The 56,172-nt window shown below is 48.3% G+C and carries 59 protein-coding genes and 1 pseudogene (2 of these 60 cut by a window edge); 17 read left to right on the forward strand and 43 right to left on the reverse strand.

Annotated features, from left to right (window positions below):
• Both ODZ53_RS03355 and ODZ53_RS03360 read right to left on the reverse strand, forming a co-directional pair.
• On the reverse strand, nt 1–773 hold the 5' portion of the coding sequence (locus tag ODZ53_RS03355; protein WP_372675908.1) for an MBL fold metallo-hydrolase. The gene continues 157 nt to the left of window position 1, outside the view; 773 of the gene's 930 nt are visible here — the first part of the coding sequence; the start codon lies at nt 771–773; its stop codon lies beyond the left edge, outside the window.
• 9 nt (nt 774–782) lie between these two features.
• Complete coding sequence (locus ODZ53_RS03360; RefSeq protein WP_372675909.1) at nt 783–1,505, reverse strand: YitT family protein; 723 nt, start codon at nt 1,503–1,505, stop codon at nt 783–785.
• Nucleotides 1,506–1,789: 284 nt separating this feature from the next.
• On the opposite strand from ODZ53_RS03360, the gene ODZ53_RS03365 reads away from it, so the two are divergent.
• Together ODZ53_RS03365 and ODZ53_RS03370 are read left to right on the forward strand one after the other, a co-directional pair.
• Nucleotides 1,790–3,154: a hemolysin family protein gene (locus ODZ53_RS03365; protein ID WP_372675910.1), complete on the forward strand. Its 1,365-nt coding sequence runs from the start codon at nt 1,790–1,792 to the stop codon at nt 3,152–3,154.
• A gap of 71 nt (nt 3,155–3,225) precedes the next feature.
• Nucleotides 3,226–5,643 carry a UvrD-helicase domain-containing protein gene (locus ODZ53_RS03370; RefSeq protein ID WP_372675911.1) on the forward strand — a complete coding sequence of 806 codons (2,418 nt, stop codon included), beginning with the start codon at nt 3,226–3,228 and terminating at the stop codon, nt 5,641–5,643.
• Nucleotides 5,644–5,796: 153 nt separating this feature from the next.
• On the opposite strand, the gene fabI is transcribed toward ODZ53_RS03370, so the two are convergent.
• The 3 genes from fabI to ODZ53_RS03385 form a co-directional block, all read right to left on the reverse strand.
• Complete coding sequence (gene fabI / locus ODZ53_RS03375) at nt 5,797–6,570, reverse strand: enoyl-ACP reductase FabI (protein ID WP_015892275.1); 774 nt, start codon at nt 6,568–6,570, stop codon at nt 5,797–5,799.
• Nucleotides 6,571–6,663: 93 nt separating this feature from the next.
• Entirely contained in the window at nt 6,664–6,816 is a 153-nt protein-coding gene (locus ODZ53_RS03380) for a hypothetical protein (RefSeq protein ID WP_173604419.1), read from the reverse strand.
• Nucleotides 6,817–6,870: 54 nt separating this feature from the next.
• A complete protein-coding gene (locus ODZ53_RS03385; RefSeq protein WP_015892277.1) occupies nt 6,871–7,596 on the reverse strand; it encodes a ZIP family metal transporter in 726 nt (241 codons plus the stop codon).
• A gap of 233 nt (nt 7,597–7,829) precedes the next feature.
• On the opposite strand from ODZ53_RS03385, the gene ODZ53_RS03390 reads away from it, so the two are divergent.
• Both ODZ53_RS03390 and ODZ53_RS03395 read left to right on the forward strand, forming a co-directional pair.
• Nucleotides 7,830–8,447, forward strand: coding sequence for a MerR family transcriptional regulator (locus ODZ53_RS03390; RefSeq protein WP_372675913.1), 618 nt, complete (start codon nt 7,830–7,832; stop codon nt 8,445–8,447).
• Nucleotides 8,448–8,601: 154 nt separating this feature from the next.
• Nucleotides 8,602–9,690: an HD-GYP domain-containing protein gene (locus tag ODZ53_RS03395; RefSeq protein WP_372675914.1), complete on the forward strand. Its 1,089-nt coding sequence runs from the start codon at nt 8,602–8,604 to the stop codon at nt 9,688–9,690.
• 41 nt (nt 9,691–9,731) lie between these two features.
• On the opposite strand, the gene ODZ53_RS03400 is transcribed toward ODZ53_RS03395, so the two are convergent.
• Nucleotides 9,732–10,412, reverse strand: a complete 681-nt coding sequence (locus ODZ53_RS03400; protein WP_372675915.1) for a TerC family protein — start codon at nt 10,410–10,412, stop codon at nt 9,732–9,734.
• Between the two features lie 86 nt (nt 10,413–10,498).
• On the opposite strand from ODZ53_RS03400, the gene ODZ53_RS03405 reads away from it, so the two are divergent.
• Entirely contained in the window at nt 10,499–11,020 is a 522-nt protein-coding gene (locus ODZ53_RS03405; RefSeq protein WP_017250326.1) for a hypothetical protein, read from the forward strand.
• 142 nt (nt 11,021–11,162) lie between these two features.
• Nucleotides 11,163–11,642, forward strand: coding sequence for a chemotaxis protein CheW (locus ODZ53_RS03410; RefSeq protein WP_372675916.1), 480 nt, complete (start codon nt 11,163–11,165; stop codon nt 11,640–11,642).
• 65 nt (nt 11,643–11,707) lie between these two features.
• Here the strand turns inward: ODZ53_RS03410 and ODZ53_RS03415 are convergent, their stop codons facing one another.
• The 7 genes from ODZ53_RS03415 to ODZ53_RS03445 all read right to left on the reverse strand — a co-directional run bounded on the left by ODZ53_RS03415 (nt 11,708) and on the right by ODZ53_RS03445 (nt 18,025).
• Nucleotides 11,708–12,376: a hypothetical protein gene (locus ODZ53_RS03415; protein WP_372675917.1), complete on the reverse strand. Its 669-nt coding sequence runs from the start codon at nt 12,374–12,376 to the stop codon at nt 11,708–11,710.
• A 49-nt stretch (nt 12,377–12,425) separates the two neighbouring features.
• Entirely contained in the window at nt 12,426–13,022 is a 597-nt protein-coding gene (gene thpR, locus ODZ53_RS03420; RefSeq protein WP_015892284.1) for an RNA 2',3'-cyclic phosphodiesterase, read from the reverse strand.
• 63 nt (nt 13,023–13,085) lie between these two features.
• On the reverse strand, nt 13,086–13,568 hold the full coding sequence (locus ODZ53_RS03425; RefSeq protein ID WP_064202841.1) for a hypothetical protein: 483 nt from the start codon (nt 13,566–13,568) through the stop codon (nt 13,086–13,088).
• Between the two features lie 149 nt (nt 13,569–13,717).
• Nucleotides 13,718–14,758 (reverse strand): hypothetical protein, encoded by a 1,041-nt coding sequence (locus ODZ53_RS03430; RefSeq protein ID WP_372675918.1) that lies wholly within the window; start codon nt 14,756–14,758, stop codon nt 13,718–13,720.
• 3 nt (nt 14,759–14,761) lie between these two features.
• Nucleotides 14,762–15,583: a 5'/3'-nucleotidase SurE gene (surE, locus tag ODZ53_RS03435; RefSeq protein WP_173604427.1), complete on the reverse strand. Its 822-nt coding sequence runs from the start codon at nt 15,581–15,583 to the stop codon at nt 14,762–14,764.
• 107 nt (nt 15,584–15,690) lie between these two features.
• The gene (locus tag ODZ53_RS03440) at nt 15,691–16,122 is read right to left on the reverse strand and encodes a tellurite resistance TerB family protein (protein WP_015892288.1); all 432 of its coding nucleotides are present in this window, start codon (nt 16,120–16,122) and stop codon (nt 15,691–15,693) included.
• Nucleotides 16,123–16,222: 100 nt separating this feature from the next.
• On the reverse strand, nt 16,223–18,025 hold the full coding sequence (locus tag ODZ53_RS03445) for an SgrR family transcriptional regulator (protein ID WP_372675919.1): 1,803 nt from the start codon (nt 18,023–18,025) through the stop codon (nt 16,223–16,225).
• A gap of 134 nt (nt 18,026–18,159) precedes the next feature.
• Between ODZ53_RS03445 and ODZ53_RS03450 the strand changes: the two genes are divergently transcribed.
• Entirely contained in the window at nt 18,160–19,401 is a 1,242-nt protein-coding gene (locus ODZ53_RS03450; protein WP_372675920.1) for an MDR family MFS transporter, read from the forward strand.
• On the opposite strand, the gene ODZ53_RS03455 is transcribed toward ODZ53_RS03450, so the two are convergent.
• The 5 genes from ODZ53_RS03455 to ODZ53_RS03475 form a co-directional block, all read right to left on the reverse strand.
• The gene (locus ODZ53_RS03455) at nt 19,393–20,190 is read right to left on the reverse strand and encodes an ABC transporter ATP-binding protein (protein ID WP_015892291.1); all 798 of its coding nucleotides are present in this window, start codon (nt 20,188–20,190) and stop codon (nt 19,393–19,395) included. The two genes, ODZ53_RS03450 and ODZ53_RS03455, sit on opposite strands and share 9 nt — an antisense overlap.
• Nucleotides 20,183–21,118, reverse strand: coding sequence for an ABC transporter permease (locus tag ODZ53_RS03460; protein ID WP_015892292.1), 936 nt, complete (start codon nt 21,116–21,118; stop codon nt 20,183–20,185). Before ODZ53_RS03460 ends, ODZ53_RS03455 begins: the two co-directional genes overlap by 8 nt.
• Nucleotides 21,119–21,146: 28 nt before the next feature.
• Complete coding sequence (locus ODZ53_RS03465; RefSeq protein WP_087349166.1) at nt 21,147–22,202, reverse strand: ABC transporter substrate-binding protein; 1,056 nt, start codon at nt 22,200–22,202, stop codon at nt 21,147–21,149.
• A 90-nt stretch (nt 22,203–22,292) separates the two neighbouring features.
• On the reverse strand, nt 22,293–23,297 hold the full coding sequence (locus ODZ53_RS03470) for an ABC transporter substrate-binding protein (RefSeq protein ID WP_064202846.1): 1,005 nt from the start codon (nt 23,295–23,297) through the stop codon (nt 22,293–22,295).
• A gap of 131 nt (nt 23,298–23,428) precedes the next feature.
• Nucleotides 23,429–24,748: a hemolysin family protein gene (locus ODZ53_RS03475; RefSeq protein ID WP_372675921.1), complete on the reverse strand. Its 1,320-nt coding sequence runs from the start codon at nt 24,746–24,748 to the stop codon at nt 23,429–23,431.
• A gap of 141 nt (nt 24,749–24,889) precedes the next feature.
• Here ODZ53_RS03475 and ODZ53_RS03480 point away from each other — a divergent pair, with 141 nt between their 5' ends.
• From ODZ53_RS03480 to ODZ53_RS03490, 3 genes are read left to right on the forward strand one after another with little or no spacing between them, the layout of a single operon-like run.
• Nucleotides 24,890–26,554 (forward strand): DNA repair helicase XPB, encoded by a 1,665-nt coding sequence (locus ODZ53_RS03480; RefSeq protein WP_372675922.1) that lies wholly within the window; start codon nt 24,890–24,892, stop codon nt 26,552–26,554.
• Between the two features lie 52 nt (nt 26,555–26,606).
• The gene (locus ODZ53_RS03485) at nt 26,607–27,176 is read left to right on the forward strand and encodes an RNA polymerase sigma factor (protein WP_007716978.1); all 570 of its coding nucleotides are present in this window, start codon (nt 26,607–26,609) and stop codon (nt 27,174–27,176) included.
• Complete coding sequence (locus ODZ53_RS03490; RefSeq protein ID WP_372675923.1) at nt 27,157–28,557, forward strand: hypothetical protein; 1,401 nt, start codon at nt 27,157–27,159, stop codon at nt 28,555–28,557. Before ODZ53_RS03485 ends, ODZ53_RS03490 begins: the two co-directional genes overlap by 20 nt.
• A gap of 101 nt (nt 28,558–28,658) precedes the next feature.
• Here ODZ53_RS03490 and ODZ53_RS03495 read toward each other — a convergent pair whose 3' ends face one another.
• Complete coding sequence (locus ODZ53_RS03495) at nt 28,659–28,919, reverse strand: DUF2573 family protein (RefSeq protein ID WP_173604435.1); 261 nt, start codon at nt 28,917–28,919, stop codon at nt 28,659–28,661.
• A 147-nt stretch (nt 28,920–29,066) separates the two neighbouring features.
• Here ODZ53_RS03495 and ODZ53_RS03500 point away from each other — a divergent pair, with 147 nt between their 5' ends.
• The gene (locus tag ODZ53_RS03500; protein WP_372675925.1) at nt 29,067–29,525 is read left to right on the forward strand and encodes a GNAT family N-acetyltransferase; all 459 of its coding nucleotides are present in this window, start codon (nt 29,067–29,069) and stop codon (nt 29,523–29,525) included.
• Between the two features lie 40 nt (nt 29,526–29,565).
• Here ODZ53_RS03500 and ODZ53_RS03505 read toward each other — a convergent pair whose 3' ends face one another.
• The 3 genes from ODZ53_RS03505 to ODZ53_RS03515 form a co-directional block, all read right to left on the reverse strand.
• Nucleotides 29,566–30,006 carry a small multi-drug export protein gene (locus tag ODZ53_RS03505; protein WP_015892301.1) on the reverse strand — a complete coding sequence of 147 codons (441 nt, stop codon included), beginning with the start codon at nt 30,004–30,006 and terminating at the stop codon, nt 29,566–29,568.
• Nucleotides 30,007–30,094: 88 nt separating this feature from the next.
• Complete coding sequence (locus ODZ53_RS03510) at nt 30,095–31,090, reverse strand: ABC transporter permease (protein ID WP_041749545.1); 996 nt, start codon at nt 31,088–31,090, stop codon at nt 30,095–30,097.
• Entirely contained in the window at nt 31,056–32,015 is a 960-nt protein-coding gene (locus tag ODZ53_RS03515; RefSeq protein WP_142497660.1) for an ABC transporter ATP-binding protein, read from the reverse strand. Before ODZ53_RS03515 ends, ODZ53_RS03510 begins: the two co-directional genes overlap by 35 nt.
• A 129-nt stretch (nt 32,016–32,144) precedes the next feature.
• On the opposite strand from ODZ53_RS03515, the gene ODZ53_RS03520 reads away from it, so the two are divergent.
• A complete protein-coding gene (locus tag ODZ53_RS03520; RefSeq protein WP_372675926.1) occupies nt 32,145–32,933 on the forward strand; it encodes a GDSL-type esterase/lipase family protein in 789 nt (262 codons plus the stop codon).
• Here the strand turns inward: ODZ53_RS03520 and ODZ53_RS03525 are convergent.
• From ODZ53_RS03525 to ODZ53_RS03540, 4 genes are all read right to left on the reverse strand, one after another.
• Nucleotides 32,925–34,160 carry an MDR family MFS transporter gene (locus tag ODZ53_RS03525; RefSeq protein ID WP_372675927.1) on the reverse strand — a complete coding sequence of 412 codons (1,236 nt, stop codon included), beginning with the start codon at nt 34,158–34,160 and terminating at the stop codon, nt 32,925–32,927. The genes ODZ53_RS03520 and ODZ53_RS03525 overlap by 9 nt on opposite strands.
• A 228-nt stretch (nt 34,161–34,388) precedes the next feature.
• Complete coding sequence (locus ODZ53_RS03530; RefSeq protein WP_372675928.1) at nt 34,389–35,237, reverse strand: YtnP family quorum-quenching lactonase; 849 nt, start codon at nt 35,235–35,237, stop codon at nt 34,389–34,391.
• A gap of 74 nt (nt 35,238–35,311) precedes the next feature.
• Nucleotides 35,312–35,608, reverse strand: a complete 297-nt coding sequence (locus ODZ53_RS03535; protein WP_016742437.1) for a hypothetical protein — start codon at nt 35,606–35,608, stop codon at nt 35,312–35,314.
• 165 nt (nt 35,609–35,773) lie between these two features.
• A complete protein-coding gene (locus ODZ53_RS03540; protein ID WP_372675929.1) occupies nt 35,774–37,777 on the reverse strand; it encodes an oxidoreductase in 2,004 nt (667 codons plus the stop codon).
• Between the two features lie 187 nt (nt 37,778–37,964).
• Between ODZ53_RS03540 and ODZ53_RS03545 the strand changes: the two genes are divergently transcribed.
• Nucleotides 37,965–38,108, forward strand: a complete 144-nt coding sequence (locus ODZ53_RS03545; RefSeq protein ID WP_372675930.1) for an SRPBCC family protein — start codon at nt 37,965–37,967, stop codon at nt 38,106–38,108.
• A gap of 79 nt (nt 38,109–38,187) precedes the next feature.
• Here the strand turns inward: ODZ53_RS03545 and ODZ53_RS03550 are convergent, their stop codons facing one another.
• The 7 genes and pseudogenes from ODZ53_RS03550 to ODZ53_RS03580 form a co-directional block, all read right to left on the reverse strand.
• Complete coding sequence (locus ODZ53_RS03550) at nt 38,188–38,604, reverse strand: VOC family protein (protein WP_372675931.1); 417 nt, start codon at nt 38,602–38,604, stop codon at nt 38,188–38,190.
• Nucleotides 38,605–38,809: 205 nt separating this feature from the next.
• Nucleotides 38,810–39,274, reverse strand: a pseudogene (locus tag ODZ53_RS03555) (amidohydrolase family protein); the annotation flags it as partial.
• A 66-nt stretch (nt 39,275–39,340) separates the two neighbouring features.
• The gene (locus ODZ53_RS03560; RefSeq protein ID WP_372675933.1) at nt 39,341–39,811 is read right to left on the reverse strand and encodes a hypothetical protein; all 471 of its coding nucleotides are present in this window, start codon (nt 39,809–39,811) and stop codon (nt 39,341–39,343) included.
• A 74-nt stretch (nt 39,812–39,885) separates the two neighbouring features.
• Nucleotides 39,886–40,200: a hypothetical protein gene (locus ODZ53_RS03565; protein ID WP_015892313.1), complete on the reverse strand. Its 315-nt coding sequence runs from the start codon at nt 40,198–40,200 to the stop codon at nt 39,886–39,888.
• A gap of 176 nt (nt 40,201–40,376) precedes the next feature.
• Nucleotides 40,377–41,813 carry an LCP family protein gene (locus ODZ53_RS03570; protein ID WP_372675935.1) on the reverse strand — a complete coding sequence of 479 codons (1,437 nt, stop codon included), beginning with the start codon at nt 41,811–41,813 and terminating at the stop codon, nt 40,377–40,379.
• A gap of 229 nt (nt 41,814–42,042) precedes the next feature.
• Complete coding sequence (locus tag ODZ53_RS03575) at nt 42,043–42,180, reverse strand: hypothetical protein (RefSeq protein ID WP_007717021.1); 138 nt, start codon at nt 42,178–42,180, stop codon at nt 42,043–42,045.
• 54 nt (nt 42,181–42,234) lie between these two features.
• On the reverse strand, nt 42,235–43,188 hold the full coding sequence (locus tag ODZ53_RS03580) for a carbohydrate kinase family protein (protein WP_372675936.1): 954 nt from the start codon (nt 43,186–43,188) through the stop codon (nt 42,235–42,237).
• Between the two features lie 228 nt (nt 43,189–43,416).
• Here ODZ53_RS03580 and ODZ53_RS03585 point away from each other — a divergent pair, with 228 nt between their 5' ends.
• Entirely contained in the window at nt 43,417–44,634 is a 1,218-nt protein-coding gene (locus tag ODZ53_RS03585; RefSeq protein WP_173604446.1) for an MFS transporter, read from the forward strand.
• Nucleotides 44,635–44,706: 72 nt separating this feature from the next.
• On the opposite strand, the gene ODZ53_RS03590 is transcribed toward ODZ53_RS03585, so the two are convergent.
• From ODZ53_RS03590 to ODZ53_RS03620, 7 genes are all read right to left on the reverse strand, one after another.
• Nucleotides 44,707–46,776, reverse strand: a complete 2,070-nt coding sequence (locus ODZ53_RS03590) for a YecA family protein (RefSeq protein WP_372675938.1) — start codon at nt 46,774–46,776, stop codon at nt 44,707–44,709.
• Nucleotides 46,777–46,857: 81 nt separating this feature from the next.
• Nucleotides 46,858–47,133, reverse strand: coding sequence for a hypothetical protein (locus tag ODZ53_RS03595; protein ID WP_015892318.1), 276 nt, complete (start codon nt 47,131–47,133; stop codon nt 46,858–46,860).
• On the reverse strand, nt 47,130–48,125 hold the full coding sequence (locus ODZ53_RS03600; RefSeq protein ID WP_372675940.1) for a hypothetical protein: 996 nt from the start codon (nt 48,123–48,125) through the stop codon (nt 47,130–47,132). The genes ODZ53_RS03595 and ODZ53_RS03600 overlap by 4 nt, the downstream gene beginning before the upstream one ends.
• 166 nt (nt 48,126–48,291) lie before the next feature.
• Nucleotides 48,292–49,854 (reverse strand): YcdB/YcdC domain-containing protein, encoded by a 1,563-nt coding sequence (locus tag ODZ53_RS03605; protein WP_372675941.1) that lies wholly within the window; start codon nt 49,852–49,854, stop codon nt 48,292–48,294.
• Nucleotides 49,855–49,977: 123 nt separating this feature from the next.
• Entirely contained in the window at nt 49,978–50,925 is a 948-nt protein-coding gene (locus tag ODZ53_RS03610; RefSeq protein WP_015892321.1) for a 3'-5' exoribonuclease YhaM family protein, read from the reverse strand.
• A 19-nt stretch (nt 50,926–50,944) separates the two neighbouring features.
• Nucleotides 50,945–51,463 (reverse strand): YkvA family protein, encoded by a 519-nt coding sequence (locus ODZ53_RS03615; RefSeq protein WP_015892322.1) that lies wholly within the window; start codon nt 51,461–51,463, stop codon nt 50,945–50,947.
• Complete coding sequence (locus ODZ53_RS03620; RefSeq protein WP_142497675.1) at nt 51,456–52,085, reverse strand: DedA family protein; 630 nt, start codon at nt 52,083–52,085, stop codon at nt 51,456–51,458. Before ODZ53_RS03620 ends, ODZ53_RS03615 begins: the two co-directional genes overlap by 8 nt.
• Nucleotides 52,086–52,297: 212 nt before the next feature.
• On the opposite strand from ODZ53_RS03620, the gene ODZ53_RS03625 reads away from it, so the two are divergent.
• The gene (locus ODZ53_RS03625) at nt 52,298–52,783 is read left to right on the forward strand and encodes a DUF2062 domain-containing protein (protein ID WP_372675942.1); all 486 of its coding nucleotides are present in this window, start codon (nt 52,298–52,300) and stop codon (nt 52,781–52,783) included.
• A gap of 63 nt (nt 52,784–52,846) precedes the next feature.
• Here ODZ53_RS03625 and ODZ53_RS03630 read toward each other — a convergent pair whose 3' ends face one another.
• From ODZ53_RS03630 to nadE, 3 genes are all read right to left on the reverse strand, one after another.
• Nucleotides 52,847–53,068, reverse strand: a complete 222-nt coding sequence (locus ODZ53_RS03630) for a hypothetical protein (protein ID WP_015892325.1) — start codon at nt 53,066–53,068, stop codon at nt 52,847–52,849.
• 64 nt (nt 53,069–53,132) lie between these two features.
• Nucleotides 53,133–53,957 (reverse strand): MBL fold metallo-hydrolase, encoded by an 825-nt coding sequence (locus ODZ53_RS03635; RefSeq protein ID WP_372675943.1) that lies wholly within the window; start codon nt 53,955–53,957, stop codon nt 53,133–53,135.
• A 3-nt stretch (nt 53,958–53,960) separates the two neighbouring features.
• Nucleotides 53,961–54,713, reverse strand: coding sequence for an NAD(+) synthase (gene nadE, locus ODZ53_RS03640; RefSeq protein WP_015892327.1), 753 nt, complete (start codon nt 54,711–54,713; stop codon nt 53,961–53,963).
• A gap of 132 nt (nt 54,714–54,845) precedes the next feature.
• Here nadE and map point away from each other — a divergent pair, with 132 nt between their 5' ends.
• Nucleotides 54,846–55,592: a type I methionyl aminopeptidase gene (gene map, locus ODZ53_RS03645; protein WP_064203411.1), complete on the forward strand. Its 747-nt coding sequence runs from the start codon at nt 54,846–54,848 to the stop codon at nt 55,590–55,592.
• A 179-nt stretch (nt 55,593–55,771) separates the two neighbouring features.
• Nucleotides 55,772–56,172, forward strand: the start of a protein-coding gene (locus ODZ53_RS03650) for an LLM class flavin-dependent oxidoreductase (protein WP_372675944.1). Its footprint extends 625 nt past the window's final position; 401 of the gene's 1,026 nt are visible here — the first part of the coding sequence; it begins with the start codon at nt 55,772–55,774; its stop codon lies off the right edge, out of view.

A 56,172-nucleotide genomic window follows, 5' to 3' on the forward strand; every position in this document is an offset into this window, starting at 1 on the left:
ATGTGTAACCGCTCACACAGGAGAGCTAACGCTTCTTCTGCTGTTCTCTCCTCTACGAAAATGTCGCAGATCACCGAGAAAATCCGCTCATGCCAAGCAATATTTTTATTCACGGCATCATGAGAGGTGGTGGTATATGCTCCGTGCCCAGGCAAGTACCCCTTGTAGTTGGTTGCAAGCAGTTTATGAAGACTGAGTAGGGTCTCATGCGCATCCACAAGAAACGGCAGCTTGTGCTTTTCCAAAACCTCTTCGCCTAAATAACTGTCGGCAGCGAAGCATATCTCGTCACAGACCACGCCAACCTGTTGCCAGCTATGCCCCGGCAGAGAAAGGATAGAGAAAGGTACGCCACCAATTTCGATCCCTTCATCCAGTGGAAGGAGGTGGTTCACCCGAGAAGGCTGCGCCAGCAAAAACTTGTTTTTGAGATCCTCAAGTGGGGCTGCACCCATGTTCAAGTAAATGGGCTCAAGTATCGGATTCCGAATGATCGCCTCTTCCAAAGGTGGCGCATAGACCCTTGCTTCGGGCCAGCATCCGAGCAAGTAGGCGTTGCCACCGAAATGGTCGGCATGAGCGTGCGTTTGAATAATGGCACACAAGGGCTGGGCGATAGCGTCCAGTCCTTTCTTGATTTTTTTGGCGGTTTGGGTATCCAGACCAGAATCGATCAGGATCGCTCCATGCTCACTAATGACAAGTCCTATGTTAACATGACCAGGAAAATAACCAACACGCTCCGTTATCATTTGAAATGCTTGTCCAGACAAAACAGTCCCTCATTTCATCCTTTTCCTATTTATTTTCTCCAAAACATCACCTTCCCCTTCCCTATTCCTATATCTCGTGCTCTTGTTTACATAGTGCCGCGATGAGCGATCATCCATTTTACGTGAAAAAAGCGGGCCAATGATCGTATACGGTGGCAGAGGTCGTCCGAGTCCACTGAACATATGCGTGGTCGCCGCAATGGAAATGATTGTAAGAAACGAAAAAACCATCCTCTCCATCCCAATGGTCTGAATCGAGCAGAGTACGATCAGCCCATCAATGAGAAAAATCAACAATGCAACGCGCAGCTTGTATCGTCTGGCAAGAAATTGCGCGAACAGGTCTGTCCCACCCGTATTTGTCTCGTAGGCAAGCATCAAACCGACACCCATTCCGATTAATACACCTCCAGTAACCGCGGAAAAGGAAGTTGACCACAGATTCCAGCCACGCATATCCGAGAGAATGTCTATAAAAAAAGCAGAAATTAGCATGCCGTGAAAGCTGTGAAAAAACAAGCTGCGATCATAAAAAAAGACGATGACATACACAGGGATACTGATCAAAATCATCATGAGACCTGTCGGCATCTGCATGTAATATGTCGCCAACAAACCGATCCCGATCATGCCCCCTTCCATTAGGCGATGCGGAACCAAAAAAAGATTGACTCCAACGCCTAGAAGCACGCTTCCTGTGAGAATCGCTACACTTTTTTGCAGCCAGTACATGTCGCTCCCCTCCTTAGACCGTGCTCGTTTATGTTTATGATCAGAAAGAAGCAGGTATGTCCAAGCAATGCCTCAGAATGCGCTGGTTCAAATCGGAACGTTTTGACTGTTCGGTTGACCTATTGGTATACTTACGAGTAACAAGAAAACCTGTAGATGGCTCATGAAAAGCATATCCATTGCAGGTTTTAGATCGAATATTTATCCACTTTTGGTCGTACATGTAAAATACCATTATCGTATCGGAGGTGAATTCTCCCCCTTTCGCACTGCGGGAGGCGGAGGTGTGCTTGGAGAGTCCGATAGGGGAGATTACGCTGAATCTGCTGCTCGTGGTATTTTTGGTTCTTCTGAACGGCTTCTTCGTCGCAGCAGAATTCTCGTTGGTAAAAGTTCGCCAAACTCGTCTGACCCAGCTCGTTAGTGAAGGTAATCACAAAAGTGCCCGCTACGCGCAAAAAGTCACACGAGAGCTCGACGCCTATCTATCCGCCTGCCAGCTAGGAATTACACTGGCTTCGTTGGGGTTAGGCTGGGTCGGTGAACCTGCCGTCGCCCATTACGTCGCGCCCGTCATAGCATTTTTTCATTTCCCATCTTATTTGGTCGGTCCGACCTCACTTGCGATCGCCTTTGCTATCATCACATTTTTACATATCGTCTTCGGAGAGCTTGCGCCCAAGTCTTTGGCGATTCAAAAAGCGGAGGCCACCTCCCTATGGACTGCCGCACCGCTCATGTTTTTCTACAAGCTGAGCTATCCGCTCATCTGGCTTTTAAACGGAGCAGCCAATTTCCTGATCAGACGCCTTGGAATCAAGCCTGCCAACGAAAACGAATCTGCTCATACAGAAGAAGAAATCCGCCTTCTCATGAACCAGAGTCATAAAAGTGGTCACATTGACCAGACCGAGATGGCACTCGTCGACAATGTCTTCGTGTTTTCCGAGCGTCTTGCCCGGGAAATTATGATCCCACGGATTGATATGATTTGCCTCTACGACGACAACACGTTTGACGAAAACCTCGAAATCATGAGAGAGTCTCGCCATTCACGCTTTCCCGTCGCCCATGAGGATAAGGACAGGCTGATTGGCTTTGTGCACATCTCAGATTTTTATCTCTCTGCGCTGACGACAGGGAAAGCAGAGTTAACTGATTTTCTCCGCCCATTATTGACGGTGCCAGAGTCCATGGAAATCAGCCACGTCTTGCGCTTGATGCAAAAGCGCCGTTCCCAGCTTGCCATCGTGATTGACGAATACGGCGGTACAGCAGGGTTGCTAACGATGGAGAACATTTTGGAGGAAATTGTTGGTGACATCCAGGATGAGTTCGATGAAAATGAACGCCCTGAAATTGAAGAAAGCTCCAGCAACACGCTCTCGGTTTCCGGCAAAACTCTCTTGACAGAACTGAATGATTACATATCGATTGAAGTCGTTTCCGACGAAGTCGACACCATTGCCGGATGGCTCTACAGCCAGTTGAATGAAGAGGTCGCGAAAGGCAAAACCATCACATTCCAAGGCTATCTTTTTGCGATCAGTGAACTGGAAAACCATCGCATTACACGGGTGAGCATCACGTATTTGGGAGCAGAAGATTCGTCCCCTCTTCCTAAGGACATCGTGTCGCTGCACTCCTAATCGAAAAGAACAACCATAATGGCAAGTGTCCCCTGCCGACAGGGGGCACTTCTTGTTTCCGAGGTGTCCTGATGAACTACGCTTTACTAGACAACAAACCCATCCTGTTGCTACCTGAGAACTACAACCGCATACCGTTTTGGCGCATGGCTGCCCGGCAGGACAAGGTACGCTGTCCAGCCTGTGCATCGGCGCTTCGTCTTCATGCTGGCATCAGCTTTGAGCCGCATTTCTTCCATCCCGAAGGAGCAGAGTGCCCGCTTCTGACGGAAAATGGTCCTGCTCCTCTCGATTCGCTGCAAGCGATAAATGAAACGGCAGCCACTGCCTTTCAAGCTGTTTTGGCTGCTACGGCCGCAAAGGATCACAACGACGATAACGCGAAAGAACCACTCGCTTTCTCATCTAAGGAGCACAGCGAGGCATCCATAGACGTAGACGAAGCAAATACAACACCCATCGGCTCCTTTCGCCTTCCGAAAAAGAGAACGATTGGCGCGAGCACGACGACTCCCCCGCCAGCTCCGAAGCCACCGGTTTTCCGCAAACGCTTGATGCCGAAGAAGACCATCTCTCACATGGCTGAGCAAATGCGCGATCAATCGCTGCACCCGGGACAACAGCAAGCGGTGCACGCTACCGAGGGGCCTTTTCTCATCCTCGCCGGAGCCGGAAGTGGCAAGACGCGCGTCATGACTGCACGCACGACTCACTTGATCTCAGATTTGGGCGTAAAGCCGAATCAAATCATGGTCGTGACCTTTACAACCAAAGCCGCCGATGAAATCCGTCAGCGCATTGCCCGGCAGCTACCCGCTGGACAAGCACGTGAGCTGATTGCCGGAACGTTCCACAGCATCTTTTACCGAATGCTCCTGCATCACCAGCCCGAACGTTGGGATCAGCAGCGCCTTTTGAAAAAGGATTGGCAAAAATGGCGGTTGATGCGCGAGACTGGTGCACTGCTCGGTCATGACGACCTTGCCACGTTAAAAGAAACAGAGATCACCGAAGCACTCGGCATCATCAGCCGTTGGAAAAACGAATACATCCTCCCCCATGAGGTCGCGTATCGGGAAGCAACGAGCGATGCAGAAAAACGGGCGATCCAGCTGTATCCTCTCTACGAGGCCACAAAGAAAAAGCATCAATGGTTTGACTTTGACGACATGCTCATAGGCTGCTATGAAATGCTGCGCGATGATCCAGGACTCCTGCGCCGGTATCAGGAACGCCTCACCTATGTGATGGTCGATGAGTTTCAGGATATCAATCGCATTCAGTATGAGACGGTCAAGCTATTAGCCGCTCCGCAAAACAATTTATGTGTTATCGGGGATGATGACCAGTCCATTTACGGGTTTCGTGGCAGTGATCCGCAGTACATCTTGGGCTTCACCAAAGACTTTCCGCAAGCGTCGACATTTACACTCGAGGTCAACTACCGTTCCCATTCCTCGATCGTCAGTCTTGGCTACTCGCTGATCGGTCACAACCGGGAGCGTTGGGCAAAGGAATGTCAGTCCTTTCATCGCGAGGAAGGTGACACGTATTTATTCGAGCCGGAAGACGAAGAAGAGCAAGCTTCCCGGATCGTCGATGAAATAATCCATCGTCGCGAGCAGGGTGCCATTTTGGGTGAATGCGCGATCTTATACCGCACCAATGAATCGGCACGCCCCATTTTGGAGCGCCTGAGCGAAGCCGGAATTCCTTTTCATTACACACAAGAGGAGGAATCTTTTTACCAACGCCAGACGGTTCGCTGGACGCTGAATTATTTGCGGCTCGCGTTAAACCCGGATGACACCGATGCGCTAAAAGAAATATTGTCGACCCTCTACATCTCAGCGGAAATGTGGAATGCCTTGCGCAGCCAAGCCATCATCGAGGACAAGCCGATTCTGCACGTTCTTCCGCATCTGACACAGCTCAAACCGTATCAGCGCAAGCACATGCAGCAAATCAATGAGATACTCACCGCGTGCAAGGATGTTCCACCTGCTCAGGCGTTAGAGCTCATCTATGAGGACGGCAAACTGCGCGATTATCTAAAAAAACGCGCGAAAGACCGGGAAGATGGCCGGGAACGTTGGAGCGATGAACTGCAGCAAATATTGGCAGCTTCCAAGCGCCATGCGACGATCACCGACTTTTTGGCTTATATCGATCAAATGACGCGACAAGAAAAAGAGTGGCGCACGATGCGACCACTCCCCGACGAAGCTGTTCATGTTTTAAGCATCCATCGGGCAAAAGGTCTCGAATACGACCACGTCTTCTTGCCCGATCTGGTAGAGGGTGCCCTTCCTCATGAGTACACATTGGATGAGCTGCGAAAAGGCGGCTCCGGTGCGCTTGAAGAAGAACGCCGTCTCTTATACGTCGCGATTACCCGGGCCCGTCACAGCCTGTGTATCGGTATCCCCCGAGAGCGATTCGGACGAAAGACCCGCACCTCCCGCTTCATCGCCGAGATGGGAAGGTAAGTACTGAAAGCCACCGCCCATATAAATCAAAAATTCTTCCATGTTCGTAATCAATGGAAACATAAAAAACAGGCCCCCTTTCACGCATTCATTTTGGGTATAGTATGCGAGAAAGCAGGGCCTGTTATTCTTTTTCGGGAAATTTGCTTCTGGTTAGCCGCCCATAATGCTGTAGCCAGCATCGACGTGCAGAATTTCACCCGTGATTCCTCGGGAGAGATTGCTGAACAAGAAGAGAGCGGTGTCGCCTACTTCCGATTGGTCAATCGTACGGCGCAATGGCGCTTTTTCCTCAATTTCCTTCAGCACGGAGTTGAAATTGCGGATTCCTTTTGCGGCAAGCGTACGGATTGGACCAGCAGAGATCGCATTGATACGAATGTTCTCTTTGCCCAGGTCGTTTGCCAAATAACGAACAGAAGCATCAAGCGCAGCTTTGGCTACACCCATCACGTTGTAGTTTTGAATCACGCGCTCACCGCCAAGGTAAGTCAACGTCACGATGCTTCCGCCCTCCGTCATCAACGGACGAGCAGCACGAGCAACTGCTACCAGAGAGAATGCGCTAATGTCCTGTGCCAATGCGTATCCTTCGCGGGAAGTGTTCACATACTCACCTTCGAGCTCTTCCGTTTTCGCAAACGCAATGCAATGCGCTAGGCCATGAATCACGCCCACTTTTTCTTTGATCACAGCAAAAGCTGCTTCGACGTCCTCATCCTTCGTGACATCGCAATTTACCAACAGCGACTCTACTCCCATTTTTTCCGTGAGTGCCGCCACGTTTTCACGCAGACGCTCCCCTTGGTACGTAAAAATCAGATTCGCTCCAGCATTATGTAAGGATTGCGCAATTCCCCAGGCAATACTGCGGTGGTTCGCTACGCCCATGATGACGATGTTCTTTCCTTGCAACAATGTATTCATTATGTATCTGCCCCTTTCCCAACTTATTCCCCTGCATTATAACCGATCTTGTCCATGGATACGAGTGGATAAACGAGAGAGGCAGTGTAAAATTTAATCGGTACTTCCGGCCTGATCACTTAGCGTTGATAGAGCTTCAGAGGAAGCCCACGATTCCTGCAAAGGATTCAACGATGTCCCCATGACCGGGAATTCAGTCAGTGACTGCAAATGATCGTCTGTTTGCATTTGTTCCTGATGGTTCATACTGTAAGTCCACACTCCCTTCCTTCAGACTAGACTGGCTAGGAATGGGGCCTTTTATGCATGCAAGTGGTTCGCGTGTAAAAAAGCAGATAAAATCAGATACACGGCCATCGCGCCAACAAAATAAACCCCGTACTGTGCCTTTTTGGTTTGTCCGATATAAGGGACGAGATGGCTGGCGGATACATATAAAAAAATACCAGTCGTCATGGCCAGCATAATGCCAGACCAATTCGATGGAAACATTCGCTCAGCAAAACCAAAGCTGAGAGCTCCTGCAATCGTCGCAATCCCAAGGGACGTCGCGCCCCAAAATGCTTTCTTTCTCGAGTTGGTCGCTGCCAGCAAAAGAGAGGCTATGGTTACACCATCCGGTATTTTGTGCAACAGCATGGCCACCAACACGGATACCCCAACTTCTGAATCCATCCGCAAGCTCGCGACTAAAGAGACGCCTTCGACAAATGCATGTAATAAAAAACCCGTCATAACCCCAATCATTCCCGTAGAGCCAAACTCCCCACTCGACTTGCTGATTAATTCCAAAGCAAAAAGCGTAACAAAGCCAACGAGCACAAATGGCATCAACCACAAGCTTTTATCAGAAAAGACATGTGGCATCAAATCTAGCAGCGTAATCGCCAGCAGTAGCCCAGCCCCTGCACTGATCATCGCAAACAATGCCTCGGATGACCAAGCACGCAGACATAACAGCAGTCCCCCGATACTGCTCGCCAAGGCAGCAGTCAAAAGGACAATCCAGAAAACAGATTGCATCATCCGGTCCTCTCCTCACCCAACGAGCAAAAACATGCTTACTCCTTTCATAAGTACGCGCCTGTCCCGGTCATTATGAGTAGCCTAAAAAATTTGACAAAATACGACGACCTGTCCGAATCGGACGAAAGATCACTAGTTTTTAGAACCTTTGTCGATTCTCTCTTACCCGGAAAATTTTGGTGCTATAATGAGTCCACCGGGAATACCGAGAGGAAAAAAGGGAGTGATTCGGGATGGATGTACAAGTTTGGATGGCTTCAAAAGAGGTAGCTGATCGCCTTGATGTGCATGTTCGTACACTACGTAACTGGCTGGACTTGTTCGTACCTGCTCAGGAACGTCTGAAAAATCCGCAGGGTCACTATTTGATCAGCGAAGCAGGCTTTGAACTGCTCAAGGAAGTGAAAGAAAGAAAAGATAACGGTAACAGCTCGTTAAAAGATATTCAGCGCCAACTGATAGAAGAAGGTCGCCTGTCCGAGGAAATGCTCATGGAAGAAGAACTCGTGGGTGCGGAAGAAACCGCCGTTACGCTCAGCGCCACAAACAAGCTGGGTACGAGCATGCGAGAAGTGGAAATGACAGTCCACGAGACACTCGTCCAATTTCAGCAGGAGCTCACTCAACTCTCCTCCATGAATCATATGCAGTCGACCATTCTGCAAAAGATTGCGGACATAGAAGAAATGCAAGAGTCCCTCCGCTTGGAAATGCGTCGCGTTACTTTTGAACTGGATCTCATGCAACAACGCTTGACTCGTCGTAAGGAGCGCTATGCCCGCTATGAGCCTCGCTGGTCACTCAATCCATTCCGCTGGTTTACACGTTCAAATCGCGCAGCCGAGCAATAATCGTTTTTTTCACAAGGTAAAAAATTACAATTAAGAGAAGTACCCCGACAGCGCTAGTCTCCCCATGTTCTACTGTGATAAAATGGTACTACATGAACTGCCAGAAAATCAGGACTATTTACATTCCACAAAAAAAAGGACTGGGGCTTTCGTTGTGAGAAAATTGCATATTACTTCGGTAAAGCCGGGCGATGTCATCGCCAAGAGCATTTTCCAGGAAAATGGGAACGTTCTGTTGGGGATCGGGGTACAACTAACTCCCCGTTACATTGAACGCCTTGTTCAATTGGGAATTGATACCCTTTACATTCAAGACAAGCACACAGAAGATATCATGCCGGAAGATGTAATCCGCGATGAGACGCGTAAAGAAGCCGTGGATGCCGTGTACAAAACGATGACCACCCTCATGGACCAGCCGCAGATCAAGCGCCGTACGTCCGCACCTGATTTCGGAAGCAGTTTTCAAAAGGTTTTTCGAGAAATCTTTCAAGACTTGAGCAGTCGCAAAGACATCTTAGTCAACCTGTCCAGCCTTCACGTGTTGGATGGTTACCTTTTTCACCACGCTGTCAACGTCGCCATTCTATCTGGTGTGGTAGGGATGGCCAAAGGCTACAACCAGCAGCAGATGATGGAATTGGGAATTGGTGCGCTTTTGTTTGACATCGGCATGACACAGGTTCCTAAGGAGCTCTGGACCATGCCTACAGAATTAAGTGCAGAAGAACGCCAACGTGTCCAATACCATACCGAAGAAGGCTTCAATATTTTGCGGAATCAACATAATATCTCGGTCGTCTCCGCACACTGTGCGCTCCAGCATCACGAGAGATACAATGGAACAGGATATCCCCGTCAGCTCAGTGAGAATAACATTCACGAGTATGCACGAATCGTGGCAATCGCCGATGTTTACGATGCCTTAGTTTCCCCGCGCCCATTTCGGAAAAGCTACTCGCCGAGTGATGCTACCGAGTACTTGTTCGCTACAGGAAACACCTATTTCGACCTCGACCTGCTCAAGCTATTCTTGCAGCACGTCGCTATTTATCCAATTGCTTCTACGGTATTGCTGAGTACAGGACATACCGGCGTCGTTTCCAAAGTAAATCCATTGGCTGTGAATCGACCTACCATCCGTATTCTTACCAATGAAGATGGCTCTGAAGTAGCTAGCACCTATGAAATCGATCTCTACGATAAAGAATGGATGAGCGTGACGATCGTCAAAACCTTATAGGCCCACGACAAAGCTGAGATTCCCTATTCATCTCAGTTTTTTCATGCGTGGGTCCGTGTCGTTTTTGTACGTTGCAAATATCCCGCTATTACTACGAGAGCGACCAACCCAATTTTGATCGCATATTCGAGCCAACTTCTCCCTGCGATCCACTCACGCATCGTATTTTCCATGAGAATCATATTCGCCGCTGTCACTGCCAGGACACCTGAACCAACATAAACAAGCCATACAAAGCGCTCCATTGCCCCTAAAATAAGCTGGCTACCAAAAACCATGAGAGGCACACTGATCAAGAGGCCCAGCACGATAAGCACGATGTCTCCTTGCGCTGCTCCCGCAATAGCGAGTACATTATCCAGTCCCATCATCACATCCGCCACAACAATCGTCTTGACCGCTTGAATCAAGTCTTCACTCGAGTTGAATGCTTCCTCTCGCTCATCCTCGCGCAACAGGTTGTAGCTGATCCAAAGCAGAATAATTCCGCCAATCAGGTATAAATACGGGATTTTTAGCAAATAAACAGCAAGAATCGTAGCAATCACGCGTACGATGATAGCAAGAAACGTCCCCCACAAAATGGCTTGTTTTCGTTGTTCGACAGGGAGCTTCCGGCATGCGATGGCAATGACCACGGCATTATCTCCACTTAATACGAGGTTGATGGTAATGATGAGTAGCAGTGACGAAAAAAAAGCAGATTCAAACAAAGGATGCACCCTCCCTAAACTTTTTGAGCCCTACTCGCCACCCTTGTACGGTGCCCCTGATTTTTTGTATGATGGTAACGAGGAGGGTTGTCGAAATGTCGAAACAATTCGTTATAGAAGCGATCATGTTGGCTATCTACGGGGAGTTGATGGTCCCATCGCAACCAGTAGAATATCTGATACCCGCGTCGACAATCTATGAATTGGACGAATTTATCCAGAGTCCTGAACCTATCATGCCCTACTCTGCTGATGATCAGTATGTCCGGCGGATTATGAAAGAAATGAGCCAATTTTTTGCCGATCCATTCAACCGCAAGCGAATGGAAAAAGGACTGATAGCCCCATGGTCCAAGGTTCCCTTTTCTTTTCCGAACGGCGTGACCCTGACGGTCGTAAAAGTAGAGGACAACGCCATGTGGGGGGAAATATTTGATCCCGTAGAGACACAGCTATTGTTGACGGCCATGAAATTTGAGGTCCCACTTCTCACAGACCAGCCTGATTATCAGGATCGAATATTGGAATATATCGTGCCTGTTCAATTTTACGATGTGGATGATTTTGATTTTGCGCTCGAGCAAGGAATTTCATTGAACGACCTTCGTGAACCATAATCAAGAAAACAGACCGACGAGCCTGACGCTGGTCGGTCTGTTCTAAGTCTTTGCCTGAGACAAAAAAACGTCCTGAGTAGGTTTGCCCATGGTACAATATGGGTAAAGACATGGAAAGAGGTTCGGGGAGGAATCATGTACGATGGAAATGACGAAAAGAAGCAATGGTTCGGATTCGGAGGCAGAAGCAGCTGTTGACCAACAGATTTTGTTTAAAATGGGGAATGAATATTACGGCCTGTCGATTTCGCTCGTACGTGAGATCATCAAGCCGCTGCCCATTACACGTTTTCCAAAATCTCCACTTTATGTCGAGGGAGTCATTGATCTACGTGGACGGATCTTACCGGTCATCAACTTGCGGAAAATGTTTGATTTGGAACCTATGGAAGAAACGGATGACACTCGCTTTGTCGACTTGCAGATGGATGGGTTGAACATCGGAATTATCGTGGATGCGGTCTCTGAGGTCCTGAATATTCCGCAGAGCTTGATCGAGCCTGCACCACCCATTATCGCTGGAGTAGAGGGTAAATATTTGCAAGGTATTGCCCGAATGAACGACAAGCTGATCATGCTGCTTGATGTGGATGAAATTTTTGGACAGTGGAAAAAGAAGTAACGAACAGTGTAAAGCCCAGTGCGAAGAAGATGCACTGGGCTTTTGTTCTCTTTATTCGTTATTTCCTACTCTCTGCCTCCGCTTGCTAAATACGCGAAGTTCACCCACACCATCTCTTCGATTCCCAAAATTTCTTTGAACAGGTCAACCGAGTCGTACAACAGTGAAGCCCCTGTGTCGTCATCGACGTTCGTCAATAACTGCAAATCAAAAAGGGAGCGTAACTGTTGAATCTGCTTGGGACCCACGATCCGACTAAACGACTGCGGCTTGATACGTGTGATCCCTTTACCTACCTCTCGCCGATACAACTCCGAACGCACTACCCTCTCCAGTATGTCTTCATACTTTTGCCGAACGTCCTCGCTGTCTACAATTCCTTCCTGCAGGTCAAGCTCTGGATAAAGCCTGCCGAACTCGGCTTCCGCCATTTCCACATCGAGCGAGTAGCTGATTGTCGCGGACGCAACCTCGAAGCCTGCATCGAACAAGCGAAAGCCCCAGCCGTTGTCCTCAGCGTCATGAAACCAGAGGAGGGGAACGAATTGCTTGGACAGTCTCAGCAAAAAATCAAGCGTCGTGGAGGTTTCCAGCCACTCATCCTGCAGGAAAAATGCATTCCAGTCGCTGTTGACGTTTCTGTGGAAGTGTGGCTGCTCTGTCTTGGATAAGGCAATCAGTACTTTCGGTTCGTATTTGCGTGGATAAAGAATGCCGGTCGTGAACTCACCCATCCGTTTTCCACCGCTTTCTGGAAGGCTTCCCTGATCCTTTCTTCTTAGTCTATTCAGGCAACGCTTGTTTTTTGCTGTGATCTTTATCAAACGTGCTCGTGTGGATAATCGTATGTACCGCACCCTCCGGCAACAGCTCGGAACGATACAAATGGAAATGCCGCGCCTTCCATTGTGGCGGCTCCTGCGCTAAATAACGTTCATTCCAATCCAAGAGGGCAAGCTCATTCCCACTGCGATGCGGACCTCGCGCCAGCGTAATATGTGGCCGATACTGCTTCCGATCATAGGACAAGCCTTCGTGCAATTCGAACCGTCTGCCCAACAACAAATGGAGCTGCTTGAGAGGGGAAAGTTGACCGCGCAGTCCCAGCCAGAGCACACGTGGATGCAGGGCATTCGGAAAAACCCCAAAGCTGCCAACACGCAGGGTCATTGGCTGGATGATCGCGCTGACAATATCCATGTCCTCGCAGATAGCGGGTACGAGTGACTCATCCACTTCTCCAAGGAAATGCAGAGTCAAATGCAAATTAGCGAGAGACTGCCACCTATCTGCCGTCACATCTTGCTTCAACCGTTTTTGAACATCGGCAATATAAGCGGCAGCCTCAGCTGGAATATCCAATGCGATGAATAAGCGCATTTCTGTCCTCCTTCGAAAAAAATAGCCCTCCTGTGACGGAGAGCCATTCTCTTTCATGCCGCGTTAGGCAGCCATCATCTTTCCGGTTACGATTCCCAAAATACTCCTGACATATTCGGCAAGACGGTTCGTTCCAGGCTGGTAGGTAAAGCGTAGGGTCAGCTCACTATGACCCACATGGCCAGCGGGAGGGATATTCCAGAAGTACTCTCCTTCCCCGTATAAAAACTCTTCAATGCGCTGCTTTTTTCCTTCGATATCGACTTTCGGATCATGCGTCAAGGAAAACTTCATCATGACAGAAAACGAATCTGTCCAAACGTGATCGCGCTTATGTAATTTCCCATGGATAACAACTAAACCGGCTTCTCCCCACAGATTGTACTCGAGCAAAGCCTGAAACTGCGGATGGACCTGCAGCTCCAACGCAGGAAGCCCTCCTTCGATTGTAAGTGCATGACGTTGTGCCAGTTGCTCAATCTCCCCTTGAAAACGGTGGGCGCATTCAGAAACAGCCTGGAACAAATTGGGTTCAACAGCGTACATCGTCGTCACCTCTCCCCAATGGAATGTCTGTCTTACCTAATTCGGATTCGCTCTTGTCGTATCCTTTGTTGAAAAATGACTTATTTACCCATATTTCATCGAAGACAAAAAAATTCCGGGGAGAGTCCTTTTTCACAATCTCTCAACAATTACAGGTAAGGGACAGGCATTCCTGGAAACGCTTTCGCAAACACCTGCGCAAGATACTTCTGTACCTCTTCATCGAGCTCCAAATGATAGAGGCGACCGCTCTCATAACGCAGTAGTGGATAGGCACCCAACTGTAAGGGAGAAGCGTCCTGCGTCTGTACGTACTCCGGCAAGGTCATCAAAAAACGCGAGAACGGATTCGCTTCATCCTCTGACATATGAACGATCTCGAATAAATGCGAGAGACTAGGCGTAAGCACGATCATTGCGTAATCACCCGCTTCCGCAGCCCATACGGTAAAGGACGTATCCCGGACCTCGCTGCGAGCGTGCCTGCGTATGACCCATACTGCTTGCTGCACAGTACTCATCAATAAATGCTGGGCCCCTTCTTCACCATGGACATCCCCCATATGCTTGTACCGCAATACGAAGGCCATCCCCGATTCTGTAAAAACAGATGCAGGCAAGCTCATCGCGGAAATGCTTTCGGTCTCTTCCTCACGCACCTGCACCTCTTCTGGGAGTGTATCGGGTGTCCCCTCATAAAGCGCCTGAATCATCTCACGTGTACGAGCCACTTCCTCTGAGGAAAAAGAGATGGCTTCTGAATAGATGTGGGTAAGCTCACGATCCGCATAAGCCAAGTAGTGCAAAGAAATATACGGCTGCTCAATCAATCTCAAGGCCATGCTTCGCTCATCAGCAAGCGCTATGTCGAACGTCAAGGGAAAACCAAGTGGATTCAGCGGGTCCGACAGGGTCCAAATGACAGCGAGCAGTTTATTTTGATACGTCTTGAATTCGAGTGAAACGGCATCTCTCGTCTGCTCGCTGAAAGCATCCACCGATTCGAACACCAAATACAGCTCCACTTCGCCAGTGCCACTAAGACGGACAAAGTATGGAAGCCCCTCTTCTTCTGCCAGCTTGTACAAATCGTGATAAACCACGGGATCGAGTACCTCTCCCTGTGTTGACTCTTCCGGAGAACACAGGGTTTCATCGGGGGTTAGCGGAGGAAAAAAATCGTCGTTCATACGTTATTCCTCCTGTTTTCCCCAAGCTTTTAGCAATGCCCAATTGTCCATTTGTTTTAAGAGAGTCCGGTCTGTCGCGTCAATGTGGACAGGGGTAATCGCAATATAGCCATGCTTGAGCAAATCATAGTCCAGCGGCTCCGCCAGAGGCATGACCTGAGGATACTCGCGGGCTAAATAATAGCCTTCTGCTTCTTCACTATATTTGTCTTCATAGTGGTTCATGGACAAAGTGGCCGGAACCATTCCTTTCACCTCAGCCAGTGGTACATGCGGGATATTGATATTCCAGAATACCTCTGACGCCAGTTCCCCTTTGATCGCACGATCGCTGAACTCTTTTACAAGCGGACGAATCATCTCGACTACCTCGCCGTAGTTGTCTTGATCGAACCAGTTATCATAGGACAGGGCAACACCAGGAACACCCAAAATTACCGCCTCCCTGGCACCGCTGCACGTACCGGAGTAATAAATATCACGTCCGAGATTCGTTCCGACGTTAATCCCTGAGAATACGATATCCGGTTTTTTCCCATGTTCAAACAGGAGATGGTAAGCAGCTTTTACACAGTCTGCAGGGTTACCATTGACCGCCCACGCTTTCACCGGCATTCCGTAAAAATCACGCTGTTCAGGCGAGAGTGCACTCCGATAAGTGATTCCGTGTCCAACCCCGCTTTTCTCTTCAACCGGTGCTACTATAGAGACTTCCGCTCCCTCCAGAGTGAGCAAAGCTTCTACCAACCGCTTGATACCAAGAGCATCAATACCATCATCATTCGTAACCAAGATCCGCAAAATAGGGTCTCCTCCTTCATCCATAGCGTTGCCACTTGCTGGGACGTATTTTTCTTATTGTACTGTAGAAAAAGAGGCTGCGCCAAGCTTCCTCCTAAAACGAAAGGACCCCAATCATATTGGGGCCCCGGCTATTCTTCTACAATATCTTTCCATCGTTCGCGCCAAGCAATCCCTTCGCGAATCCACTCTTCTACTTGACGCTGCTTTTCCTCCGAGATTCCGATCAAGCAAGCGATGCGGGCAATCTCTTTTGTCTCCGACGCAGATAGCTTCCGATCGATCAATGCCATGTGGTAGAGCTTGCGCATCATCACGAGCTTTTCAGTCTGGGTCATGGCTACCAGGTCTTCCACGATAACTTCCGGACGCTTCGGATAGTCCAAATCATCCATTAAAATTTGTCGTTCTTTCAATGTAAAATGCTCCGAATTCACGATTTCATGAATACGATCTATTTCTTTATTTCCTATATAACCGTCGGCGTGTCCGACGCAGATCATCAAGCGAATAGACGCAAACAAAATGTGTTTGTCCTTTTCGATTTTTGTATACACCGGCATAGTTCCTCCTCAAAGAACTTTATGAGCATAATAGATATCTACATATAATAATACGATGAAAAGCGAAAGCGGTTTCACATCATTATGTGACAAATTTATGCTAATCCCTAACAAAAATGCGCCTGAAATCAATCCAACCATAGGCGTCCAGACTTACACCAGATAACCGCGGATGAGCAAGCATTTCTACCCGATTCGAATACAGCGGAACAAACGTACTGCAAGCCGCAAGCGTATACATGATGCTGTCTACGCAAACTTGTCGGTCTTGTGCTGTTCGGGCGCACGACAGACGATTCATCCAATACGCAATCTCTTCCTTTCCACGCGGATCTAAATGATGAGAAATACTCAACGCACCAGCGTGTAGAAATTCTCGTAAAGACAGCTCCGCCCTTTCATCTACATTCGCACTATCCACAACGAAATCAGCCTCTTGTAATAACGAAGGCGAGGCAAGCTCCTCGGGGGATGCATACCTAATCTCTATGGCAATTCCGTATGCCTTGCACGTTTTCTGAATCCACTGGGCATCTTCTATATGATCGGAATCTGGATACGTATAGAGCGACAGCGCCTCTCCCTGATACCCGCTCTCTTTGAAAATACGAACAAACTCCTGTGAACCCGGCACCTTTTTTGGTTCTTGGAACGAATCCGTTTTCCCCCAGATGACTGCATGCTCCCTCGTTCCCTGTAGCTCTTGTCTCAAGGCTTGCCCACAAATGATAGCCACCACGAGACTCCGAAATTCGCGATGTGACAGCGGGCCATTCTTTGCTCCATTCATGCTGACGTATTGAAAACAATCTTCTAATCTGCCAACGTCACTCCATGCCAGAAAGCTCGTATCCCGATGATCATCCAAAGCCGTGACAGATAACAAGCTCTCATCTGCCTGCGCTTCTGCTGTCATTCCAGGTACGCACCAGATTTCAATTCGGTCCAGGAACGGCCTTCCCCCAAAATAAGGCGTGAACGCTTCCAGCACGAGCATGGAATCATCGTTGCGGACTACACGAAACGGCCCCGTTCCTACTGGCATTTGTGCAAATTGCTTCCCCATCTCCAGAACGTAATCAGCGGGGACTATTGCCATGTATTCCTTGCTCAGCGCTTGTAAAAACAGTTCATCCGGCCTATGCAAAGAAATCGTTATTACGTATTCATCCTTGACGGTAATCGACTCGATTGAAGCGGCTAGCCAGCGATGTTTATAGGAATGCTCCATCAAACGAAGGAAGGAAAAGCGCACATCATCGGCAACAAGTGGACGACCATGATGGAATAAGACACCTTTCCGCAAGTATAAAGTCCATTGCTTTCCTTCTTCACTAGACTCCCAATAAAAAGCGATAGCGGGCTCAATCCGTCTCGTGACTGGATCAAACTGGACGAGAGAATCAAAGAGCTGCTTGACCATATGTGACTCGGAGCGCAGGAGAATATGAATCGGATCAAGCCCTGCGAATGGTCGACTGTAAAACAAACGCAAGGTATCGACTCTGCCCTTACTTCCTTTTTCCCGCTTCACACGATGTCCAAACTGACTATTCATCCATCGTGAAAATTTTTCACCCAAAACTGGCAACTTTCCCCCATATTCGTCGATCATATCCCGTGCAGCACGAATTTCCCCTTTTTGCACGAGTTCCTTGGCTACGCTCATAATCAGGTCTTCGGGCACTAACAAGCATGTCAGTACAGATCGATTTCCTCGACCTCTCCCTGGCTGCCAAACTACCCATCCCTGACTTTGCATTTTTTTCAAGGTCAAGGTCGCATTCCGCAACGTACAAAATAAAATCGAAGCAACTTCAGCTAACGATATGTCAAGCGGATGCCCGATCGTTTCATTCGGCCGCCCCGCGCATAAACGCATGTATTGTTCAACGAGTTGCATCTTGCCACCACCAATTCGCCCATAAAACATGAAAAAGCTATTCGCCTAATCGTACGCTTTTTCTCTGGTCTTTGCTACCTTACAATTCTAAAAACACCAACTAACCGGAAAAAGCCGAAAGAAAGGACTTTCTTATGCCCCTCATTCCTCATGCACTTAGTCGATTCATTGCTGCGTATCCGACACTCCTCTGGGTCCGCTTGTTCGGCGAAACGCTCACTTCACTATCCAGCGCCATGATCGCTCCGTTTCTCGTATTGTACTTGAGCGAGAACATCGGCGGCTCTGTCACCATGACCATGCTCGTCATTGGTTTGCAGCCCTTCTCCGAGATTTTGCTGACGCTATTTGCTGGTGGCATCACGGACCGCTATCGCCGAAAAACAATCATGCTACTCGCCCTTTTCCTGCAAGGCTTCGCTATGTTGGGAATGGCTTGGGCCGACTCCATGACGGGGTTTGCGATCCTGTACATCATCAACGGTGCTGGCCGCTCCCTGTTTATCCCTGTCAGCCGCGCGCATCTCGCTGATACGATTTCCGCTGCACAAATGGCTGGTGCCTTTGCCCTTCTCAGTACTTCTAGCAGTATCGGGGCCGCATTGGGCCCTTTAGTCGGAGTCATCATTTATAAGTATGATCCTGCTATGGCATTTTTGTTTACTGCGATTTCGCTATTGATCTATGCTCTTGCCGTCTGGTGGAAAATCCCGCAAACTCCGCTGCCAGAAGCTCCCGTTGAAGAAGTAGCAACCGTACGTTCACGCAGCTCCTGGCATGCTTATCGACCAGCACTTGCCATTATGCTGCTGGCTTTGCCGATCAGTCTGTTTTACGCGCAAACCGAAACAAATCTCCAGCTTCATCTGAAATACACGCTGCCCAACTATTTGCAAACACTCGCCTTGCTCATTGCGGTAAAAGGGGTCCTACTGCTCCTGTTCGAGTACATACTCGTCAAATGGACCCAGCACTTGCCTGCTCGCCTGTTGATTAGCGGCGCGTACATTTGTTTTCTCATCGTATCCTTGGGTTACGCCTTCATCGACAACGTACCTGGCCTTCTTGCCCTGCAAGTGTTCCTCGTCATCGGAGAGAGTATTGGGCTGACGCAATTGATGGCCTTCGTCACCCGGATATCACCTGTCACGATGCGCGGAAGGTACTTCGCGATCACAGGAACACACTGGGATATTTCCCGCATGTGCGGACCGTACTTGGGCAGCCTTGTCTTGCTACATTATGGGGGCACGATCCTTTTTACCATTGTCGCAGGCATCCTTTTAATCGGTGCCGGATTCATGTACGTATATCTTTCCAACAACGAAAAAGCCTCCCCGCTTGAACAGGAAGGCGATTCGATCCGATTAAGTTAACAAGAAGCGATCTTCGCTGAAGCTTTCTCCACCGCGGGCTGTTTCGAATGCCCGAAGCAGATCCTGTGGCTTCATCGTCCGTTTTTTCTCATCCGGAATATCGAGAATGATTCCCCCATCGTGGAGCATCAACAGACGATTCCCCATGTTCAACGCTTGTTCCATATTATGCGTGACCATGATTGTCGTTAGTTTATAGCGCTCCACGATTTTTTCTGTTAAATCTACAATCAACTGCGCCCGTTTCGGGTCAAGCGCTGCTGTATGCTCATCGAGGAGCAAAATCTTCGGCTCCGTAAAGGTAGCCATCAACAGGCTCAGTGCTTGACGCTGTCCTCCTGAGAGAAAACCCACTTTGGTCTTCAAACGGTTCTCCAGCCCTTGATCCAGCTGCTTGAGCTGCTCACGGAACTGCTCCCGCTTCTGGTTATTCACCCCAAATCCAAGTGTACGACGTTTTCCCCGCCCCAAAGCGATTGCCAGATTTTCCTCAATCGTCATGTTCGGCGCTGTACCTGCCATTGGGTCCTGAAACACACGGCCGATCAGACCTGCACGCTGGTGCTCCGCCAAGCGTGTGACATCTTTCCCGTCAATCTGAATGCTTCCGTTATCTGGCGTCAGTCCGCCGGAGATCATGTTCATCATCGTCGATTTACCGGCACCATTACTTCCGATAACGGTGATGAACTCTCCTTTCTTCACGTGCAGATTGACGTTTCGAAGCGCGATCTTTTCATTCACAGTTCCTGCGTTGAATACTTTGTTGACGTTTGTAATTTTAAGCATCGCTGCTTCCTCCCCTTGCCGAGCGTACCGCTTGCTTTTTCCAGATGCCTTTTGCCACAGTTGGGACAGTCAGGGCAATGATAACAATCAGGGCTGTAATCAGCTTCATGTCAGAAGGATTGAGTCCTGCATCCAGTGCCAGTGCAATGACCAAGCGGTACACAATCGAGCCGAGAATGACAGCAAGCGTCACTCGGAAAATCGAAGAGCTGCCAAACAAAACTTCCCCGACAATAACGGAAGCGAGACCGATGACGATCATCCCGATCCCCATTCCTACATCCGCAAAGCCTTGGTATTGAGCTACCCACGCACCAGCTAAAGCTACCAAGCCATTGGAAAGAGCCAAACCGATAATCGTTGTCGAATCTGTGTTTACCCCAAAGCTGCGGATCATCTTCGAGTTGTCACCTGTCGCACGCAAATCCAGACCCATATCCGTATGCAGGAACCAGTCAATGATCAGCTTCAACACCAGAACACCTACGATAAAGATGATTGCTACACCAGACAGCAAAGTAACTCCACCTACGGTCAGGTTTGGAATGCCCATATCCTTTACATAAGTGAACAAAGTATCTTCCCGCAAAAGAGGCAGATTCGCTTTTCCCATGACACGCAAATTGATCGAGTACAAGGCGATCATCGTCAAGATCCCCGCCAAAAGTGCGTTAATCTTTCCTTTGGTATGCAAGACTCCCGTAAAAGCTCCTGCTAATGCACCTACAATGAAAGCCAGCAGGGTGGCCAAAAACGGATTGGTGCCGTCGATAATGAATTTGGCTGCGATTGCGCCTCCCAAGGCAAAACTACCATCTACGGTCAAGTCAGGAACGTTTAGAATTCGGAAGGTCAGATATACACCGAGAGCCAAGATACCAAATAGTAAACCTTGCTCAATGGCTCCCATTACTGCCAGTTGATTCATAGAAGAAATCCTCCAATTACTGCATTTATTACTCGATCACTTGTCCAGCACGGTCGAGCATGGCTTGCGGAATCGTCACACCCATTTTTTCCGCTGCTTTCTTATTCAATACGAGCTTCATGTCTGCTTGCACTTCAACAGCCATATCTGCCGGCTTCGCTTCACCCTTCAGGATTTTTGTTGCCATATCAGCTGTTTGCTCGCCCAGCTTCGTGTAGTCGATCCCGTAAGTGGCAATCGCTCCGCTCTTCACAGAGTTTTCTTCACCAGCGATGACCGGAATTTTTTGTGCTTCAGCGACTCCGATCACAGCTGCAATCGAAGATACGACCATGTTGTCAGTTGGTACGTAGAAAGCATCTACTTTGCCCACCATGGACTCAGCTGCTTGCTTCACTTCTGTCGCGCTTGTAATCGCCGCTTCTTTAATTTCTAAACCAAGCTTGCCAGCTACGGCTTTTGCCGCATCTACCTGTACTTTAGAGTTGACTTCGCCAGAACTATAAATGATTCCAACAGATTTCGCATCAGCTTTCATTTCTTTGATCAGCTTCAATTGCTCTTCGACTGGATTCATATCCGATGTGCCGGTTACGTTCGCCCCTGGCTTGTCCATCGCTGCAACCAGACCAGCTTCTACAGGATCGGTTACCGCAGTAAACAGGATCGGAATTTCTTTACTGGTTTGTGCGGCAGCCTGTGCCGTTGGAGTCGCAATGGCCAACACCAAATCTACTTTGTCAGCCTCGAATTTTTGGGCAATCTGAATGGCTGTATCCATGCTCGCTTGAGCGGATTGCACATCGATTTTTACTTGCTTGTCTTTTTCGTAACCGTTTTTAGCCAGTTGGCTGATAAAGCCCTCTCTTGCTGCATCCAAAGCAGGGTGTTCAACGAATTGGGCAATTCCAATTGTCAGCTGCTTGGTTTCAGTAGACGGGGCAGATGCCGTCGTAGTTGCAGGAGCGGGTGTAGGATTGTTTGCAGGGGTAGTGCTTTGCTGTCCACAAGCGGTAACAGACAAAAGCAATAAAGGAAATAAAAAACTCTGAAAAATTTTAATACTCTTCTTTTGTTTGAACATTTAGTGAATTCCCCCTCGTGAATTTTTTCTACAGTTTAACATGGATAAAACAGTTTTAAAAGAATAAAAAGAGAGCATGACGCTCTCTTTTTACTTGATGATTTCTTTCGCCTGTTGTTTGAGTGCCTCAGTAATAGTGAGCCCAAACTTTGCAGCAGCTGTTTCATTAATATACAAATCAGCTTGTTTCGAAATCTCTACAGGAGTATCAGCAACACTCTGCCCTTTTAAGATACGGGCAGCCATATCGCCTGTTTGTTTACCGATTTGGTAGTAATCAATCCCGTAAGTAGCAACCGCTCCACGCTTCACTGTATCGGTATCAGAAGCAAATACAGGAATTTTGTTTTCCTCTGCTGCTCCGAGCACCGCTTCAAAGGAAGATACGACGGTGTTGTCAATTGGGATAATAATGGCATCTGCTTTACTAGCAAGACTTTGAGCCGCCAGCTGCACTTCAGACAGCTGCGAAATGCCCGCCTTGATGATTTCTACGCCTTGTTTTTGCGCTGCGTCTTCCAATTCCTTGACCTGTACCTCTGAGTTAATTTCGGAGGTTGTATAGATCACGCCCAGCTTTTTCAGCTCAGGCAGGAAGGTTTTCACCAGCTTCAATTGTTGTTCCATGGATACTTTATCGGACGTCCCGGTCACGTTTTTGTCTGGCTTCTCCAGACTGCCAACCAGTTGAGCCGAGATCGGGTCTGTTACGGAACTGAAAATAACAGGTTTGTCAGCAATCGCCTTTGCTGCAGCCTGAGCGGATGGCGTCGCAATCGCTACGACAAGATCCTTTTTATCTCCGGCATACTTCTGTGCGATCGAGACTGTATTGTTCATGTCACCATGGGCGTTCTGGGAGTCTACCTCCAAGTTCTTGCCCTCTTCGTAGCCAGCATCCTTCAGACCATCTAAAATTCCTTTATGAATGGCATCAAGCGCAGGGTGCTCCACGAATTGCGTCAGCCCCAGCTTCACTGTTTGCCCTTGGCCTGTCGTTGCTGCTGTCTCTGTTTTTCCACCTGTTTCGTTGCCACATGCTGCTAAAGAAAACGCCAGCAATGCGGTCAGTACCATACTGACTGCTCGTCTCATCTGTACTTCCTCCTCTAGTCTCTACTCTCAGCTGCTCTAATCACCCTAAGCAATTAGGCTCATTGCCATCTATGCAACTTGTGTCCCATTATAGCAATTATATTACGCATTGAGAAGCCCCCTTTCTTCCCTTACGTGGAACTGATTTCTTCCTCTGCTTTGCCGACTTTCTTTACATAGACTCGGGTGATTCTGTAATGATCGACCTCTCCCACGATAAATTCGTACTTTCCTTCTTTTACCCGATCCCCCACGCGCGGCGGATGGTCGATCTGCATGTAAATCCAGCCAGCAAGCGTATCCACATCGCTCGACTCCAATTCGATGTCCAGGTAATCGCCCGCTTCTTCCAATAACATACGCCCGTCCAATGACAGCATGCCGTCACTACGTTCTACTTCTGGGCGTTCATCGTCAAACTCGTCCTGAATGTCTCCAACAATTTCTTCCATTATATCTTCGAGGGTCACCAGTCCGGCAGTGCCTCCATACTCATCAATGATAATCGCCATTTGCCCTCGTTGTTTTTGCAGCATGGTCAGTAACCGGCTGATCGAGATCGTCTCCGGTACCGTTAGAATCGGGCGCATGAAGGTCTGAAGATCCTGGCTCTCTCCTTCCAGAAGCCCCGTCAGCATATCCTTGATATGTAAACTACCGACAACATGGTCCTTGTCACCATCCACTACTGGATAGCGGGTAAATCGTCCGTTTTGGACATGCTTGACGTTCTCGTCAAAAGGATCGCGCAGGTTCAAGACAACCATATCTGTACGCGGAACCATGATTTCTCTCGCCATCGTCTCCGAGAAATCAAAAATATTATCCACCAGCATCAGCTCGGTTTGATCAATCAAGCCGCTTTTATGACTTTCATTGACAAGAATGCGTATCTCTTCTTCTGTATGTGCTTCCTGATGCGGCTCCAACGATATATGAAAAAGCCCAAGAAAATGACTCGCGGACCAGTTCAGCATTTGAATAAAGGGATACATGATTTTGTAAAAGTGTTGGATCGGCTTGGCTACTGCCAGTACCACCTTTTCGGAGTATTGAATAGCCAATGTCTTCGGAGCCAGCTCCCCCAGCACGATATGCAAAAACGTAATCAACGAAAAAGCGATAATAAAGGAAATACTGGTCACAACCGTTTCATTTAAATGGAAGTAACGAAAAACTGGATGCAAGAGATGCGCGATAGCAGGCTCTCCCAACCAACCGAGTCCTAATGAAGCCAGCGTAATCCCAAGTTGGCACGCGGAGAGGTAGGCATCCAAATTGTGCAGGACTCTCTCAACGTCAACAGCGCGCTTGTTTCCTTCTGCTGCGAGCTGTGCAATGCGCGATTCCCTTACCTTTACGATCGCGAATTCAGTCGCAACAAAGAACCCGTTCAGGAGTACGAGGATCATGACCAAGATCAAATTAAACAAGCTACCCCAAATTGCCATGCTCCCCGCCATCCTTTCCGTCCATGCTTTGGGATATTGTTTCCCATCATAGCCAAAATGTTACCTGTTCGTTTTTCTTTCTTTTAGAGATTGTGATACCATAGTGCTGATTCCTATGCCTTTTGCAACGAGGTGAGTCTATTGTCCTACCGTCCAGACCTGCCCTTGATCGTTCAAAGCGATCGGACGATATTGTTGGAAACACAGCATCCTTTCTTTCACGAGGCCAGACAAGCTATCAGTGGTTTTACTGAGCTAATCAAAAACCCAGAATACATCCATACCTATCGGATCACCCCTTTATCGCTTTGGAATGCAGCTGCATCCGGTCTGACATCACAAGAGGTAACAGACGTGCTTGGCAACTACAGCAAGTACGGTGTCCCGCCAACCATCGTCAAAGAAATTGAAGATACGATGCGAAAATACGGCTTGTTTCGTTTGGAACGCATTGGTGATCAACTCGTATTAATGAGTGAAGACCCACTTCTATTAACAGAGGTAACCAGTTATAAATCAATCGCTGCTCTTTTTGAGAATGAATTCGTCATCAAAAGCTATGCGCGAGGACTGATCAAACAAGAGCTGATCAAGCTCGGGTTTCCTGTTCAAGATTTGGCAGGCTATACAGAAGGCGAATCCTGTGCAGTTAGCTTACGGGAAACGACATCCCGAGGCAGAGCATTCTCTTTGCGTTCTTATCAAAAAGAAGCTGTCGATGCCTTCTATTCCGGAGGCGCTGTGACTGGGGGCAGCGGCGTTCTCGTCCTCCCCTGTGGTGCTGGAAAAACAGTCATTGGACTCGGTGCCATATGCCAGTTGCAAACTGCCACCCTCATATTGACCACGAATACGACATCGGTTCGCCAGTGGATCGCTGAGCTCTTGGACAAAACAGGACTTGATCCAAATATGGTCGGGGAATACACTGGTGACAACAAAGAAGTCAAGCCAATAACTGTGGCAACTTATCAAATTCTTACATACCGCCCCACCGCCGAAGATGATTTTCCTCATCTGAAACTCTTTTCAGAGCGCGACTGGGGGCTTATTATTTACGATGAGGTGCATTTGTTGCCTGCACCCATCTTTCGTGTAACTTCTGGGATTCAAGCCACTCGCAGACTTGGGCTGACGGCTACTCTTGTTCGGGAAGACGGGCGGGAGGAAGATGTTTTTACGCTGATTGGTCCAAAAAAGTACGAGGTTCCGTGGAAAGTCATGGAAGAGCAAGGCTGGATCGCAGAGGCGCATTGCCGAGAAATTCGACTCCCCTTTGAGCCGAAGTGGCGGGAGGCTTACGCACATGCAACCGCCCGCCAAAAGTTTCGCATTGCAGCGGAAAATCCAAAAAAACTGGAGGTCGTCCGCGAGCTATTGGAGAGGCACGCCCACGATCGCGTTTTGATCATCGGGCAATATATCGATCAGCTTGAGCAGATGGCAACGGCCCTCCAACTGCCACTTATTACTGGAAAAGTACCGGACAAAGAACGTGAGGTTTTGTACACGAAGTTTAAAAAAGGGGAAATTACACGCCTGATCGTATCCAAGGTGGCCAACTTTGCGGTTGATTTGCCGGATGCCAACGTCGCGATCCAAATCTCCGGGACGTATGGTTCCAGACAAGAAGAGGCACAGCGCCTAGGACGTATCTTAAGGCCCAAAACAGACGATAACACTGCCCATTTTTATACCTTGGTAACACGAGACACGAGAGAGCAGGAGTTTTCGCTCCATCGCCAGCTTTTTCTTGTCGAACAGGGCTATCCATACGATATTATAGAAATCGAAACGCTGGTCTGAAACGTTTACGAATAACCAGCGTCTCATAGAGGGAAGGGAGGCCAAAGATTCAATGCAATCCGACGCCGAAATCATTCAGCGGATTCTTCAAGGCGACATCGAAGCGTATCGCGACCTCATCCAGCGATATCAGCATATGATCTATGTTTTCATTTACAAAATGGTAAACAATCGCTCTGATGCAGAGGATCTTACTCAAGAAGTATTTGTAAAAGCGTATGAAAAATTGTCGACATTCCGTGGAGACAGCCAGTTTTCTTCTTGGTTACATACGCTCGCCCGAAATAAGAGCATCGACTTCTTGCGTCGCCGAAAGTATCATGACTCGGATGAACAATTGGCCTATGTGCCATCCAATACACGGGACGAATCCCCTCAGGAATCGCTCATGACAAAAGAGCAACGTCGAGAAATTCAGGAAGCCTTTGCTTTACTGTCAGATTCTTATCGAGAAGTGATCGTCCTTCGCTGTACGCACGAATATCCGTTTGAAAAGATAGCTACACTTCTCGGCATCGCCGAATCTACAGCTCGTGTCCGTTACTTGCGTGCTCGTCAGGAACTCGCAAAATTGTTATCCCGCAAGGAAGGGGGGCTCGTACATGAACTGCCAGGCATTTAGAAAGGCATGGCTAGATGACACAGATAGCGATTCGCACTCACATATTGAAACCTGTGACGAATGCATCGCTTGGATAGAAACGCAAATGACAACAGAAGAGGAGGTGCAGTTCTTGAAGGAGGTTCCATTACCTCAAGCGAACCTGGAAGACAAAATCATGCAAGCAATCTACCAGACCGCCGGAAAAGGTGTACCCCCTCACGCCGCTACTGCATCTTCAGAGCAACAAACGAGCACAGTGATTTCAAAACCAAACAAGCGTTGGACCAAAGGCTTCCCTTCATACGCCTGGGTTAGCGCAGCGGCTGTCTTGCTCGCAGTTGGTTTCGTCGGCTACCAACAACTGGCACCGAGTAGTAATCAAATGGCTGCCATACAAGAAAACGGGATACAAGACGATCAGATCAACAAGAACATAGTTGCATTCGACGCGGAATCAAAATCGGCAACACAAGCTCCAGCACCTGCAATCGCTTCTCAACCAGCAGCTGCTGAAAGCCCTACGATGAAAAAGGCAGAGAGCAATCCCGAGTCTGCTGCTACACAATCGCAGGTCGCTCCGACTGCACCTAAAAAAGATACACCTCCTGCATCACCTCCCCAATCGAACAATGCGATTGCGATGGTGAAGCCAGAGGAAAAAGCAGCCACACCAGAGTCACATACGGTAAATAAAGACGGGCAGAACAGCGTGACATCTCGGGGATTACAGGGGAACACAGCTGATCAAGCGGCTAAAGCGAAATCAGAAGTTCCAGCGGAGTCAGCAAATACTGGTAACCATATAGCCGCTAAGGAAGCCAATGGCGCTGCTGCTGAGAATCCTATGACCTTTGGGATCGCTTCCCAAGCGGAACCAGACACGGCTGATGGGGGGACAACTGAGAACGCATTAGTGGGTCCAGCGTTGCCAGCGGTAGCGAAGCAGCCCATTACACTATCCTCCTTCACTGATTTGAACACCGCTGTACAAGCATCAGATATGCCCGTACCTGCCCTGTCGCAAGCACCGAATGGGTTCTCGATGAGTACAGTATCAGTCCAATATGAATCCGAAACCAGCCAGAAGGTGACTCGCTTAACTTCAGATTACAAGCGGAACAACGACTGGATTCGCATAGATGTTGTGCGTAATACAGAAGGCAAGCGTAGCCTCTCTATCCCAGGTACTTTCTCGGCTACTCAGTTGTTTGCAGTCAACGGAGAGCAAGCCATCGCTGTTTCATTTGATCAAACGGATTCAAAAGCATCAACAGCCCAGCACGCGGCTCATTTTAACGCTAAATCCGACAATCAATCGTTGTATGTCGTAATGACGGCACACGGTGTCACCTTAAACGAATTAATGGATGCTGCCAAGCATATCACGTGGAATCCGTAAAACTGACCAAGGAGACTTGATCCCTCCACGCTGGTTAGCCTTTTGATTGAAGTAAAAAAACGCTGCTCTCTTTCGACAAGAGACAGCGTTTTTTCTTATCTTTAGTGCTTTTGATTTTTCTCCTGATTCCACTGCTTGATTTGCTCGATGATTTCCCGAATTTGATTTCGAGCTTCCGTATGCTCAGGCTCGCTTCCCCAATGCTGAATCAGCGGCGGCATCGCTTTTGCCATTGTCGTGTACAGGCACCATACTTTTACCATTTCTACGCGCTCAGGAGTCGCTTCCCCTGTCAACAGCTCTGTAAATTTATGAACTAGATCCTCCAGTTCAGGGACCAACGCTTCTTTTTTCTCGTCCATGTCAGTTGCCTCACTTTCGGGAACTTTTCTATTTGTTTCCTTGGTTTATTTTACGAGAAAACGCCCACGTGGAAAAGGAAGATTTTTCAGGTGGGATCGGTTACGCTTAAGCTATCAAGATAATCGAGGTGAAGACTTATCAAAGACATGAGTATTCGATTAGTTCCAACAACCAGAGATAACTGGCAGGATGCATTACGCTTGCAGGTGCAGGATGAGCAGCAGCGCTTTGTCCCCTCTGTTGCCGTTTCGTTGGCGAAGGTTCATATCCGTCCTGACGGTGACAACTGCGCCTATGAACCATTCTGTTTGTATGACGCTGATAAAATGGTTGGGTTTGTCATGATTGCTTATGACGCCTCCACAGACTGGTGTTACTGGTTCAATGGTTTTTTGATTGATCACCAGTACCAAGGCAAAGGATATGGCAGAGCGGCTCTCTCAGCGATCGTAGATACAGTACGGAACCGTTTCCCGCAAAGCCGATTTGTGAACTTGACCGTATGCCCGGACAATGCAGGTGCAAGACATTTATACAGTCAATCCGGTTTTGAAGAAACTGGCGACGTATACGATGGAGAAATTGTTTACAGACTCTCATTATGAACAAAAAACCGCCAGAAATTGGCGGTTTTCATGCATATAGCTATTTTGTTTCTGGTACCATGAATTGCAAAAGACCAAAAGCCACTCCTGCCGTCAATAGTGCACTCCAGATAATAATGCCCACCGACATCCACAGCATGAGCTTTTTGGTAGGTGCTCCCAGCGAGATACCGATAGCAGCTCCCAGTGGGGCTCCCGTTAAAAGCGGCGAAGTCAGACCTAGGCCGACCACTCCGTATTTATCCCAAATCTGCCACATGCGCCCCTGACGCTTGCTCCGATTCTCTACACGCTTTAAAAGCCAATTGCGCAATGAACCTCCCACGAAAATAACAGCACCTGCGCTGATAATCGCACCCACCGCACTAAAGATTCCGATCAGAACCGGTGGTAGCTGCAACATAAAGCCTACAGGGATTGCTGCCCACAGCTCAAACATGCCAGATAGTGTCACCGAGCCTGCTTTCCATAATACATCCATTCTGTTTCGCCTTTCCCCTCTCGCTGTCTTTTTCTTTCGTCATGGTAAAGACGAGCAGACTTGGAGAAAAGTAACGAAAAAAGTCAAATTAGGATGTGACATCTCTACGGATAAAGGCCGCGTACGCAATAATCAGTGCTGCGATCGCCCATACACTCAACACGGTCAACGAGAACGGCAACGTCATCCCTTTGATCGGAGGCAGTGTTCCATTGAGATAATCCGTCAGCTGCAAGTTTACCACGAACAAGTATTTGGACGATTCCCAGGAGGATGCCATCTGCGTCAGGATCGTTCCGCTAATTAACGCTGCCATCATAATTCCCATCCCCGCAGCCGCACTCCGAACCAAAACAGAGACCATAAGCGTTACCGTAGCAACCACGATGCAGACGAACCAGCCTAGACCATACTGCATCAGCAAAAATTGCCATTGCGGCAGCATGAAAGCCCCAGAGGTCTCGAGCTCTCCTCCCGATACTTCAAAGCCAGTCAAAATAGGAAGATCCCAACCGGAATAGCCAAACACGACCCCAGAGAGCAAATAAGCAAGAATCAGTGTCGTAAGAACCGTGAGAGAGGTAAACAGCAGAAGGGTGATGTATTTGCTTGTCAGTACCTTCCACCGCCTTACGGGTCGCGTTAATAGCAGCTTGACCGTCCCCTCGCTAAACTCAGAAGATACAAGGTCAACCGCGAGCACGACGATAATCATCGGCAAAAACATTGAAATGGCTTGGTCCATAAAGCCACGGGCAAATGTAGGCCCCCCCGGTGCCATCGGGTTAATGTCATGATCCAAATAGTATTGCTGTTGCGCGATCCTGACCTTGATAAAATCTCGCCACTCCTCGGGAAGACGGCTTGATGCCAGCCTGTTTTGCATATCGACGATTTGTTGGGTTAAGAGCGGACGCCAGTCGGTTGTCCCCATTCGTTCTTGTGCAGTAACAACCGAACGGTATTGTGCGTATGTAAAAATCGGGATCAGAATCGCCAAGATCAGCACGACGACGAGAAAACGGCGCCTGCGCAGCAATTTTATGGTTTCATTCTGTACGAGCCCCACCATGTTCTGCTCCATGACTTCCCCCTCCTCCCGTCAATGTAAGGAACAGGTCTTCCAGTGTAACCGTCTTCGTCGCTATTCCCATCACAGGTATGCCGCCATTGACCAAAGCCTGGTTAGCCTCACTCACTTTTTCTACATCCATGCGTGATTTCAGGCGCTCTTCACTGACCACCCACACCTCTGTCACTGCTGGTAGATTTCGCAGGATTTCCTCGGCCTTTTGTATATGGGAAGACGGGATTGTCCAATCGACCTGATCAGCAAACTGCTCCATCAGTTCTTTGACTAATCCAACCGAAATGACCTTCCCTTGGCTGATAATCGCCACCCTGTCGCACATCATCTCGATTTCACTGAGAAGATGACTCGAAATGAAGACCGCGAGCCCTTCTTCCTCGGCAAGCTTGCGAATAAACTGGCGCAACTCACGGATTCCCGCTGGGTCCAAACCATTCGTCGGTTCGTCCAGGATCAATATTTTCGGCCGGTGCAAAAGTGCCTGCGCGATCCCCAGGCGCTGCCTCATTCCGAGTGAGTACGTTTTTACCTTATCATCAATGGCCCGCTCCAAATCAACGAAGCGGACGATTTCCTCAATACGCTCAGCCGTTATACCGCCACTCATTCTCGCAAACTGCTCCAGATTCTCTCTGCCCGTCAAAAACTTGTACAGCTCCGGGTTTTCTACGATACAACCAACCTGCGCAATCGCTTGTGGAAACTGTTCTTGAAGGGAGATGCCTCCGATGCGAATATCTCCCCCATCGGCCTTTGCCAATCCAACGAGCATGCGGATTGTGGTGGTTTTGCCTGCGCCATTCGGCCCGAGAAATCCAAATACCTCTCCGGCGAAAACGTCAAACGTAATATCATGAATGATCGGCTTTTTGCCAATCGCTTTTTGCAATCCTTTTACTGAGAGGACCGTTTCGGCCAATGTACGCCCTCCTATCTGAGTCTCCCCTCGTCAACTGACGATGGCGTTGTGTTTATGATACACTGTCATAAGATGTCCATCCACATTATACCATGACCATACACTTTACAACGAATAGGAGGATACCTGATGCGCACATCCGGCCAATTACTTTGGCGCACGGCAGGTCTCTTGTCTTTACTCTCCTTTCTTTTATTTGCGACAGGTTTTGTCCTCGCGATGAATCCACAGCAGTTAGCACCGTCCACAGCAAGCCCACCTGTGCAAAAAGAGCAGCCACCCTCACCTTTACCAGAAAAGGGTGTCCACAAAGTAGTCGCACTAGGGGATTCTCTCACGCGCGGTGCCGGAGACGCAAACGGCCAGGGCTATGTCGGAATCGTTCGCCAAGCATTGGAGAAAAAATCGGGCCATTCGATTACGTTCACAAACCTCGCGATTAATGGACAGGAATCATCTGAGCTGCTCAAGCAAATGTCCCAGGAGCAAGTGAAGAAGCTGCTCGCTGAAGCCGATCTGATTCTTTTTACCATCGGCGGCAACGACTTGTTCAGGCAGACGGGCGGGCTGTATACCATTGAAAAAGAAAAAGTGACCACGGCTCTTAATAAGCTCGCGGTCAACTATGAAGAGATTCTCAAACAGATTCGTAGCGTCAACAAGACGGCGACAATCGTTTACACTTCCCTGTACAATCCTTTTGGCAATACCGAAGCAGCCGTCGACACCATCGGGCCTGTGCTCGACTGGAACAATCACGCATCCCAAATCGCCTCACGGTACCCACAAGTTTTCGTGGTGCCGACCTACGACTTGTTCTTGCGTAAGGAACAAAACTACTTGTATACAGATCACTTCCACCCGAATGCTGATGGCTATAAACGGATGGCGGATCGTATCTTGCAAGCGTTAGAGTGATTCACCCCTCGCTTCATTAAAGGATTTGCCTCGGGTTGCCTCAAAGGCGCGAGCACCCGCCCATTGGAAGGCACTGCTCATCATCGAAGTCGCTGCTACCACCAGGAACAAGGTCGTACCTCCGTAATGTGCTAACAGCAATCCACCCATCCACGGACCGATGAACTGACCGAGGTTGCTGAAGCTTTTCGCACCGTAATAGCTGCCCCGCATATTCTCTGGGGCCATTCGGTCGATCAGGACGTCCCCTGCGGTAAACGTAAGGATTTCGCCAATCGTGAAAAATACCATCGCCACAATGAAAATCAGCCAGGAATTGGCAAAGGCATAACCCACGTCACCAACCGCATACATGACGTTTCCCACCAATATTGCGGTGAGAGGCGTCTTTTTTTCTGCCCAAGTCGTCAACGGAAGCTGCATCACAACAACGACAATCGCATTGACGGTCATCAGGATGGCAAACAGCTCTGTTCCATTCACGACCGTCATTTCTGCGAATTTGGCCAGCGTAGAAGACATCTGCGAGTAGCCAATCGCTCCTAAAACACCAGCGAGCATGTACAAGCGAAACGCTTTGTCATTCACGATTACACTGAATGCACGGCTGAATGTAACGACTTCTTTCTTTTGGCCTTCAATTTGTTTAATGCCGAACTTGTTCAATAATCCTTGCAGGCTAATCACATAGATCAAATAAATCAGTGCAGTCACCAGGAAAGGCAGAGCGACAGAGCTTTTGGCGAGTACTACCCCTGCGATAGGCCCTACCGCTACCCCAACATTAATCGCCATGTAGCGAATACCGAATACACGAAGCCTCTTCTCTTGTGGCGTTACATCTGCCATCAACGCCTGTGAGACCGGCTCGTAGAAGGATCGACAGAGTCCCCCTGCTATATTGAGAAATAGGAGAACCCAAGGATCTTTACTAAGCGCAAACCCGACAAACACGAGCGTCCACACGTACAACGCGCCTAGCATGACTCGCCTGCGCCCTATTCTGTCCGACCATGCTCCCGCAAAAAAGCCTCCGATTGTACCCGCGAGCGGTCCTGCTCCAATCGTCAATCCGATCATTGCCAAGCTCATATCTGTTTGATTGGACAAGTATAAAAACAAAAACGGCATGCTCATCGAGCTGGCGGCCCTAACGAACACGGTCCCGACGACTAATGACCAGACGATCGGGTGAAACTCCTGTAAACGCATCTTGATCCAGCTCATTTTCTCTCTCTCCCCACTACTGTTATGCACTCCCACCTCTGCCAGAACAGATGCTCTGTGATGTTCCCATTGTAGAGAGGCAATGGTCGTTCGTCAATGAGCATTCAAAATTTTTTGATTATGAAACTTTTCTATGAGAGTAATCAAAATTTCGATAGGGTTGGACACATTTCTCGTAGACAACACAAAAGACCGCCAGAAAACACTGACGGTCTTTGCCTATCCTTTTTACAACATCACTTCTATACGATCAATCATTTCTCCCTGTTCGTTCCATTTCACTGCACGGTAAACGCTATCGTGGTAAAACGTGAACCAAGCGCCTTGCTTGATCCCGTTGATGATCCATTCTTCTTTTGCATAGATGGAGGTCATCGGGTAGTCGTCGTAAGCCATCACCCATAATGGATTTTGGTGAGCGTGTGTTGGCATGATGTCCGCCAGATGCAAAAGCAGCTGCCCCTCTGTCTCCATCCGGACGATCGCATGTCCCTGGCTGTGCCCTCCTGTATGATGAAGCGTGATTCCCGGCACAACTTCGTACGAAGCTCCGTACGTCTTCACCTGCTTCTCAATCGGACGCCAGTTCTCTTCCCAATATGTATTCTTCGAGCGAACATTCGGCTCTCTCATCTCCGCCCACTCCTGCTCCTGAACGTAGATGACGGCTTGTGGAAATGTAGAAACAAGTTGTCCATCACGTATAGAGACAAGTCCGTTGGCATGATCGTAGTGCATATGTGTCATGATGACAATATCAATATCGGCAGGAGTCAACCCTTTCGCAGCGAGGGAGTCCACCACTAGAGACTCTTCCTCCAAGCCAAAATTGCGCTTCTGTTTTTCCGTTAGCCGATCATTTCCCATACCCGATTCAATCAAAATACGCTTGCCATGAGCCTGTACCAGGATCGGGTCAGCACGCAAAGGGATTTGATTCAGATCATTGGATGGGTATCTTTTGCTCCAAAGCGGCTTGGGCACCACTCCAAACATTGCGCCCCCGTCCAGCTTCGTGAGTCCACCTCTCAGCCAAGACAATTGAAACTGACCTACCTGCCATTCGTTCCCTACCATGATCCTTACGCCTCCTCGATTGCTCGAAAATGATGATTGAAGTTCGAAAGCGAAAAGCACCCCGTTCAGGGTGCCTACAGCTTTTCTGCTACACTTACAGTTCTAGTCGCCGGGGCGATTTCTAACAGGAGATCACTCGATACAGCCTGCACAGTGACATCTGAATCACTACGTCTATGATGAAGCACGAGTTGCGCTACCTTTTCATTCTCTCGGTAAACGCTGATTAGTGTCTGTAACGGATTGGCACTCCCGCCCGCGATCAACTTAAACCCCGGGGCTATCGTAAACGTCCATCCCTCCACCTCTACTAGCGGTGCTAATGAGTACAGGAAGTAACGTTTCCCTAAGAGAATGCCATTATGGTTCATCAAGGCGAGAGCCCCCAATCAAATGAATTTGAACAGTATAACTTCATTTTGCAAAAATTAGCGGAGATTGAAAAGCGATTCGACAAAACTTCTAAAAAGACGACATACTTTTCTTAATCATAGCCGATTCCACTTGTTTTCGAAATAGAAAATCTTTTCAGCACCTTAAATCGCTCTTCCGACGGTCGCACCCTCCAAAATAGCTCGCTTGGCATCGAGCTCTCCCGCTTCTTTAGCCCCACCTATGAGGTGTACAGGCAGCCGATTAAGCAATGCGTGGTATAGCGAATTGTTGGGGGTCGCTCCAGCCGCTACAATGACCGTATCAGCCGGTATCATGCGTTCCTCCCCGTTCTGAATGAAATATACCCCTTCTTCTGCAATTCGGCTGTATTCAATTTGTGTCAGCATCTCTACGCCACGTCGCTTCAGGTTGGCGAGAACCGCCCAGCGCGTCGTTTTGCCCAAGCCCGATCCGATATGCTTCCCACGCCGCAGCATGCTGATTTTTCGTTTTCTTTGTTGCAGCTGCTGTACAGCTCTTCCGTCCAGAATCCGATACTCCTGCAAGTACTCCGCTGCCTTCGGTGAGATCGTTTCGTCGTGCATTAGTAAATGGGACAAATCACACGCGATTCCTCCCGCACCGACAATGACCACTTGTCTACCTACCTTGGCGCGCTTTTCAAATACCGCATCATATCCCTTCACATGTCCGAGCTCCACACCTGGAATCTCTGGACGCCGCGGAATGACTCCCGTTGCCACGACAACTTCTGCAAAACCTTCTTCTATTAGTGCTTCTGCCTCTGCCAGTGTTCCCAGCCTGATTTCGACACCAAGACGCGCGAGCTCTGTCTGATAATAGCGAAGCGTTTCATTAAACTCCTCTTTACCTGGCACCTGTCTGGCGTAGTTTAATTGTCCACCGATCTGATTTTTTGCCTCCATGATGACCACCTGATGCCCTCGCTCTGCCAGCACGCGAGCTGCCTCCAAGCCAGCAGGTCCCGCACCGATTACAGCTACCTTCTTGCAGTTTTCCGCCGGAACCAACCGCCACTCTGCTTCCCTGCCTACAAGTGGATTGACCAGACAGGAGGCTACCTTCCCATCAAAAATATGGTCGAGACAGGCTTGATTGCACGCAATACATGTGTTTACTTCATCAAAACGTCCTTCTTTACTTTTTTGAACGATATACGGGTCCGCTAAAAATGGTCGGGCCATTGAAACCATATCACTGCATTCTTCGTACAAAATCGTTTCAGCCTGACGCATGTCGTTGATTCGATTGCTGGCGATAACCGGGATGTTCACGATCTGCTTAACTTGCTGCGCCACCCATACATATGCTCCACGCGGCACCATCATGCCAATCGTCGGTACTTGTGATTCATGCCAGCCAATTCCCACATTGAGAGCATCAACCCCTGCATCCTCCAGCATTTTGGCAAACTGCAATGTCTCTTCCATCGTCGTACTATCTGGCATTAAGTCCAATCCCGACATCCGGTAGATGATCGGATAATCCGGTCCCACTGCTTGGCGGACACGCTTAGCCACCTCGATGCCGAAACGCGCTCTGCGTAAAAAATCCCCACCCCACTCATCTTCTCGCTTATTGGTCACAGGGGACAAAAATTGATTGATCAAGTATCCTTCCGAACCCATAATTTCTACAGCATCAAAGTCAGCTTTTTTGGCGCGGACGGCACCATCAGCAAAGCACTGGATCGTCGCTTCGATTTCCTCAGCGCGTAACTCTCTCGGCTTCCAACGGTTAATCGGCGCCTGCAATGGCGATGGTGCTACCGGGTCTAATCCTGTCGCTTCCTTGTACGCATAACGTCCGGCATGGAACAGCTGCAACGCAATTTTCCCATTGGCTTGATGAACCTCTTTCGTGATCAGGCGCAATTTCTCGATATCCTCGTCTTGGTATACATTGCAATACTCGTCGCCCATGCCGCCTTCTGGATGTACGGCAGCCCCTCCTGTCACGATCAGACCAGCCTCTCCATTCGCACGCTCTGCGTAAAAAGTAGCAAGCCGCGCTACACCATTCTGCAGCTTTTCAAATCCAACGTGCATGGACCCCATCATAATCCGATTTGGCAACGTCATTGACCCAATTTGGATCGGTTCCCATACTTTTGAAAGTTCCACGTTAAACGCCCCCCTAACGAGTGAATGCTCATTCATTTTTATTATCTATACGATTCTCTCTCTTCTCTTTATATTCCTTCTTCCTCACTATAAAAGCGGGAGTCGTCAGAATGAAGCCATCCACGGATCTAAACTCAATAATAAAGTTTTCTTAGTGTTTCCATGGAAGATGGAAGACGGAAGAAGAGTGAATATTGCTTTCGTCGATCAAGGGAATGAGACGGAGGTTATTGAAACGTTCGACGCGGAAAGCTCCAATCCCGTCGAGTTCCAGCAAGCAGGCTGGCAAGCGATCATGGACAATTTCAAAGCCTATACCGAACAAAACTAATCATCGCGAAGAAGACGCCGGGGAAGATGCCCGGCGTCTTTCTTTTTGAACCCTAGTACGAGCTTGTTCTCCATTAGCCTTAATCTTGTGCCGCATCCATGTTCATGTAGTTAATGGCCCATAGATGGCCGTCCAAGTCCACGAAGCCCCAATGATACATGAACCCATGATCTTCAGGTTCAGCGTGCAATTTCCCGCCCAAGGAGACCGCAGTATTCACGATTTCATCGACCTTTTCCCGGCTCTCGAAGGCCAATGCGATCGTCATCTGCGCATACTTGCTCGTATCGACGGATTCCTTCTCCGTGAGCGTATTAAAGAATGCTTGATTGATCAGCATGACCTGCAGGTTGTCGCCGATCACGATGGCTACCGAATTCTCGTTCTCGGGGAATTGCGGGTTGAGCTCGAATCCGAGTCCGGTGAAGAACGCTTTCGATTGTTCTACGTTTTTTACAGGCAGGTTGAAGCTCGTGAATACGGACGTTAATGCCATTTTCAAAACACCTCTTCGTCAAATTAGTTTGTGTTCATTTTTGCCTTCGTTTATATAGACGACAGCCGAGGGACATGGTTCCAATCCTAGTAATTCGTGAGTTGTTCATACTATCCTGCCAGCTATTTTAACGTGGCCCCAGTCTAGAACTTTATTATCTCTGGACATCTACCTCGAAGAGTGCCCTGCCACAAAAGTGTTTTGATTAGTTTAGTATCTGTACACCTTTGAACCATACGGCTTTAATGGACAAGGTATCCGAGATGTTGGTTATCGGATCACCGTTTACGAGTATAAGGTCAGCACGCGCACCCTCGGCAATACGGCCGCGATCGATAAGACCAAAGCAACGGGCTGGTTTCGAGGTAGCCGACCGAAGCGCTTCTATCGGAGTGAACCCGGCCTTCACCAGCAATTGCATTTCATGATGGACGCTGGCTCCATGAGCAAGGCCGCCAAGACTCGGAATGGGAACCGGAGCGACATCCGTCCCAACCAGAATATCAACTCCGGCACGGTGTAGGTCCATCACATTCTTAAAGCTGTTCTCCATATTGCCTAATGGAAACGTATTGAAGCTGGAGTTCAAGGTATCGATCCAATCCGGACTTAATTTGGAATGAACACGCGGATCATTCGCCAATTCCGATGCCGGATTTCCAATAAACGTGGGCGATGACCAACTTATCGAACTTGTGGGCTTCAGCCTGAGCTTTTTGCATGGACAACCTATTTGTTATGTGCCGAGTTTGACAAGTATCCCCAAATCCGCGGAAAATTTTGCGATGGTTTCTGTAAATGCCAATTCCTCCGCTTCTGTTCGCGGCATTTCCACGACAAAGTGATAATCCAGCACGACATTCGCTCCTGTCTGCTTACCAGGCTCCACAAAGCGGCGCTTTTCTGTCAACGAGCACTCCGCTACCAAGCTTTTTGCTTGCGTCCATAGCTGTTGAATCTCCTCATCTTGCAAGCTATAAGGATAGTTAATTTCCACTTCAATTTCACAGCTGTCCTCTTCCGCAAGTGTAAACAGATGGATGGTAGCCGTTGGTTGCTTCTCGTCCTCCGCCTCGGAAAACGTGATCAGAACCTCTTGCCCTTCGGATTCTTCCAGCAACGAATGATCCGAGCGCAAGACGATATCCGAAATCATTCCATGCGTATGTAACTGTTGATTTAGTTTTTCCACCATAAATTGTAGCACGTACTTTTTCCTCCTGTTTCACCATATTCTCTCGTAGCAGTATAGCACGAGTCCTACAAATGCGAAAAACCCCTTCACGAGGAAGGGGTCGGTGTATTGTTGATATTTTTTTGATTCATGAATTCGGACAGCCACGCACGACGTACTTCTTTGTTTGGACAGTAGCCTAAAATGTAGCTTTCTCCGCGCATATATTTTTCCTTAATCCACTCTTTATGCTTGCGGAAAAAGGCGTGCTGGAAATCAATCGGCATCTGCTGATATTCTTCCAAAGCTGAAGGGTTCTGGAGGAAAAAATCTTCATCGTACACAAACTCTTCATTTTGTTGGCGGCTGATCAGGTACACAAAAGCAATCACCAAGAACAGGTTCACCAAGAAAATCGTCATAGAAATCCCTCCAGTCAGTAATAATTATCTGATTAATCTGTCTTATCAGCATATTATTATTGTACCACGAAATTGGTGTTTTCTAAACCTTTTCCATAAACGAATTTTTAAAAATTTATGATGAATCGACAAATAAAAAACACCCGCTCGTGATGAACAGGTGTTTTTCGTACTCGTTAGGAGTTCGTGCTCGAACCATCTGTAGTTGTAGGACCAGCATCCTGACTGGACGGCGGGATGATATCCGGCGGTGGAGTAGCGTTATTACCTGGTACAGTTTGTGTTGCATCAGTCGCAGGCTTCTGCGCTCCCTGCCCTTGATCTGTCGACTGACCTTGGCCTTCTGTGTTTACGACATCAGGTGGCGGCATTGCGCCTTCATTTGCCGTACCGTCTTGATTGTCTGTCGGATTCGTCGGCTCTTGTTCTTTCGGAGCCTCCGTTTTGTGTTTCGTTGACGCTGCTGATTCTGTCGTTTTCTTCTTGACGCTCTTCTTGTTGCTAGTCGCAACCGCTTCACCAGTACCGAGTATCGGGGAATTGTTGAGCGACGCTACGACGCTCCCTGTCACTCCCATCTCTGATTGCAAGGAATTACGAACAGTCTCGAGCTTTTCTTTTTCGAGATACGTATATCCTCCGCTCCAATATGCCCCATTATCCAATGCGGTCACCGTAGAGGAATTAAATCCTTTGAAATCGTAGGCCAAGCCTTTGATCTGATCCTTGGAAAGATCGGTATGTATATTCTTGGCGCCTACGTCCATGACATTAAATATCTTTGTCAAGCCTTCGAGAGAGGCCGTTTTGTCCACGACTGCCTTGATGACTTCTTGTTGGCGACGGTTGCGGTCGAAGTCACTGGAATAGTACTTCGTTCCACGGTTGTCGTGACGATGTCGTACATAACCAAGTGCTTGCTCGCCATTCAATTTTTGAAGTCCTGGCTGGAGATTGATGTGTGTATCGTCAGTTGGATCATCGTATACCAGTCTGCGATCCACATTGACTTCCACACCACCTAATTCGTCAATGACGGCTTTGAAACCATCGAAATCAATGGCTACAAAATGCTCAATCGGAATACCTAGTATTTCATTCAACGTTTTCTTCGTTAAGGAAATACCGTCTTCAGTAACCGTCCGGTTATTGCGCTCTGCTTGCCTGCGTTCTGCTTCGCCATTGGCATAGACAGAATTGATCTTATGGTAGTCGCGATAGCCCGGGATCTTGACGCGTGTGTCCCGCGGAATCGATACCATGGTAACCTTCTTCGTCTTCGGGTTGGCAACTGCCACGATCATTACGTCTGTATTCATGGAACCTGTTTCAGGACGGGAATCAGAACCAAGCAATACGAACGACATAGGCTTATCCGAGTAATAAACAGGATCGACATTTTGGGATACTGGCGAAGTAAATCCGTTGTTTGCAGGGTTCGTTACTTCCGTCAGAGTGTCTTCAATTTTCCAATAAATCGCTCCAGCCACACCGCCAACCAGCAGCAAGGTCATCAATGTGATGGATACTACGAGTTTACGTATTTTTCGATTACGGCTCGGCTGTTTCTTTCGAGAAGCTGAAGCGCGTGTTTTCACAACAGTATCTGGCATATGAATCAGTCTCCTTGTTCGCGCACGCTTTTTGACAAAGTAAAGGGAGGCACGATTTTGAATTGTGCCACTCGACAATATGCACCACTATTTTCTTCAGTTGGCAATACTCTGATTCAGGTATTGTACCATATCGTTGTCTGCATTTGTAGAAAAATGTTCCTTTAAACGAAAAGTCCCCCATCTTTTTGTCGATAAGGGGACTTTAGTTGCATATATCATTTTTGGCTTATTGCAAGCCGCGTGGTGCCTGACTAAACCCTTGTACAGGACCCTCAGGACGCTTGTTTTTGGAGCGGTGTGAATCTCCGCCCTGTCGAACATGGCTCTCTTGTTTTCCGTTCACATCATTCGATTTCTTTTCCATGACATACACTCCTCCTTTGTAACTAACGGGTAGTGTACGTCAAGCTATGTATTTTCATTCTCTGCTGAGGATCTGTCTTTCTTTTGCGGCATAGTAATCTTTTCGAGCCAAAAGGACATCGATATCATATCGTCCGTTTCCCTTTGTTCTCATCTCGGCCAGAGCAACGCCGAAAGCAGCTTGTTCTACAAGGGACAACGCTTTGTTTTGCGCATAAATGATACCCGCAGCAAACGCATCCCCCGCGGATTCTCGGATCGGCATAATTGGTGCAGCAAGCCATTTTTCCTCCTGTGCGGTGCACAGCCACAGCCCTGCTTCCCCACAAATGACCATGACCTGATGAATACCTTCTGCCACTAATTTTTTCGCGCATTCTTCCACATCATTATAAGAATGAAGGGTTTGGCCACCTAACACTTCCAGTTCATCAATGCTGGTGACAAGTATATGAACGCCTTCAAGCATCCCTTTCCATTTTTCCGCTTTTTTCACAGAAACAGGGTCTACGACGATCTTTTTGTCGAGTCTCCTGGCTTCCGTCACGAATGCCCGCATAACCTCGACGGGAAGATTGGCATCCAGAAACAAGCCTGCGGCCTTTGGCAAGCGTTTGAGACCTTGCTGGATAATATCGGCTGGCCACTCTTCATTTAGTTCCATATCAGCAACAGCCGTGTACAATTCACCGTCACGATCACGAATAGCCAAGTAGCGCCCAGTCGATTTCCCTGCGATTCGCAACATGCCATGAGTAGCTACTCCACTATTTGCAGTGACCTGTCTTAGCCACTCGCCGTCTGCGTCTTCTCCTACCAGAGCAAACAGCTGCACTTCTTCTCCTAGCCATCCCAGATTTTCCGCCACGTTTCGAGCTACGCCGCCTGCCTCTTGATGCACTTCACCCGGATTACTTGTTCCAGGCAACAGTCTGGCAGAGGTGACTCCCTGCACGTCAACATTGGCTCCTCCCACGCATAGCCAGTATTCTGTTATACCTTCCAGCATTCCAGCATTCCCCCTAGCGTTCTGCTCATGGTCTAGTCCATTGTGCTTTTCTCTTTTTTCGACAGCGTCTCCCTTTTTACCTACCTTTTTAAAAACTTCCTGATAGATCAAACCCTTTATTTTCGATCATCATATTCCCAGTATTCATGGATGACGTTCTGTAGAATCCGTGCTACATTGAAAAAACGAAAAAGTAAGTTACGAAAGAAAGGTTGGGGATGAACTGACATGAGTGCCTCGTCGACACCCATTCACTCAACACCCGCAGGGACTGCGGCACCGACTGTCTATCGCATGCTATTTGCCATTAGCATTGCGCATCTGTTAAACGACAGTTTGCAAGCGGTCATCCCTGCACTGCTCCCTATTGTGGAGAAGAATCTAGCATTGACGTTTACACAAGTCGGAATGATTTTACTCGTCATGAACCTTACTTCATCTGTTTTGCAACCATTTGTCGGTTACTACTCCGATCGCAAATCGATCCCGATATTGCCACCACTGGCTTTGATCGTATCGGGATTGGGGATGCTGGCACTCGCTTTCTCCGGCAATTACTATTTTGTTCTCGCAGCAGTTGCCTGTGTGGGGATTGGTTCAGCTATCTTCCACCCAGAAGCCTCACGCTTCGCCCACTTGGCATCAGGTCCTCGTAGAGGGCTGGGGCAATCCATTTTTCAAGTGGGGGGAAATGCTGGGCAAGCACTCGCTCCCTTGATGACCATCCTGGTCTTTGCGAACCTGGGACAGACAGGGGCCGCCTGGTTTCTGCTGCCTGCGCTATTAGCTAGCGGCATCTTGCTCTATGTTGCTCTCTGGTATCGTGGGCAACAGCGTTTGAAAAAGGCTACTGCCGCACCTGTCACGTATACGAATCTGAACAAGCGGCTGATTGCCTTAGGCCTCCTGATTGTCATCGTCAGCGTGCGTTCCTGGATGAATGCTGGCTACCAAAGCTTTTACCAGTTTTATTTGATGTATGTGAAAGATATGGATTACGCCAATGCCCAGCTCGTCATTTTTGGTTTTCTTTTCGCAGGAGCGATTGGGACATTTTTTGGCGGACCGCTGTCTGACCGATTCGGAAAAAGGAACTTGCTCATCATTTCTACACTCGGTTCACTTCCACTGACATTACTGACGCCTTACGTCTCCGGATTTTGGGCCTTTCCATTGCTCGTGATTAGCGGCTTTATCATGCTTTCCAGCTTCTCCGTCACAGTCGTATATGCGCAGGAGCTATTGCCTGGCAAAATCGGTACCGTATCCGGGCTGATTATCGGGCTTGCCTTTGGAATGGGCGGCATGGGCGCTCTCGTATTCGGCTATCTCGCCGATCTCTACAGTCTGAGCTTCGTCATTCTGTTATGCTCGTTCCTCCCGTTGATCGGATTTATGGGCTTTTTGCTGCCAAAAGACAAGACACTCCGCGAATGGGCTCACTAATCTAGACCAATAAAAAGTCAAAACAAAAAACCCGAGGACACGACTCCTCGGGTTTTCTTCATGTTAAGGACTCTAAACCAATACACCTGTTGGTGCGCCCAGCACTTGGGTAATAACTGGCGGATACACTTCAGGCGTACCATACAGTCTCCAAGTACCGTCCTCACCTTGACCGAACACGCCATGGATCAGCCAATCTGCTGCTAGCATCGCACCCAATTCAGCGCCAATCGACAGCTTGATTGTCTCGCCATTCGCACGTTTTGCCGTACAGCCAGATGAAGTGATCTCTTGCACGAGCATGGATTCTTCCGTGATATCTTTGATCGCCATCGGGTTGCTGTAAAGATTTTGAGTCGCTTCTTTTTCCAGCACACCACGTAAGCGATAGGATTCCGGCAATGTTTCCTTCAACTCGGCAAACAATGGCTGCATGACAGGATAAAGCGCGTATGGTCCTTGCTTATCCAGCCACTTGAAGAACGCCGTCAAAACAGACATCAGATTGGTTGCCAACGTTTTGGTCGTTGCGTCCGTGCGCGTGAAAATGTCGTGGACGAGGAAGTAAACCAAGTCCTCTCTGCGCAACTGCCCCCATGTGAAAGATGGGCCAAACGCTCCTCTGACGAATGAACGGAAATTGTTCATGACCTCATCGTACTTTTTGACGGTTGCTTCTGACTTGCCATCAGTCATCTCTTGTACGAAGCGATTGATGTCCGCAAGTCTGTCAGGATGTACGGTGTACACACTCTCCGGCAATCCCTCGATCAAAGGACGGCGCAACAGGTTATGCACATGCAGGCTGTCATTTGACAACGAGAGGCGCGGACGAAGCATGTCCATTCGGATAAAGCGAGCCAAGCCTTGTCCGATTTTATGATCCTGTTCCATTTGCTCCATCAGCTTGTGGAGTTTTTCATGCAGCGCCTCGTTTTCAGTAGCCGCAACCAAAAGTGGAGCCAAATCATCGAGCTGTTCATGGGAAGTAACCAGCCATTTTTCAGCAAAATAGGTTTGGACTGCCCACTGCAACACTTTCGGTGGCAAAGTAGGCTGACTCGTGATAAACAGGGTTCCTTTGGACAAACGAGAACCCGTTGAAGTAAGAACGCGAATCTCCTCTTCGTTCTCAAATGCAAGCAGCAGTAAAGTCTCAGCGACTTCGTCCAACTGCGGTACAAACCCTTCCAGAATCAGGCTGTCATCCTGCAAAATCACTTCTGCCTGTACTTCATAAAGCTCTAGCAAGGCATCCTTTAAATTCGGGAACAAATGCTCTTCCTTGCGTGTCGCATATACCCATGTCTCACGAGCACCATCCCGCTTTTTCAGCTCAAATGCAGGGTTCGACTCGATTACTTTCAACAACTGTTTACGATCTGGCATCGCATAAGTACGACGTAGAAGGGAATCTTGCTTCGGTGCTTCTGACTCGCTTGCCGCTTCACCAAATTGAACGATGAAGTGATACAGCTCTGTCGTATAGCTTCTCTTGCTCGTATCTGCCTTCGCGGCTTCTACTTCTGGATGCTGGTGTAACCACTCGAGCAGACTTTCCTTGACATGTGGCTGCAAGATGATGCTGCCAGAGAAGAGCATATCACGCAGACCGAGATTCAGCAGACGCCCTACGATCAATTGTCCAGGGACAACATTCAACGTATTGGCACGAAGCAGATAGTGTTTTTCTTCCGAAATCGGTTGTTGAACCGTGATGACATCACGATCCACTTCCACGATTTCATAAACATTCAGGTGCAGTCCAGCAAACGCACGGCGAAGATCGGGCTCCATCCGACGTCCATGCTGTTTGATATAGTTCTCAAGCAGCGTGCTTCCACCTGTTTTGACGTCCAATACACACCAGTTGAAGAAATGGGCTGCCCATTCAGGACGTGCGACACTCTCTTGGGTCAAACCGACTTCTTCCGCAAAACGATTCCGCGCTTCTTGAATCGTCTCGCTGGTTACATTTGCGCCGACAAAATGGTTCAATCTTTCGACCCAGCCAGCGTATTCTTTTTGCAGCTTTTGCTCGTGGCGGCTACGCAGCTCCGTAATAGGAGTGACTACCCCACAGCATTTTTTGTATTTTTTTCCGCTCCCGCAAGGGCACAGTTCGTTTCTTCCTACCGACATAGAGGGTTTGGATCTCCTTTCCATCCCACGCGGCATGCGCGGGGAATCATGCACAATCCCCCTATTTTACCGCATTATTCGTCATGTGTTCAAGTGTTCTCGCTTTGGTTCATGTGCGATACCCACATCCGTGTTGTTGGTTTCCCATTGGACAATAAATTGTTCCAGTCGATTCATCAACCTGACGATGCGCTGCTTCTCGCCCATGCATGCTGAAATAGCAGAGAGTTGGTTCGTGGCAAAAAGCTCCACTACTTCCTTCTCCATTTCTTGAAGGCGAATCCGATAGCCCGCGATAACATCGCGCAGGATGGCAAATCTCTGCTCTAACCGGATCGTAGCCTCAAGTTGACTCATTGTTGTTCACTGGTCGCCAGTACCTGTTGAATGCCAAGTACGATCTGCTCATGCTTATGTTTCTCTTTCATCAGCACTTCTATAGCTTGCATATTGCTTTGTTGAAAATGAGCGACAACTTCTTGGGACATTTCTTGGTTTCTTGTCTCTAAGCGGCTGATAGCTTCTTGCATCAGTTTTTGTACTTCCTCGAGAACTTGCTGGTTGGTAATGGTAGACATAGTAGCTTCCTCCTTGGTAAATAGTTGTTCTTGATGTTGTTCCACCTGGTGTAAGGGATTCGCTGGTTCTTCCGATGCAATTTCTTCTGAGACGGACTCGCTGTTTCCTATCGATACAGAAAGGGCAGCAGCAGCAACCTCGAGGGCCGCCTGCTCTTCCTTGGAATCTTCGCTACGAGCAATGATGTACATGGTATCACCGTCAATGCGGAAGCGGTCATCTTGCGCAGGGAGAAAAGCAGCATCTGAAGCAATTCCAACCTCCTGCTCCAGAAAATGGACTAATGTGCGAGCAGCTACCTGTGTAATACCATTGTCGCGGCAAAACGCATACACTTGGTCATTGCCCAAAGTCCACTCTGCCAAAAACCATCTGCTGTCGCCTTGATATTGCACAAAGCGAGGATCGCGTTCCAATTGCAGCATACGAAGAATCTGATTCCAGCCAAACTGCGTTTGTCGACGCAGCTCTGCGACGATTTGCTCAAGCTTTTTTGGTGTTTGGCTATCGCGCAAATAGCGATGAGCCAAGTCGTACACTTGATGTGGCTGGTGAGTGACCTCTACGATCGCCTCTGAGCTTCCAACGCGCACTGGAGACTGCTCCATTTTCAACACTTTATCCAGTACTGTCTCGCAGTCCAGCTCCAAAAAAGCATTCAGCTCATTCGCTTCCATCCGGGAGCAGATCTCCGTACGTGGAAGGGAGCGCTCACCGGGCCGGAATACCTTTTTTACAATACTTGGTAGGGTATAAGTTGGCCGTTTCATTGCACTTTCTCCTTCTCGTGATCGGCATTGTATGCCAAATCAAATGGGAATCAAGAAGTTATTCTACAAAAAGAAAAAAAATCCTACCTGCCTTGAAGTGTTTATGAATTCCGATAATGATGAAAAGGAAAACCCGACATGGCTTCTACACCATATCGGGTATCGGTTATTGGGTAGCTTTCCATTCCAGCCAGGTTTCCTCCACCGAACCCGTTGCGGCATCGATCTGCAAAGACTTGGTATTCGTTGTCGCTAAATAAGCCAGCTGCGGCAGTTTCGCTGAATGCGTCCCTACCCTCGGATACCAGTATGCCAAGCGTAGATTTGCTTCTTTGACATACGCATTCTTTGCTTTCTCATCCTTGATAATACCGTCTTTACTGATGGTAGCTGGCATGGACGGCAGTTCATTTACTTGCGCAAGGACTACGTTGCCCTTCTTCGCGTCCACTTCCAAGTAGAACAATGGTCTCTTGGTAGGGATACCGTCAATCTCAGGATGAAAGGCAAAGCTACTAATTGGCCGCACCAGATTTTGGTCTGCCCAACCCGGAAGATTTTCTACAAGACTCGTCTCCTTTACGGAGAAGGATTGTTCTTTGGACATTAAGTATTTTTCCACAAATTGTACGGCGATGTCTTTTGCCTCAACATGCGTGAGCGGCTTCTCAAGCTCCTTTTCTACGGGACCATCCAGCTTGAATTCAATGGGTGATTTTGTTTTACGGTCGAGCGTAATCCACGCGCTTTGATACGAGTTCGCATTCCATTCATGGCGATCGATGTCGCTGTTTTTGTACTTTTTGTCTTCTTTTACATTTTTGTACGTGCGTTGATTCAGCCTCAAGCCAAAATCCTTTTCGAGCATCTGCTCCATTTTTTTCGTATCTCGCCAGACGCCCATGTCTGCTGTTCCTTTGATTTTCATCGTCTCATTCGTTGTTTTATACACAGACGAAACTTCTTCACCAGTCAGAGCATCTATCGTTGGCAATTGGTCAGACACGTAAACGAGCTTGCCCGCCGACTCATCGTAGACCAATTCTAAGGATACCTTGTCTTGCCACTCCTTCATTGCCTTGTCAAGCGGTACAGCCTTGCTTGGGTCTGCTACTTCTTCTGCGGTAGGAAGCTTTAGCTTTTCTTGCTGAAAATGGACAACCTGCCCCTTTGCGTCAACCATGACCCGTGCTGTCTCTTTGTCCACCCATGTGTTGTTCAACTGTGGGTAGACACTGACAACCGCCAGATGATCCAGCTCAGATGCACGATCGTAAGAAAGCATCGCTTGCGGGGAAATAACATGGTCAACTGCTATGTAATTACGAATAAAGTCCACAGCCTTTTGATAGGCTTCCTTTTGATTGAGTTTGGTTGTTTTGTCCCGATTCACATCATGCAGGACAAAACTGGTCATATCTCCCTTTGCATTTGTGGAGATAGTGAGCGTCGTATTCGTGGTAATGACACTCTTTCTATCCGAAAGATGAATGACATACCCCGAATTGCTTGTCCCTCCGTAAGAGTCCACATGAAGGTCTTTCATGAGAGGCACGTAGTCCTCTTTCAATTCCGTTAACAAGTGGACGATGTCTTCTGGCAACTGAATAGGCTCCAGACTTGATTTGCCATCATACGCATAAGAAGACAACGGATGCAGAAGTGCCACTGGTGTCGTGACCATGCTGACTGCCAGCACAAACATGGCAGCTCTGTTTCGCTTTTTCACAGGAATACCTCCTCCTTACAAGACATTACTGGTAAGACGAGCATCTTGCAAAAACGTTTCTGATTTATCTAAAAAAAGCCAACTGCTTCGTTTTGCTTAGCAGTTGGCTTTTTGTTCTATCGATTAATATCCGCGCCAGACTTTTCGTCTAAGCACGCCAGCGTACGCCCATTCCTCTTCTTCCGGCATGTCCGCTAGTGTTTGGCTCAAAGCGTTCATTTTGCTGTCGATTTGGTCCAGGTAATGGAACATGACAGCTGTTGGCGTTTTTCCAGATACAGCACTGCCCCAGCCGTTCTCTACCTCTCCATGATGACTCAAAATGCAATGCTTCAAGTGCAGAACCTCTGCGTCCCCTAAAGAAATATCTAGCTTACGGCAAATGCCGCTTACCATCTCGACTCCCATGACCAAGTGACCAATTAACTGACCTGGCGTGGTGTAATCCGGAGCGATGGGATCAGATAGCTCGTACAGCTTTCCGATATCGTGCAAGATACAAGTCGCAATCAGTACATCCCTGTCTACTTGCGGATACAGTGGCAAGAGACTCTGTGCCGCCGTCAACAAAGAGACAATATGCTCCAGCAAACCGTGATAATAGTTGTGGTGCATGCGAACGCCAGCCGGATAATGGCGAAGGCGATCGTGAATCTCCTCTGTTGCCAGCGCCTCTTGAATAATGGCCTTGAGTGTGGCACTCTGCAGGCTGTCGACTGCATGGGTCAGCTTTGTCCACAGTTCGTCCACTGGAACGGGCGAGATCGGAATGAGCGACTCCATCTGAACTTCGTCTGATGCCGCAGCCGGTCTGATTCGTTGAATCACCAGTTGCTTTTTCCCACGGTACATTTGGACAGCAGCATCGATCTTCACAACAGATTTGACGTTAATCCATTCCTTCATTTCTGCATTGACATCCCACAGCTTTGCCATGATCGTACCGGAGCGATCTCCCAGCTCCAGATTCAAGTATTCACTCTGATTACTAGCTACGCCCGCTTCCTTGCTTTTAATCAGGCAAAAAGCAACAACACGCTCTCCCTCTTGATAATCCAATAAATATTTCATCTATATGTCCCATCCTAGCTTATTTTTTTCGGAACAGGGTTTCTTCCAGCTTTTTCACTATTTTCTTTCCGACTAAATCATCCGCTGATCGAACTACCTTTGTAATGACAGCCAAAAGGTCTTCTTCGCCATTCCAATGCTCACGTACAATCGATTCATCGATATCCACCAAAATCTTGCGCAATGCATAAACAGCCAAAATAACGTCATCCACTAGTCCGAATCCGCCCACTAATGCCTCCGGAATAAAATCAATCGGGGTAATGAAGTAGGCAACCGCTACACCCGCTAACGCTTTTGATTGAACTCCTACGCGCTTGTCTAGCATAAGACGGGCCAAGAGAACAAACAAATCTGGTGCAAGCAATATAAAGTTGGCTACAGAATCATTGATTCCCTTGTCTCTAATGAACGTTTCGATTTTCTCACGCAATTTATCATAAAAACGCTGGTGTTTTTCCGGTAATACGACAGGAACCAGTTCCGTTGGCTTGCGAACCACAGGCAGTAGATTTTCGTTGCGGTTTTCTTCACTCATTCTGATCCCTCCGTAATTGCTTTTTTACATTCGCCTTGTGTCTGAAATACGACCAAGCTGCGATCAATGCCAGCAAAGCGATAAAGAAGATCGCAAGGTTACGGGCAATCAAATCAAACAGCTCATCCCAACGTTCTCCTAATTGCCAGCCAAGCGTCACAAAAAGCAAGCTCCAAAACAGCCCACCCAAATAGGTATAGAGCATGAAAGTCGGAAATGGCAATCGCGTGATCCCGGCAAAATAGGCGGTAAACTGACGGACACCAGGGATAAAATAGCCCAGCGGAAGCGCCCATTTTCCGACGCGATTAAACCACTCTTCTGTTTTTTTGTAAACGGTATAGCCCATCCCTAATCGTTTCCCATATCGCTCGAGAAAAGCGTAGCCTAGCGTTCTGCCGATCCAGTATGCTGCCGTCATCGCTGTAACGGAACCGAGAAAGCAGACAAAAAAAGTAGGCCAATATTCCAATTTCCCCGTTGAAACAAGGAATCCTGAAAAAACAAGCAGCGTTTCTTCTGGCAAGGGCATCCCCAAAATTCCTAGAAAGAACAATCCAAACAAGGCGCCATACCCATATTGCGCAATATAATCACCGAAGGTTCCCATTACACCTTCCACAAATGTCACCACTTTTCCAGCAAGCTACCCTCTTCCATTATGCCAAAAGAAAGGCGCATTCACAAATAAGAGCTCATATAGCAACTATTAATTTTTGCCAACTTGGAGATACTCTACAACATCAACCAAAAAACGAATCCAGCCTCACCATTCGCCATGCCCTTAGGGGATTTCACGGACAAATGACTTGGAACAAACGAGGGATAGCACGGATGTGGATAAAAGCATATCGAAAGCTAAAATTCGAATACTACAAGGTGCTGAGAATGAAAGGGGCTCCTGCTTTCGTCGCCCGAGGATTTTCGCTCGGAATCTTCATCGAGTTTATTACCCTGCCTACTTTTGGCATCGCGTTTCTGTTGCTCTTCCCACTCTGCAAGCTGTCTCGCGCCAGTTTTCCCGCTGGTTTGGTTGCGTTTGTCATCGGAAAGCTCATCTTACCGCTCTTCATTCTTTTCAATTACAATATTGGATACGTGTTTATTGGCAAACCGTTACAAGGACATTTGAACCTTCACGAGTCTGGGATGCCATGGCTTGTCTGGGTGAAAGAAAAAGGACTTGTCTATTTTACAGGAAGTGCCATCATGGGGCTGATTGTCGCGTTCGCGAGCTACTTTCTCGTTTTAACTGGCCTTCAATTATATCGTCGCAAGAAATTACGGCGCTCATTACCCGAGGAAAGTCCTCCCCCTTAATTGCTCGAACGAAAAAGACCGGTCCGACATTCGCTGTCAGTCCGGTCTTTTTTGCTCGCAATGTTATGCAAAGTAGCCTTGATCGTGCAGGTACTCCATGATTTCGGCAACAGTTTTTTCTTCATTCAAGAGCTTCACGGTTACTTCCACTTGCTCTGGGGACAAACCGTTCGCTCCGAGGCTTTCCTTGATCAACACGTCGTTAGGGCGACGGAAGTACGTTTGCAACGTACGCTTCACACGTCCTTCCAGACTAGTTCTCAGCATCAATTCAGTCGTAGACATCTGTTCGACCTCTTTCCTAGAAAGATTTGCGTAACCCCTATTATCTTATAAAACCGTGGAATAATCAACCTTTCTGCGAAATAGCTTCCTTGCATAGTTGATCCAGGTTTTGTTCATGGGATGAACGAAGATGTTCATCGATCGATACACCATCATACGTCAGTTGGGAAAACTGCTCTTCCAGTACGTCTTTCTCTACATTATTAGCGATACCCTCGAAAACAACTGCACGTGCATCCAATAAGTACTGGCGATCCCGTTCAATTCGATGCAGGATTTCCTCGCGTCCTTTTGCAGGTACTCCGTGTCCAGGAATGACTTCTTCCACTTCTCCTTGATGAACCAACCGTTCGATCTTTTCCAGACTCTCCAAATAGGCACCGCTGTCATCGATAAACGGAAACTCCAAATTGGATAGCATGTCACCGACAACAAGCAGCTTCTGCTCCCGGAACAAGGTCGCCATCTGATCGGGGGTATGTCCTGGTACAGGCAGGAAAAAGACCTCCTGCCACTCTTGTGCACCCTCCACAAGCTTCGTGAATTTCGGTATTCCTACCTCATACGATCTGACCACGTAATACGACCCGTCAAACTTTTTCGCCTTGTTCAGCATACCCTCGATCCGTCCATCGGTCAGGATTTCCTTTTGTGCAATGACTGTGGCATCCGGAAATTTACCGACTCCGACTACATGATCCCAATCACCGTGTGTCAGGACGAGAATAAGCTCTCTTCCATTCCTCTCACGCTGCACATAGTCAGCTATCGCCTCTACCTCATGGGGAAAATAGGCCGGATCAAACAAGTAAATACGTTGCTCGGTTGAGACGACTGCACTTGTCGTTTGCCACAGACAACTTGTAAACAGCCTGTAGGTCTCTGCCATATTTTATATACCTGGCATGATGTTGCGCTTATGCTCAGAGATTCGATGCAGGTAATCAATACGTTCTTTGGCTTCCGGTCGAGTTTCTCCTGTAATCAGCAAACGATCCAGATCCTCATAAGTGAAGCCCATCTCCTGTTCATCCGTCTGCCCTTCCCACAAATCAGCAGAAGGCGGCTTCGTGATGATCTCTCCAGGCACCCCGAGCTCAGCAGCAAGAATTCGCATCTCATGCTTCGTCAGGCTAGCTACTGGGTTAAAGTCAGCAAGACCGTCTCCGCCTTTTGTCATATAGCCAACATGAATCTCGCTGCGGTTGCACGTATCCGCTACCAAGTATCCTTTTTGGTTAGCGATGGCATACAGCACTGTCATGCGCAAGCGAGCCTTTGTATTTCCCTTTGTTTTGTCATCAAGCCCAAGTACACCTTCGATAGCAGGAACCAAAGCGTCGTAGGCTGCCCCTACATCTACCGTGTGCAAATTCATTCCAATCGCTTCAGCAAGTTGCTTGGAATCTGTTTCATGAACGGTTTGCGAGTATGCAGGCAACCAAACGCCAATGACGCGTTCAGAGCCTAAGGCACGCACACACAGCGCTGCTGTAACGGCACTGTCAATTCCACCAGAAATACCGACGACTGCTCCGCCGAGGCCATTTCCATCAATTTGCTCACGAATAAAGGCAATACGTTTTTCCACGTCTTCTTTTACATGAATCTGGTAGTTCGCCAGATGTTCTTGAAACTTGTCCACGCTACCTACCCCCAGGGTTGATTATTTCTTCCTCATCCTACCATGCCGTTTTCGGTGTGGCAATTGGCGCAGAACGGCACTACACTATATACTATAGAGAGATCTTGACTAACGAGGAGAAGGAGAGAGTCGATGATTATCCTCAAGACACCTGAAGAAATTGAACTCATGCATGCAGCAGGCAAGGTTTTGGCTGCTTGTCATCGTGAGATTGCCAAGATGATTCGTCCAGGCATTTCTACCTGGGAGATTGATCAATTCGTAGAAGAATTTTTGGCTAAAAATGGCGCGACCCCTGAGCAAAAAGGGTTTCATGGATATCCCTATGCCACATGTGGTTCAGTCAATGATGTCATCTGCCATGGCTTCCCGAAAAAAGAGCCTCTGCGTGATGGCGATATCGTCACAATCGACATGGTTGTTCGAAAAAATGGTTGGCTGGCTGACTCCGCTTGGTCTTATGAAGTGGGAACTGTGTCCCCGGAAGCGAAAAGACTGCTGGAAGTCACTGAAAAATCGCTGTATCTCGGTATTGAGCAAGCTGTCGTAGGCAATCGGATCGGTGACATTTCCCACGCCATCCAAACGTATGCGCAAGAACAAGGCTACTCCGTCGTGCGCGATTTTACCGGACATGGTATCGGTCAGGAAATGCATGAGGAGCCGTTCGTTCCTCACTTTGGCCCTCCTGGCAGAGGACAACGCCTCAAAGAAGGCATGGTTATTACCATTGAGCCTATGCTGAACATCGGGACGTATCATGCGAAGGTCGATGAAGATGGTTGGACAGCACGTACACGCGATGGGAAGCTGTCCGCTCAATACGAGCACACCCTCGCTATCACCGCGAATGGACCTGTTATCTTAACAAAACAATAAGGAAGTACGAAGAGCCCTTGCATTGTCAGGGCTTTTTCTTTTTCTCCCAATGTGCTTGGTCGCACATCCAAGTGTTGACATCCCTTCTGCCGCTCCGTATGATGCAAGTACGTTTTGTTACTACTCAGTAACAAAGTTATCCGACCAGCAACCGCTAAGCACAAGGAGGGTTCCAACCCATGTCCGATACAATCTCGTCTAAGCCACTTCGAGAGATTCCATTATCCGTTCTCGATTTAGCACCCATTACGGAGGGTAGCACCGCTGCTGAATCGTATAAAAACAGTCTCAATCTGGCGCAACAGGTTGAAAAATGGGGCTTTACACGTTATTGGCTCGCCGAACACCACGCAATGCCCAGCGTAGCCAGCTCTGCTACTTCCGTTCTCATTGGTTACATTGCCGGCGGCACCAGCAAAATCCGTGTAGGTTCAGGCGGCATTATGCTGCCCAACCATGCTCCACTCGTGATCGCCGAGCAATTCGGGACACTGGAGTCCCTCTATCCAGGCCGGATCGACTTAGGTCTAGGACGCGCACCTGGGGCGGACCAACGAACAGCACGTGCGCTGCGCCGCGA

Source organism: Brevibacillus sp. BD137 (assembly GCF_041644655.1).
Classification (GTDB): domain Bacteria; phylum Bacillota; class Bacilli; order Brevibacillales; family Brevibacillaceae; genus Brevibacillus; species Brevibacillus brevis_D.

What these genes read in the sequence shown, in the direction of transcription:
- ODZ53_RS03595 (WP_015892318.1), bottom strand. Translation starts at nt 47,133, where the DNA reads ATGAGTCAACTTGAGGCTACGATCCGGTTAGAGCAGAGATTTGCCATC.
- ODZ53_RS03465 (WP_087349166.1), bottom strand. Translation starts at nt 22,202, where the DNA reads ATGTTCAAACAAAAGAAGAGTATTAAAATTTTTCAGAGTTTTTTATTT.
- ODZ53_RS03460 (WP_015892292.1), bottom strand. Translation starts at nt 21,118, where the DNA reads ATGAATCAACTGGCAGTAATGGGAGCCATTGAGCAAGGTTTACTATTT.
- ODZ53_RS03385 (WP_015892277.1), bottom strand. Translation starts at nt 7,596, where the DNA reads ATGATGCAATCTGTTTTCTGGATTGTCCTTTTGACTGCTGCCTTGGCG.
- ODZ53_RS03405 (WP_017250326.1), top strand. Translation starts at nt 10,499, where the DNA reads ATGTCGAAACAATTCGTTATAGAAGCGATCATGTTGGCTATCTACGGG.
- ODZ53_RS03505 (WP_015892301.1), bottom strand. Translation starts at nt 30,006, where the DNA reads ATGGATGTATTATGGAAAGCAGGCTCGGTGACACTATCTGGCATGTTT.
- ODZ53_RS03600 (WP_372675940.1), bottom strand. Translation starts at nt 48,125, where the DNA reads ATGAAACGGCCAACTTATACCCTACCAAGTATTGTAAAAAAGGTATTC.
- ODZ53_RS03500 (WP_372675925.1), top strand. Translation starts at nt 29,067, where the DNA reads ATGAGTATTCGATTAGTTCCAACAACCAGAGATAACTGGCAGGATGCA.
- ODZ53_RS03495 (WP_173604435.1), bottom strand. Translation starts at nt 28,919, where the DNA reads ATGGACGAGAAAAAAGAAGCGTTGGTCCCTGAACTGGAGGATCTAGTT.
- ODZ53_RS03370 (WP_372675911.1), top strand. Translation starts at nt 3,226, where the DNA reads ATGAACTACGCTTTACTAGACAACAAACCCATCCTGTTGCTACCTGAG.
- ODZ53_RS03430 (WP_372675918.1), bottom strand. Translation starts at nt 14,758, where the DNA reads ATGAACGACGATTTTTTTCCTCCGCTAACCCCCGATGAAACCCTGTGT.
- thpR (WP_015892284.1), bottom strand. Translation starts at nt 13,022, where the DNA reads ATGCGCTTATTCATCGCATTGGATATTCCAGCTGAGGCTGCCGCTTAT.
- ODZ53_RS03450 (WP_372675920.1), top strand. Translation starts at nt 18,160, where the DNA reads ATGCCCCTCATTCCTCATGCACTTAGTCGATTCATTGCTGCGTATCCG.
- ODZ53_RS03590 (WP_372675938.1), bottom strand. Translation starts at nt 46,776, where the DNA reads ATGTCGGTAGGAAGAAACGAACTGTGCCCTTGCGGGAGCGGAAAAAAA.
- ODZ53_RS03390 (WP_372675913.1), top strand. Translation starts at nt 7,830, where the DNA reads ATGGATGTACAAGTTTGGATGGCTTCAAAAGAGGTAGCTGATCGCCTT.
- ODZ53_RS03510 (WP_041749545.1), bottom strand. Translation starts at nt 31,090, where the DNA reads ATGGAGCAGAACATGGTGGGGCTCGTACAGAATGAAACCATAAAATTG.
- ODZ53_RS03470 (WP_064202846.1), bottom strand. Translation starts at nt 23,297, where the DNA reads ATGAGACGAGCAGTCAGTATGGTACTGACCGCATTGCTGGCGTTTTCT.
- ODZ53_RS03565 (WP_015892313.1), bottom strand. Translation starts at nt 40,200, where the DNA reads ATGACGATTTTCTTGGTGAACCTGTTCTTGGTGATTGCTTTTGTGTAC.
- map (WP_064203411.1), top strand. Translation starts at nt 54,846, where the DNA reads ATGATTATCCTCAAGACACCTGAAGAAATTGAACTCATGCATGCAGCA.
- ODZ53_RS03580 (WP_372675936.1), bottom strand. Translation starts at nt 43,188, where the DNA reads ATGCTGGAAGGTATAACAGAATACTGGCTATGCGTGGGAGGAGCCAAT.
- ODZ53_RS03445 (WP_372675919.1), bottom strand. Translation starts at nt 18,025, where the DNA reads ATGCAACTCGTTGAACAATACATGCGTTTATGCGCGGGGCGGCCGAAT.
- ODZ53_RS03440 (WP_015892288.1), bottom strand. Translation starts at nt 16,122, where the DNA reads ATGCCGGTGTATACAAAAATCGAAAAGGACAAACACATTTTGTTTGCG.
- ODZ53_RS03380 (WP_173604419.1), bottom strand. Translation starts at nt 6,816, where the DNA reads ATGAACCATCAGGAACAAATGCAAACAGACGATCATTTGCAGTCACTG.
- ODZ53_RS03475 (WP_372675921.1), bottom strand. Translation starts at nt 24,748, where the DNA reads ATGGCAATTTGGGGTAGCTTGTTTAATTTGATCTTGGTCATGATCCTC.
- ODZ53_RS03585 (WP_173604446.1), top strand. Translation starts at nt 43,417, where the DNA reads ATGAGTGCCTCGTCGACACCCATTCACTCAACACCCGCAGGGACTGCG.
- ODZ53_RS03535 (WP_016742437.1), bottom strand. Translation starts at nt 35,608, where the DNA reads ATGAACCATAATGGCATTCTCTTAGGGAAACGTTACTTCCTGTACTCA.
- ODZ53_RS03520 (WP_372675926.1), top strand. Translation starts at nt 32,145, where the DNA reads ATGCGCACATCCGGCCAATTACTTTGGCGCACGGCAGGTCTCTTGTCT.
- ODZ53_RS03625 (WP_372675942.1), top strand. Translation starts at nt 52,298, where the DNA reads ATGTGGATAAAAGCATATCGAAAGCTAAAATTCGAATACTACAAGGTG.
- surE (WP_173604427.1), bottom strand. Translation starts at nt 15,583, where the DNA reads ATGGATGAAGGAGGAGACCCTATTTTGCGGATCTTGGTTACGAATGAT.
- ODZ53_RS03630 (WP_015892325.1), bottom strand. Translation starts at nt 53,068, where the DNA reads ATGTCTACGACTGAATTGATGCTGAGAACTAGTCTGGAAGGACGTGTG.
- ODZ53_RS03530 (WP_372675928.1), bottom strand. Translation starts at nt 35,237, where the DNA reads ATGGTAGGGAACGAATGGCAGGTAGGTCAGTTTCAATTGTCTTGGCTG.
- ODZ53_RS03615 (WP_015892322.1), bottom strand. Translation starts at nt 51,463, where the DNA reads ATGAGTGAAGAAAACCGCAACGAAAATCTACTGCCTGTGGTTCGCAAG.
- fabI (WP_015892275.1), bottom strand. Translation starts at nt 6,570, where the DNA reads ATGAATACATTGTTGCAAGGAAAGAACATCGTCATCATGGGCGTAGCG.
- ODZ53_RS03425 (WP_064202841.1), bottom strand. Translation starts at nt 13,568, where the DNA reads ATGTACGCTGTTGAACCCAATTTGTTCCAGGCTGTTTCTGAATGCGCC.
- ODZ53_RS03485 (WP_007716978.1), top strand. Translation starts at nt 26,607, where the DNA reads ATGCAATCCGACGCCGAAATCATTCAGCGGATTCTTCAAGGCGACATC.
- ODZ53_RS03455 (WP_015892291.1), bottom strand. Translation starts at nt 20,190, where the DNA reads ATGCTTAAAATTACAAACGTCAACAAAGTATTCAACGCAGGAACTGTG.
- ODZ53_RS03490 (WP_372675923.1), top strand. Translation starts at nt 27,157, where the DNA reads ATGAACTGCCAGGCATTTAGAAAGGCATGGCTAGATGACACAGATAGC.
- ODZ53_RS03410 (WP_372675916.1), top strand. Translation starts at nt 11,163, where the DNA reads ATGGAAATGACGAAAAGAAGCAATGGTTCGGATTCGGAGGCAGAAGCA.
- ODZ53_RS03415 (WP_372675917.1), bottom strand. Translation starts at nt 12,376, where the DNA reads ATGGGTGAGTTCACGACCGGCATTCTTTATCCACGCAAATACGAACCG.
- ODZ53_RS03570 (WP_372675935.1), bottom strand. Translation starts at nt 41,813, where the DNA reads ATGCCAGATACTGTTGTGAAAACACGCGCTTCAGCTTCTCGAAAGAAA.
- ODZ53_RS03550 (WP_372675931.1), bottom strand. Translation starts at nt 38,604, where the DNA reads ATGGCATTAACGTCCGTATTCACGAGCTTCAACCTGCCTGTAAAAAAC.
- ODZ53_RS03525 (WP_372675927.1), bottom strand. Translation starts at nt 34,160, where the DNA reads ATGAGCTGGATCAAGATGCGTTTACAGGAGTTTCACCCGATCGTCTGG.
- ODZ53_RS03635 (WP_372675943.1), bottom strand. Translation starts at nt 53,957, where the DNA reads ATGGCAGAGACCTACAGGCTGTTTACAAGTTGTCTGTGGCAAACGACA.
- ODZ53_RS03610 (WP_015892321.1), bottom strand. Translation starts at nt 50,925, where the DNA reads ATGAAATATTTATTGGATTATCAAGAGGGAGAGCGTGTTGTTGCTTTT.
- ODZ53_RS03360 (WP_372675909.1), bottom strand. Translation starts at nt 1,505, where the DNA reads ATGTACTGGCTGCAAAAAAGTGTAGCGATTCTCACAGGAAGCGTGCTT.
- ODZ53_RS03575 (WP_007717021.1), bottom strand. Translation starts at nt 42,180, where the DNA reads ATGGAAAAGAAATCGAATGATGTGAACGGAAAACAAGAGAGCCATGTT.